Annotated in this window: 52 protein-coding genes (2 of these 52 cut by a window edge); 26 read left to right on the top strand and 26 right to left on the bottom strand. The window is 55.8% G+C overall.

Features of this window, described 5'->3' with window-relative positions:
• Positions 1–324, bottom strand: the beginning of a protein-coding gene (gene lptG, locus RTM13_RS13625; RefSeq protein ID WP_312212524.1) for an LPS export ABC transporter permease LptG. 759 nt of this gene lie to the left of the window's left edge; the window shows 324 of its 1,083 coding nt (coding positions 1–324); its start codon is at positions 322–324; the stop codon falls past the left edge of the window.
• Complete coding sequence (gene lptF / locus RTM13_RS13620; RefSeq protein WP_312212523.1) at positions 324–1,424, bottom strand: LPS export ABC transporter permease LptF; 1,101 nt, start codon at positions 1,422–1,424, stop codon at positions 324–326. Before lptF ends, lptG begins: the two co-directional genes overlap by 1 nt.
• Before the next feature lie 256 nt (positions 1,425–1,680).
• On the opposite strand from lptF, the gene pepA reads away from it, so the two are divergent.
• From pepA to RTM13_RS13600, 4 genes are all read left to right on the top strand, one after another.
• Positions 1,681–3,192, top strand: a complete 1,512-nt coding sequence (pepA, locus tag RTM13_RS13615; RefSeq protein ID WP_312212522.1) for a leucyl aminopeptidase — start codon at positions 1,681–1,683, stop codon at positions 3,190–3,192.
• Positions 3,193–3,276: 84 nt separating this feature from the next.
• Positions 3,277–3,720, top strand: coding sequence for a DNA polymerase III subunit chi (gene holC / locus RTM13_RS13610; protein ID WP_312212521.1), 444 nt, complete (start codon positions 3,277–3,279; stop codon positions 3,718–3,720).
• Complete coding sequence (locus RTM13_RS13605; protein ID WP_312212520.1) at positions 3,720–6,575, top strand: valine--tRNA ligase; 2,856 nt, start codon at positions 3,720–3,722, stop codon at positions 6,573–6,575. Before holC ends, RTM13_RS13605 begins: the two co-directional genes overlap by 1 nt.
• 56 nt (positions 6,576–6,631) lie before the next feature.
• Complete coding sequence (locus RTM13_RS13600; protein WP_312212519.1) at positions 6,632–7,138, top strand: GNAT family N-acetyltransferase; 507 nt, start codon at positions 6,632–6,634, stop codon at positions 7,136–7,138.
• A gap of 1 nt (position 7,139) precedes the next feature.
• On the opposite strand, the gene miaE is transcribed toward RTM13_RS13600, so the two are convergent.
• Both miaE and rraB read right to left on the bottom strand, forming a co-directional pair.
• Positions 7,140–7,898 carry a tRNA isopentenyl-2-thiomethyl-A-37 hydroxylase MiaE gene (gene miaE / locus RTM13_RS13595; protein WP_409456045.1) on the bottom strand — a complete coding sequence of 253 codons (759 nt, stop codon included), beginning with the start codon at positions 7,896–7,898 and terminating at the stop codon, positions 7,140–7,142.
• 72 nt (positions 7,899–7,970) lie between these two features.
• The gene (gene rraB / locus RTM13_RS13590; protein WP_312212518.1) at positions 7,971–8,396 is read right to left on the bottom strand and encodes a ribonuclease E inhibitor RraB; all 426 of its coding nucleotides are present in this window, start codon (positions 8,394–8,396) and stop codon (positions 7,971–7,973) included.
• A 99-nt stretch (positions 8,397–8,495) separates the two neighbouring features.
• On the opposite strand from rraB, the gene argL reads away from it, so the two are divergent.
• Positions 8,496–8,591, top strand: coding sequence for a putative translational regulatory protein ArgL (gene argL, locus RTM13_RS20220; RefSeq protein WP_409456044.1), 96 nt, complete (start codon positions 8,496–8,498; stop codon positions 8,589–8,591).
• The gene (gene argF, locus RTM13_RS13585; protein WP_312212517.1) at positions 8,561–9,565 is read left to right on the top strand and encodes an ornithine carbamoyltransferase; all 1,005 of its coding nucleotides are present in this window, start codon (positions 8,561–8,563) and stop codon (positions 9,563–9,565) included. The genes argL and argF (RTM13_RS13585) overlap by 31 nt, the downstream gene beginning before the upstream one ends.
• 45 nt (positions 9,566–9,610) lie before the next feature.
• On the opposite strand, the gene RTM13_RS13580 is transcribed toward argF (RTM13_RS13585), so the two are convergent.
• From RTM13_RS13580 to RTM13_RS13570, 3 genes are all read right to left on the bottom strand, one after another.
• Positions 9,611–10,063 carry a YhcH/YjgK/YiaL family protein gene (locus RTM13_RS13580; RefSeq protein ID WP_312212516.1) on the bottom strand — a complete coding sequence of 151 codons (453 nt, stop codon included), beginning with the start codon at positions 10,061–10,063 and terminating at the stop codon, positions 9,611–9,613.
• A gap of 134 nt (positions 10,064–10,197) precedes the next feature.
• The gene (locus RTM13_RS13575; RefSeq protein WP_409456047.1) at positions 10,198–10,674 is read right to left on the bottom strand and encodes a hypothetical protein; all 477 of its coding nucleotides are present in this window, start codon (positions 10,672–10,674) and stop codon (positions 10,198–10,200) included.
• Positions 10,675–10,818: 144 nt separating this feature from the next.
• Positions 10,819–11,520, bottom strand: coding sequence for a hypothetical protein (locus RTM13_RS13570; RefSeq protein WP_312212515.1), 702 nt, complete (start codon positions 11,518–11,520; stop codon positions 10,819–10,821).
• Between the two features lie 1,197 nt (positions 11,521–12,717).
• Between RTM13_RS13570 and arcA the strand changes: the two genes are divergently transcribed.
• The 10 genes from arcA to RTM13_RS13520 all read left to right on the top strand — a co-directional run bounded on the left by arcA (position 12,718) and on the right by RTM13_RS13520 (position 20,516).
• The gene (gene arcA / locus RTM13_RS13565) at positions 12,718–13,938 is read left to right on the top strand and encodes an arginine deiminase (RefSeq protein WP_312212514.1); all 1,221 of its coding nucleotides are present in this window, start codon (positions 12,718–12,720) and stop codon (positions 13,936–13,938) included.
• A gap of 15 nt (positions 13,939–13,953) precedes the next feature.
• Positions 13,954–14,883, top strand: coding sequence for a carbamate kinase (gene arcC, locus RTM13_RS13560; protein ID WP_312212513.1), 930 nt, complete (start codon positions 13,954–13,956; stop codon positions 14,881–14,883).
• 18 nt (positions 14,884–14,901) lie between these two features.
• Positions 14,902–15,906, top strand: coding sequence for an ornithine carbamoyltransferase (gene argF / locus RTM13_RS13555; protein ID WP_312212512.1), 1,005 nt, complete (start codon positions 14,902–14,904; stop codon positions 15,904–15,906).
• Positions 15,907–15,956: 50 nt separating this feature from the next.
• Positions 15,957–17,360, top strand: coding sequence for a YfcC family protein (locus RTM13_RS13550; protein ID WP_312212511.1), 1,404 nt, complete (start codon positions 15,957–15,959; stop codon positions 17,358–17,360).
• 21 nt (positions 17,361–17,381) lie between these two features.
• Positions 17,382–17,873: an arginine repressor gene (locus RTM13_RS13545; RefSeq protein WP_312212510.1), complete on the top strand. Its 492-nt coding sequence runs from the start codon at positions 17,382–17,384 to the stop codon at positions 17,871–17,873.
• Between the two features lie 86 nt (positions 17,874–17,959).
• A complete protein-coding gene (locus RTM13_RS13540) occupies positions 17,960–18,106 on the top strand; it encodes a pyrBI operon leader peptide (protein WP_174435470.1) in 147 nt (48 codons plus the stop codon).
• Entirely contained in the window at positions 18,099–19,031 is a 933-nt protein-coding gene (gene pyrB, locus RTM13_RS13535; RefSeq protein WP_312212509.1) for an aspartate carbamoyltransferase, read from the top strand. Before RTM13_RS13540 ends, pyrB begins: the two co-directional genes overlap by 8 nt.
• Before the next feature lie 17 nt (positions 19,032–19,048).
• Positions 19,049–19,510 (top strand): aspartate carbamoyltransferase regulatory subunit, encoded by a 462-nt coding sequence (gene pyrI, locus RTM13_RS13530; RefSeq protein ID WP_312212508.1) that lies wholly within the window; start codon positions 19,049–19,051, stop codon positions 19,508–19,510.
• A 94-nt stretch (positions 19,511–19,604) separates the two neighbouring features.
• Positions 19,605–19,991 carry a 2-iminobutanoate/2-iminopropanoate deaminase gene (gene ridA / locus RTM13_RS13525; RefSeq protein ID WP_312212507.1) on the top strand — a complete coding sequence of 129 codons (387 nt, stop codon included), beginning with the start codon at positions 19,605–19,607 and terminating at the stop codon, positions 19,989–19,991.
• A gap of 72 nt (positions 19,992–20,063) precedes the next feature.
• The gene (locus tag RTM13_RS13520) at positions 20,064–20,516 is read left to right on the top strand and encodes a transposase (protein WP_312212506.1); all 453 of its coding nucleotides are present in this window, start codon (positions 20,064–20,066) and stop codon (positions 20,514–20,516) included.
• An 11-nt stretch (positions 20,517–20,527) separates the two neighbouring features.
• Here the strand turns inward: RTM13_RS13520 and mgtA are convergent, their stop codons facing one another.
• Entirely contained in the window at positions 20,528–23,236 is a 2,709-nt protein-coding gene (gene mgtA / locus RTM13_RS13515) for a magnesium-translocating P-type ATPase (RefSeq protein ID WP_312212505.1), read from the bottom strand.
• Between the two features lie 143 nt (positions 23,237–23,379).
• On the bottom strand, positions 23,380–23,433 hold the full coding sequence (gene mgtL, locus RTM13_RS20215; protein WP_409418540.1) for a mgtA regulatory leader peptide MgtL: 54 nt from the start codon (positions 23,431–23,433) through the stop codon (positions 23,380–23,382).
• Positions 23,434–23,788: 355 nt separating this feature from the next.
• Between mgtL and nrdD the strand changes: the two genes are divergently transcribed.
• From nrdD to RTM13_RS13500, 3 genes are all read left to right on the top strand, one after another.
• Positions 23,789–25,927 (top strand): anaerobic ribonucleoside-triphosphate reductase, encoded by a 2,139-nt coding sequence (gene nrdD, locus RTM13_RS13510; RefSeq protein WP_312212504.1) that lies wholly within the window; start codon positions 23,789–23,791, stop codon positions 25,925–25,927.
• On the top strand, positions 25,927–26,391 hold the full coding sequence (nrdG, locus tag RTM13_RS13505; protein WP_312212503.1) for an anaerobic ribonucleoside-triphosphate reductase-activating protein: 465 nt from the start codon (positions 25,927–25,929) through the stop codon (positions 26,389–26,391). Before nrdD ends, nrdG begins: the two co-directional genes overlap by 1 nt.
• 142 nt (positions 26,392–26,533) lie before the next feature.
• Positions 26,534–26,962: a hypothetical protein gene (locus RTM13_RS13500; RefSeq protein WP_312212502.1), complete on the top strand. Its 429-nt coding sequence runs from the start codon at positions 26,534–26,536 to the stop codon at positions 26,960–26,962.
• Between the two features lie 34 nt (positions 26,963–26,996).
• On the opposite strand, the gene cybC is transcribed toward RTM13_RS13500, so the two are convergent.
• Both cybC and pmbA read right to left on the bottom strand, forming a co-directional pair.
• Positions 26,997–27,386, bottom strand: a complete 390-nt coding sequence (gene cybC, locus RTM13_RS13495; protein ID WP_312212501.1) for a cytochrome b562 — start codon at positions 27,384–27,386, stop codon at positions 26,997–26,999.
• 32 nt (positions 27,387–27,418) lie between these two features.
• Entirely contained in the window at positions 27,419–28,771 is a 1,353-nt protein-coding gene (gene pmbA, locus RTM13_RS13490) for a metalloprotease PmbA (RefSeq protein ID WP_312212500.1), read from the bottom strand.
• Positions 28,772–28,865: 94 nt separating this feature from the next.
• Between pmbA and yjgA the strand changes: the two genes are divergently transcribed.
• Positions 28,866–29,417: a ribosome biogenesis factor YjgA gene (yjgA, locus tag RTM13_RS13485; RefSeq protein WP_103818587.1), complete on the top strand. Its 552-nt coding sequence runs from the start codon at positions 28,866–28,868 to the stop codon at positions 29,415–29,417.
• A gap of 105 nt (positions 29,418–29,522) precedes the next feature.
• On the opposite strand, the gene mpl is transcribed toward yjgA, so the two are convergent.
• Positions 29,523–30,881, bottom strand: coding sequence for a UDP-N-acetylmuramate:L-alanyl-gamma-D-glutamyl-meso-diaminopimelate ligase (gene mpl / locus RTM13_RS13480; RefSeq protein WP_312212499.1), 1,359 nt, complete (start codon positions 30,879–30,881; stop codon positions 29,523–29,525).
• A gap of 172 nt (positions 30,882–31,053) precedes the next feature.
• Between mpl and fbp the strand changes: the two genes are divergently transcribed.
• Positions 31,054–32,052, top strand: a complete 999-nt coding sequence (gene fbp / locus RTM13_RS13475) for a class 1 fructose-bisphosphatase (protein ID WP_312212498.1) — start codon at positions 31,054–31,056, stop codon at positions 32,050–32,052.
• A gap of 44 nt (positions 32,053–32,096) precedes the next feature.
• Here fbp and RTM13_RS13470 read toward each other — a convergent pair whose 3' ends face one another.
• From RTM13_RS13470 to ytfQ, 5 genes are all read right to left on the bottom strand, one after another.
• Positions 32,097–33,662, bottom strand: a complete 1,566-nt coding sequence (locus RTM13_RS13470; protein WP_312212497.1) for a methyl-accepting chemotaxis protein — start codon at positions 33,660–33,662, stop codon at positions 32,097–32,099.
• Positions 33,663–33,771: 109 nt separating this feature from the next.
• Positions 33,772–34,773 carry a galactofuranose ABC transporter, permease protein YjfF gene (yjfF, locus tag RTM13_RS13465; RefSeq protein ID WP_312212496.1) on the bottom strand — a complete coding sequence of 334 codons (1,002 nt, stop codon included), beginning with the start codon at positions 34,771–34,773 and terminating at the stop codon, positions 33,772–33,774.
• Entirely contained in the window at positions 34,760–35,785 is a 1,026-nt protein-coding gene (gene ytfT / locus RTM13_RS13460) for a galactofuranose ABC transporter, ATP-binding protein YtfT (protein ID WP_312212495.1), read from the bottom strand. Before ytfT ends, yjfF begins: the two co-directional genes overlap by 14 nt.
• A 10-nt stretch (positions 35,786–35,795) precedes the next feature.
• Positions 35,796–37,298, bottom strand: a complete 1,503-nt coding sequence (gene ytfR, locus RTM13_RS13455) for a galactofuranose ABC transporter, ATP-binding protein YtfR (RefSeq protein ID WP_312212494.1) — start codon at positions 37,296–37,298, stop codon at positions 35,796–35,798.
• Positions 37,299–37,452: 154 nt separating this feature from the next.
• Positions 37,453–38,409 (bottom strand): galactofuranose ABC transporter, galactofuranose-binding protein YtfQ, encoded by a 957-nt coding sequence (gene ytfQ, locus RTM13_RS13450; RefSeq protein ID WP_312212493.1) that lies wholly within the window; start codon positions 38,407–38,409, stop codon positions 37,453–37,455.
• A gap of 309 nt (positions 38,410–38,718) precedes the next feature.
• Between ytfQ and ppa the strand changes: the two genes are divergently transcribed.
• A complete protein-coding gene (gene ppa / locus RTM13_RS13445) occupies positions 38,719–39,249 on the top strand; it encodes an inorganic diphosphatase (RefSeq protein ID WP_042388429.1) in 531 nt (176 codons plus the stop codon).
• 88 nt (positions 39,250–39,337) lie between these two features.
• On the opposite strand, the gene RTM13_RS13440 is transcribed toward ppa, so the two are convergent.
• The 3 genes from RTM13_RS13440 to tamA are packed head-to-tail and all read right to left on the bottom strand — an operon-like array spanning position 39,338 to position 45,191.
• Entirely contained in the window at positions 39,338–39,682 is a 345-nt protein-coding gene (locus tag RTM13_RS13440) for a gamma-glutamylcyclotransferase (RefSeq protein ID WP_312212492.1), read from the bottom strand.
• Between the two features lie 2 nt (positions 39,683–39,684).
• Positions 39,685–43,461, bottom strand: a complete 3,777-nt coding sequence (tamB, locus tag RTM13_RS13435) for an autotransporter assembly complex protein TamB (RefSeq protein WP_312212491.1) — start codon at positions 43,459–43,461, stop codon at positions 39,685–39,687.
• Positions 43,458–45,191 (bottom strand): autotransporter assembly complex protein TamA, encoded by a 1,734-nt coding sequence (tamA, locus tag RTM13_RS13430; protein WP_312212490.1) that lies wholly within the window; start codon positions 45,189–45,191, stop codon positions 43,458–43,460. The genes tamB and tamA overlap by 4 nt, the downstream gene beginning before the upstream one ends.
• Positions 45,192–45,401: 210 nt before the next feature.
• On the opposite strand from tamA, the gene msrA reads away from it, so the two are divergent.
• Positions 45,402–46,046, top strand: a complete 645-nt coding sequence (msrA, locus tag RTM13_RS13425; RefSeq protein ID WP_312212489.1) for a peptide-methionine (S)-S-oxide reductase MsrA — start codon at positions 45,402–45,404, stop codon at positions 46,044–46,046.
• A 110-nt stretch (positions 46,047–46,156) separates the two neighbouring features.
• Here msrA and RTM13_RS13420 read toward each other — a convergent pair whose 3' ends face one another.
• The 3 genes from RTM13_RS13420 to RTM13_RS13410 form a co-directional block, all read right to left on the bottom strand.
• Positions 46,157–47,272 carry an RHS repeat-associated core domain-containing protein gene (locus RTM13_RS13420; protein ID WP_312212488.1) on the bottom strand — a complete coding sequence of 372 codons (1,116 nt, stop codon included), beginning with the start codon at positions 47,270–47,272 and terminating at the stop codon, positions 46,157–46,159.
• Between the two features lie 41 nt (positions 47,273–47,313).
• Positions 47,314–50,154, bottom strand: a complete 2,841-nt coding sequence (locus tag RTM13_RS13415; RefSeq protein WP_312212487.1) for a hypothetical protein — start codon at positions 50,152–50,154, stop codon at positions 47,314–47,316.
• A 104-nt stretch (positions 50,155–50,258) separates the two neighbouring features.
• A complete protein-coding gene (locus tag RTM13_RS13410) occupies positions 50,259–51,239 on the bottom strand; it encodes a hypothetical protein (RefSeq protein WP_312212486.1) in 981 nt (326 codons plus the stop codon).
• Between the two features lie 313 nt (positions 51,240–51,552).
• Between RTM13_RS13410 and RTM13_RS13405 the strand changes: the two genes are divergently transcribed.
• Positions 51,553–52,890, top strand: coding sequence for a hemolysin family protein (locus tag RTM13_RS13405; protein WP_312212485.1), 1,338 nt, complete (start codon positions 51,553–51,555; stop codon positions 52,888–52,890).
• Positions 52,891–52,967: 77 nt separating this feature from the next.
• Here RTM13_RS13405 and RTM13_RS13400 read toward each other — a convergent pair whose 3' ends face one another.
• Positions 52,968–53,174, bottom strand: coding sequence for a DUF1107 domain-containing protein (locus tag RTM13_RS13400; protein ID WP_042388447.1), 207 nt, complete (start codon positions 53,172–53,174; stop codon positions 52,968–52,970).
• Between the two features lie 327 nt (positions 53,175–53,501).
• On the opposite strand from RTM13_RS13400, the gene RTM13_RS13395 reads away from it, so the two are divergent.
• Positions 53,502–54,059, top strand: a complete 558-nt coding sequence (locus RTM13_RS13395) for a YtfJ family protein (RefSeq protein ID WP_312212624.1) — start codon at positions 53,502–53,504, stop codon at positions 54,057–54,059.
• A 3-nt stretch (positions 54,060–54,062) separates the two neighbouring features.
• On the opposite strand, the gene cysQ is transcribed toward RTM13_RS13395, so the two are convergent.
• Positions 54,063–54,809, bottom strand: a complete 747-nt coding sequence (gene cysQ, locus RTM13_RS13390) for a 3'(2'),5'-bisphosphate nucleotidase CysQ (RefSeq protein ID WP_312212484.1) — start codon at positions 54,807–54,809, stop codon at positions 54,063–54,065.
• 185 nt (positions 54,810–54,994) lie between these two features.
• On the opposite strand from cysQ, the gene RTM13_RS13385 reads away from it, so the two are divergent.
• A complete protein-coding gene (locus RTM13_RS13385; RefSeq protein WP_312212483.1) occupies positions 54,995–56,941 on the top strand; it encodes a bifunctional 2',3'-cyclic-nucleotide 2'-phosphodiesterase/3'-nucleotidase in 1,947 nt (648 codons plus the stop codon).
• Positions 56,942–56,990: 49 nt separating this feature from the next.
• On the opposite strand, the gene RTM13_RS13380 is transcribed toward RTM13_RS13385, so the two are convergent.
• Positions 56,991–57,141 carry the 3' end of a helix-turn-helix domain-containing protein gene (locus RTM13_RS13380; protein WP_312212482.1) on the bottom strand. 242 nt of this gene lie beyond the right edge of the window, so 151 of the gene's 393 nt are visible here — the last part of the coding sequence; the start codon falls outside the window, past its right edge — the gene reads right to left on this strand; its stop codon occupies positions 56,991–56,993.

Below are 57,141 nucleotides of genomic sequence, written 5' to 3'. Positions count from 1 at the left end.
CTTCATGACCGACAGCGCCACCTGGAAACGGGTAAAGCCGGAGGCCTGCATCACCACCAGCTCGCTGCGCTGGGCCAGCATCCCCAGCCCCAGCAGCGCGCCCAGCAGGGCCGCCATCGGGAAGAAGATCTGGATATCTTTTGGAATGCTGAGCACGGTGTACATTCCCGCGCCCATCGCATCGTAGCTCCCCTGTCCGGCGCGTTTGAGCTGATCGACAAACTTGATGATGCCCGAGAGAGAGACCAGCATGAACAGCGTCATCATGATGGTGGTGAAAATGGTCTTACCGATATAGCGATCGAGTACGCCAAAAGCCTGCATTATAACGCTCCTTTACGCACGAAACGGGCGCGTATCCGGCGCATCGGCACCGTATCCCACAGGTTCAGCGCAATCGCCAATGCCAGATAGAACAGGTTAACTGCCCACATCCAGATCATCGGATCGAGCTTGCCCTTGCCGCCGTTAGACTTCAGCGAGGTCTGCACCAGGAAGAAGACCAGATAGAGCAGCATTGCTGGCAGCATAGAGAGCACACGGCCCTGGCGCGGGTTAACCACGCTGAGCGGCACCACCATCAGCGCCATCACGAATACGGCGAAGATGAGGGTTAAGCGCCAGTGCAGCTCCGCGCTCGCCCGCGGCGTGTCGGTGCGCATCAGGGTGCGCATGTCCATCTGCTCGGTATCGTCCGGATCCAGCGCCACCGCCTGATGACCAACGATCGCCTGGTAGTCCTGGAAGTCGGTGATGCGGAAGTCGCGCAGCAGCGCGGTGCCTTCGAAGCGCGTTCCCTTGGTGAGGGTGACAACCTGCGAGCCATCTTTACGCTGTGCCAGCTGGCCGGAGTCGGCGACAACCACCGATGGGCGGGCGTTGCCTTTAGGGCGCAGCTGCGCGAGGAAGACGTCGTGGAAGCTGCTGCCGCTCACGCTCTCGATAAACAGCACCGAGTTGCCGTCGGTAGCCTGCTGGAACTGGCCCTGGGCCAGCGCCGCCATGCCAGGGTTGGCTTTGGCCTCTGCCAGCACCTCGTCCTGATGACGAGAGGACCACGGCCCGGCCCACATCACGTTAACGGCGGCCAGAATGCCGGTGAAGATGACCAGCACCATCGCAGCCTTCACCAGCACGGCCTTGCTCAGGCCGCAGGCGTGCATCACCGTGATTTCGCTGTCGGTATAGAGCTTGCCAAACGTCATCAGCAGCCCAAGGAAGAGGCTAAGCGGCAGGATCAGCTGCGCCATTTCAGGTACGCCCAGCCCCAGTAAGGAGAGCACCAGATTTGTCGGGATATCACCGTCAACGGCTGCGCCTAAGATCCGCACCAATTTCTGACAGAAGAAGATCAGAAGCAGGATGAATAAGATCGCAAGTTGACTTTTTAGCGTCTCCCGAACCAGATATCTTATGATTATCACTATAAATACGCCCGTAAAAACCCGTCTTTTTGCAGGAAAATCGCTTGTTTCATGGCTTAAACGTCATTTATTCTCTTGAGTCGTCGAAAGCATCGCTAAGATATAAGAAACTCAGCGGATGCACGTTTCAGGATATGTTCTGACGTGTCGAACTAAGATTAACACGAAGTCACCGCAACAGCGGACATGAGTTACGAAAGCTTGCAATTCTATCCGTAGCCCCGGCTGTTGTCTTTAAGATTCAGGAGCGTAGTGCATGGAGTTCAGTGTAAAAAGCGGTAGCCCGGAGAAACAGCGGAGTGCCTGCATCGTGGTTGGCGTGTTTGAACCGCGCCGGCTCTCCCCTATCGCCGAGCAGCTCGATAAGATCAGCGACGGCTACATCAGCGCGCTGCTGCGCCGTGGAGAGCTGGAAGGCAAGCCGGGACAGACGTTGTTGCTGCACCATGTTCCTAACGTCCTGTCAGAGCGCATTTTGCTGATTGGTTGTGGGAAAGAGCGTGAGCTGGACGAGCGCCAGTACAAGCAGGTTATTCAGAAAACCATTAATACGCTGAATGATACCGGCTCGATGGAGGCGGTCTGCTTCCTGACCGAACTGCACGTTAAAGGACGCAACACCTACTGGAAAGTGCGCCAGGCGGTAGAGACGGCAAAAGAGACGCTCTACAGCTTCGATCAGCTGAAAACCAACAAATCCGAGCCGCGTCGTCCGCTGCGCAAGATGGTCTTCAACGTCCCCACCCGCCGGGAGTTGACCAGCGGCGAACGTGCCATTCAGCACGGTCTGGCGATCGCCTGTGGCATTAAAGCGGCGAAAGATCTCAGCAACATGCCGCCCAATATCTGTAACGCGGGCTACCTCGCGTCGCAGGCGCGCCAGCTGGCGGACTCCAACAGCGAGAACATCACCACCCGGGTCATCGGCGAGCAGCAGATGCGCGAGCTGGGGATGCACTCCTACCTGGCAGTGGGCCAGGGTTCGCAGAATGAATCCCTGATGTCGGTCATCGAGTACAAGGGCAGCAGCGATGCCGACGCGCGTCCGATTGTGCTGGTGGGTAAAGGGCTGACCTTTGACTCCGGCGGCATCTCCATCAAGCCAGCCGAAGGCATGGATGAGATGAAGTACGACATGTGCGGCGCGGCGGCGGTCTACGGCGTGATGCGCATGGTCGCCGAGCTGAAGCTGCCGCTGAACGTGGTGGGCGTACTGGCGGGCTGTGAGAACATGCCCGGTGGCCGCGCCTTCCGTCCAGGCGACGTCCTGACCACCATGTCCGGCCAGACCGTGGAAGTGCTGAACACCGATGCCGAAGGACGTCTGGTGCTGTGCGACGTCCTGACCTACGTTGAGCGCTTCGATCCGGAGCTGGTGATTGACATCGCGACCCTGACCGGCGCGTGCGTGATTGCCCTCGGCCACCACATCACCGGCCTGATGTCGAACCACAACCCGCTGGCCCACGAGCTGATCGGCGCCTCCGAGCAGGCGGGCGATCGCGCATGGCGTCTGCCGCTGAGCGACGAGTACTACGAGCAGCTGGAGTCGAACTTTGCCGACATGGCCAACATTGGCGGGCGTCCTGGCGGCGCGATCACCGCCGGCTGCTTCCTGTCGCGCTTTACCCGGAAGTACAACTGGGCGCACCTCGATATCGCCGGTACCGCATGGCGCTCCGGCAAAGCCAAAGGCGCAACCGGCCGTCCTGTCGCCCTGCTGTCGCAGTTCCTGCTGAACCGCGCCGGTTTTAATGGCGAAGAGTAAGCGTAATACAGCAGTAAATTGTAGGCCGGGTACGCGTAGCGCCACCCGGCTTCGCATTTAAAGTGACCACAAGAAGCCCCATATATGAAGAATGCAACGTTCTACCTTCTGGACAATGACACGCAGCAGGATGGCTTAAGCGCCGTTGAACAACTGGTGTGTGAGATTGCCGCAGAACGTTGGCGCGCAGGCAAGCGTATCCTCATCGCCTGCGAAGATGAGCGGCAGGCGATTCGCCTTGACGAGGCCCTGTGGGCGCGTCCGGCGGAGAGCTTTGTGCCGCATAATCTGGCAGGCGAAGGCCCACGCGGCGGTGCGCCGGTAGAGATCGCCTGGCCGCAGAAGCGCAACAGCAGTCCGCGCGATCTGCTGATCAGCCTGCGGGCGAACTTTGCAGATTTTGCCACCGCTTTCACAGAAGTGGTAGACTTCGTTCCTCACGAAGAAACTCTGAAACAACTGGCTCGCGAACGCTATAAGGCCTATCGCCTGGCTGGTTTCAACCTGAACACGGCAACCTGGAAATAATGGAAAAGACATATAACCCCCAAGATATCGAACAGCCGCTTTACGAGCACTGGGAGCAGCAGGGCTACTTCAAACCGAATGGCGATGAGAGCCAGGAGAGCTTCTGCATCATGATCCCGCCGCCGAACGTGACCGGCAGTTTGCATATGGGCCACGCCTTCCAGCAGACCATCATGGATACCATGATCCGCTACCAGCGCATGCAGGGTAAAAACACCCTGTGGCAGGCCGGTACCGACCATGCGGGTATCGCTACCCAGATGGTGGTTGAGCGTAAAATTGCCGCTGAAGAGGGGAAAACCCGCCACGACTACGGTCGCGACGCCTTCATCGATAAAATCTGGCAGTGGAAGGCAGAGTCCGGCGGCACCATCACCCGCCAGATGCGCCGTCTCGGCAACTCCGTGGACTGGGAGCGCGAGCGCTTCACCATGGACGAAGGCCTCTCCAACGCCGTGAAAGAGGTGTTCGTTCGCCTTTATAAAGAAGATCTGATCTACCGTGGCAAGCGCCTGGTAAACTGGGATCCGAAGCTGCGTACCGCGATTTCCGACCTGGAAGTCGAGAACCGCGAATCGAAAGGTTCCATGTGGCACATCCGCTACCCGCTGGCCGACGGTGCAAAAACCGCTGACGGTAAAGATTATCTGGTGGTCGCCACCACCCGTCCGGAGACCCTGCTGGGGGATACCGGCGTCGCGGTGAACCCGGAAGATCCGCGCTACAAAGATCTGATCGGCAAATTTGTGGTGCTGCCGCTGGTTAACCGTCGCATTCCGATTGTGGGCGACGAGCACGCCGACATGGAGAAAGGCACCGGCTGCGTGAAGATCACCCCGGCGCACGACTTTAACGACTACGAAGTGGGCCGTCGTCACGCCCTGCCGATGATCAACATCCTGACCTTTGACGGCGATATCCGTGAAAGCGCAGAGGTGTACGACACCAAAGGCAACGAAACCGACGTCTACTCCAGCGAGATCCCGGCGGAGTTCCAGAATCTCGAGCGCTTTGCCGCGCGTAAAGCGGTGGTGGCTGCCATTGACGCTCTTGGTCTGCTGGAAGAGATTAAACCGCACGACCTGACCGTACCGTACGGCGACCGTGGCGGCGTGGTGATCGAGCCGATGCTGACCGACCAGTGGTACGTCCGTGCCGACGTGCTGGCGAAACCGGCTGTGGAAGCGGTTGAGAACGGCGACATTCAGTTCGTGCCGAAGCAGTACGAGAACATGTACTTCTCCTGGATGCGCGATATTCAGGACTGGTGTATCTCCCGTCAGCTGTGGTGGGGCCACCGTATCCCGGCCTGGTACGACAACGAAGGCAACGTCTTTGTTGGCCGTACGGAAGAGGAAGTGCGTCAGGAGAATAACCTGAGCGCCGACGTCGCCCTGCGCCAGGACGAAGACGTGCTGGACACCTGGTTCTCCTCCGCGCTATGGACCTTCTCTACCCTCGGCTGGCCGGAGAACACCGACGCTCTGCGTCAGTTCCACCCAACCAGCGTGATGGTCTCCGGCTTTGACATCATCTTCTTCTGGATCGCCCGCATGATCATGATGACCATGCACTTCATCAAAGATGAAGACGGCAAGCCGCAGATCCCGTTCAAGACCATCTACATGACCGGTCTGATCCGCGACGACGAAGGCCAGAAGATGTCCAAATCCAAGGGCAACGTTATCGATCCGCTGGATATGGTGGACGGTATCTCTCTGGCGGATCTGCTGGAGAAGCGTACCGGCAACATGATGCAGCCGCAGCTGGCAGAGAAAATTGCTAAGCGCACCGAGAAGCAGTTCCCGAACGGTATTGAGCCGCACGGCACCGACGCCCTGCGCTTTACCCTGGCGGCGCTGGCCTCTACCGGCCGCGACATCAACTGGGATATGAAGCGCCTGGAAGGCTACCGTAACTTCTGTAACAAGCTGTGGAACGCCAGCCGCTTTGTGCTGATGAACACCGAAGAGCAGGATTGCGGCTTCAACGGCGGCGAGATGACCCTCTCCCTGGCGGATCGCTGGATCCGTGCCGAGTTCAACCAGACGGTGAAAGCCTTCCGTGAAGCGCTGGACAGCTACCGCTTCGATATTGCTGCGGGCATCCTGTATGAGTTTACCTGGAACCAGTTCTGTGACTGGTATCTGGAGCTGACCAAGCCGGTGATGAACGGTGGCTCTGAAGCGGAACTGCGCGGCACGCGCAACACCCTGGTCACGGTGCTGGAAGGTCTGCTGCGTCTGGCGCATCCGATCATCCCGTTCATTACTGAAACCATCTGGCAGCGCGTGAAGGTGCTTACCGGTAACACCGCTAACACCATCATGCTGCAACCGTTCCCGGCGTTCGATGCCGCCCAGGTTGATGAAGCCGCGGTAGCGGATACCGAGTGGCTGAAGCAGGCGATTGTCGCGGTGCGTAACATCCGCGCCGAGATGAACCTCTCCCCGGCTAAACCGCTGGAGCTGCTGCTGCGCGGCTGCAGCAGCGATGCGGCACGTCGTGTGAACGACAACCGCAGCTTCCTGCAGACCCTGGCGCGTCTGGAGAGCATCACCCTGCTGCCTGCCGATGATAAAGGTCCGGTCTCCGTGACCAAGATCATCGACGGCGCAGAGCTGCTGATCCCGATGGCTGGCCTGATCGACAAGGCTGCCGAGCTGGAGCGTCTGGCGAAAGAAGTTGCTAAGGTTGAAGCAGAGATCGGTCGTATCGAGAGCAAACTGGGTAACGAAGGCTTCGTGGCGCGCGCGCCGGAAGCCGTGGTTGCCAAAGAGCGTGAGCGTCTGAGCAGCCTGGCCGAAGCGAAAACCAAACTCGTCGAGCAGCAGGGCGTTATCAGCGCGCTGTAATCACGTCCGCCCCTTACCTCTCTGGTAAGGGGCTCTTATCAACAAAGAGCCTCACCATGAATGTTGCAACTGCCACTCAACTGCACATGCGCCGCATCACGCCTGAAGACAACGCGGCTATCGCCGCCGTTATTCGCCAGGTTTCAGCGGAGTATGGCCTGACCGCCGACAAGGGCTATACCGTGGCCGATCCCAACCTTGACGAGCTGTACGCCCTCTATAGCCAGCCGGGCCATGCCTACTGGGTGATTGAGCAGGATGGCCAGGTAGTGGGCGGCGGCGGCATCGCACCGCTCCAGTGCAGCGAACCCGATATCTGTGAATTGCAGAAGATGTACTTCCTGCCCGCCGTACGCGGCAAAGGGATGGCGAAAAAGCTGGCGCTCGCCGCGCTGGATCACGCTCGTGCGCAGGGTTTTACCCGCTGCTATCTGGAGACTACCGCTTTCCTGAAGGAGGCGATTGGCCTCTACGAGCATCTGGGCTTTGAACACATCGACGGACCGCTGGGCTGCACCGGGCACGTCGACTGTGAAGTGCGGATGTTAAAATCGCTGGCGTGAGTCAGACCGGCACGCCGCTGTGAAAACGAAACTCGCTGTCGGGAGTTGAGATAAGCGCCGCCTCCACCTCACCAAAAAAGCGCACCCGGGAAGTGATATCCTGAGGTGAGATCGCCTGGGCCAGCGTCAGGTAGTCCTCATAATGGCGCGCCTCGGATCGCAGCAGCGACAGATAGAACTTCTGCAAATCCTCTTCGAGATACGGTGCCAGGGCGGCAAAGCGCTCGCAGGAGCGAGCCTCGATATACGCCCCGCAGATCAGTTTATCAATCAGCGTTAGCGGCTCGTGAGTCCTCACCTCCTTCAGCATCCCTTTGGCGTAGCGGCTGGCGGTGATTTTGACGTAGGGAATGTTCCGCACCGTCATCGCCTCACGCACCTGCCAGAAGTGGTGCAGCTCCTCTTTAATCAGCAGCACCATGCTGTCGATCAGCAGGCGGCCCCAGGGATCGTCGGTCTGCGGCATCACGCCCTTACCTATCTGCCGGTGCAGGGCGACAAAATCCGGCTCCGGCCCTTCACGAAAGGTGAAGGCTTCGTAGGGCTTAAGCCACTCAAGCAGCGTATCGCCGCCGGTCTTGTCCGCCGCGTATTTGCGCACCAGCAGCATCGCGGTCTGCGCGGCCTTAAGCTCGCACACCATATGGTCGGTCAGCAGCAGAGGCAGGTTTGCCGGATCGCGGGCTTTATCAATCCACGCCTGAGGCGTTGGGCAGTGCAGAAAGTGGCGTATCGGGGAGAGTATCTGGGCGTAGTCCATGGAGTTCCTTGCAGTGCGGCAGCAGGCGCTGCCGCACGAACAATCAAAGCCTGTTCTTAGCGACGTAAAAACTTAGTGGCGAGTACCGTCATCATCTTCGTCGATGTAATCTTCATCGTCTTCGTCATCGCCCTCTTCGCCGTTGGGATCCTCGTAGTAGGTGCCCCAGCCGTCGTACTCAACTTCAAATTTCTCAGCCAGGTTCATCAGCTGCTCTACCTGAGCGTCGATCAGATCGGCATTCAGTGCGCACTCGCTCAGAATGTCGCAGCAGATCACCGTATCGCCCTCTTCTACTTCCAGCTCTTCCGGCTCGGTCACTTCATAACCCAGCTTGAACGCCTCTACCGCCACTTTCTCCAGCGTATCAAAATCGTCAGCAGAGAGATGGTGCTCGATGGTGTAGAGCGCATCAGGATCGCTACCGTCCTCCAGCAGCTCTTCAATAATCAAACGGGTCTCTTCACGCTGCTCTTCCAGATGTTCCTGGTTTGCCATAGCTTGTTCCTCATAATGTGCGGCAGATACTCTTATTTTCACATACCGTTGGCAATGCCTCCACTCCTGGCGGAAAAGATTTGTTAAACAGACTTGCAAATGAATATTTACACATATAAAGTGAATTTTAATTCAATAATTGGCCTGCGCCATGTGAGGGAAACATGTCTGCGTTCTACCAGAAACACTTTTTAAAACTGCTCGACTTTACCCCTGCCGAAATTCACGCCCTGCTCCAGCTCGCCGCCCAGCTCAAAAACGATAAGAAACAAGGTACTGAAGTACCGAAGCTGGCTGGTAAAAACATCGCGCTCATCTTCGAAAAAGACTCTACCCGCACCCGGTGCTCTTTCGAAGTTGCCGCCTACGACCAGGGCGCTCGCGTTACCTATCTCGGGCCGAGCGGGAGCCAGATCGGGCATAAAGAGTCAATTAAGGATACCGCCCGCGTGTTGGGCCGCATGTATGACGGCATTCAGTATCGCGGTCATGGACAGGAGATCGTCGAGGCGCTGGCCGAATTCGCCGGCGTGCCGGTGTGGAATGGCCTCACCAACGAGTTTCACCCAACGCAGCTGCTGGCGGATCTGCTGACCATGCAGGAGCACCTGCCGGGCAAAGCCCTTAACGAGATGACGCTGGTCTATGCGGGCGACGCACGCAACAATATGGGTAACTCCATGCTGGAGGCTGCTGCGCTGGTGGGGCTGGATCTGCGTCTGGTGGCACCTCAGGCCTGCTGGCCGGAAGAGAGCCTGGTAACCGAGTGCAGCGCGCTGGCGCAGCAGAACGGCGGCAGTATCACCCTGACGGAGAACATTGCCGAGGGGGTAAAAGGCGCAGACTTTATCTATACCGACGTGTGGGTATCGATGGGCGAAGCCAAAGAGAAGTGGGCCGAGCGCATCGCGCTGCTGCGCGACTATCAGGTGAACAGCCAGATGCTGGCCCTGACCGGCAACCCGCAGGTGAAGTTCCTGCACTGCCTGCCCGCCTTCCACGACGACCAGACCGCCCTTGGCAAACAGATGGCGGAGACCTATGGCCTACACGGCGGCATGGAGGTGACCGACGAGGTGTTTGAGTCGCCGAACAGCATCGTGTTCGACCAGGCGGAAAATCGCATGCACACCATCAAAGCAGTGATGGTCGCCACCCTCGCCGAGTAATCTAAGCAGGCCGGGCAAGGCGAATGCCGCCGCCCGGCGTATACTCTATTTCACCAGCAGCTTCACCACCACCTTACGCACCTGAGCCGGATTGCCCACCGCGCACAGCGGCTTATGCACCTCGCCCGGATAGAAGACCACGAAATCCCCTTCGCTGAGCACCACGGTCTTCTCCTGTTCGCCTTCCGGCAGAAACGCGATGTCCTTATCTGCCAGCCAGTCGGTATCCGGCGTCCCGGCAGGCAGGGTGCTGTAGGTCATCCCCTCCTGGCCTTTCAGTACGATCTGAATATCCAGATAGCGGGCGTGATACTCCGCGCGGCGTTTGGCAAACGGCTCGGTCATATCTTCCGAGAGCAGGAAGAAGAGGCGCGAGCCGTCGATATCGTGCTTGCCCGTTGGCGTCGCGTCGTTAACGTGCTGTTTGACGTGCTCAATGGCCTGGGCTAGCTCCTGCGGCAGCCAGGACTGCAGGTTGTGAATGTTGCCTGTGATCATGCGTAACCTCTCGATATAAAACATCGTTTCATTTTTAACGTTTATACGAGAATTTCGGTTACCCTACCACTGCTTTTTGCCGAAGCCTTGCGGTAGCGCATAAAAGCGTATTCATTAACTCAGGCGATCGTCCGTTACTTTAAGCGCCCTACATACTGCCCCTCTTTCATCGCGTTAATTTTTCCCGTCTTATACACAATGACCGTGTAAAGTCCTGCCGAATAGACTGAGGCGTCGGCACTGTTTTCATCGTTAGCGGCAAGGCTACCGTTGATGTAGGCAAAGCCATCTCGGCTGCGCTTAAATTCGATACCGTGGGCTTTGACGTTAATCGGCTTCAGGTTACCGGGTTTGTACTCTGCCGGAGCCTGATGGGCTGCCTGCGCATGCTGCACGGCATTAGCGGCGTTCTCCATCGCCTGCTTCTCTGCAACCGCATTGATGCTCTGCTTACGATTCTGTTCCGACAGATAGCACGTATCGCGGGAGATGCCCTGCGCTTCGCATTCAGCCATGCGGGAGGCAGAGGACTGGCAGCCGGTAAGCGTCAGTGCCATACCGACGGCCAGACCCGTGGCACACAGCACTAACGTCACGCGATCAAAACGCATCGGCGTAATAGCTTTTTTCATATCTTTCGATCCTTTTTTAAATCGTTTAATTAGCAAACCCGGCCAACACTGAAAGAAAGAAGACCACTAACATGGCCAGGCATAGCCCAACCACCATGCACTTGAGGATGAATTCAGCGCTCTTCACTTGCGCGTCAGCCGTAACAAAAACTCTACTCCGCGGGCGGCGCGGCTTTGCAGCATTGGCTGGCCGACAATATATTCCGCAACGGTATGCGTTCCGATCAGGCCATTATGTAAGTCCTTTAGCAGCGGCTTAGCGCTGTGAATGTCCGTGTTCCCGATAAAGATATAGTCATCGACGGCTTCCATAATGGCTTGTTCATCAACGCCAATAACATTTCCCCCTAGCTCATGGCGGCGCGGGTCATACAGATGCGTTACCCAGCACGCTAAAACAACCTTTGGCTGATATTTAGCCACGGCCAGGGTGGCATCGAGCTTCTCCACGTGTGGGCCATAGTTAATGGTCGGATGGCCAGCCAGCTGGTAGAGCCGGGCAAATTTCGGATCCGCCTGCTGATGGTTATCTGTCGCCGGGATCGCCAGCGCCCGGGCATAGCCACCGTTACCTGCGCCAATCTCGATGGCCCGGCGACCGCCTATCATCCTCTTAACCGCGCTGACAAGTTCGGTAGTGGGAAACGCATACAGCCCGTGGGTATGACCGAAGAGCATCTTCTCCTCGCGCCGTTTACTCTCCCAAAATGACGCAGGCTGTGGGATCAGTACGCCGTCTGCGTCAAAGAGATCCTTTGGATCAATCTGCGGCGTATTTTCCGGGACGGCAGGCGTGTGTTGAAACAGCTTCGCTAAGTCACTCATATTTTAGCGACTAACAATCAGAGTGCCGCGGTCGCCCTGAACCGTCGGGGTAATAACAGAAGCAAACGCGTTTGTAGCAATAGATGCGATCGCTGTTGCAATCACGAGCGAAAGAATAGATTTTTTCATCATGTTTGTTAAAATCGATTTGTTGTAAACGATTAGTAAAAAACAAGTCGTTATGCAGGCCGCTAACCCGCATAACTACATGCGTTTTTTCAGGTGGTTACCCGGCCGCTAACCGGTTAGCCACCACCCCAAATAGTGCAGTAATTATTAACAGTGATTAATGATTTTCTATCAATCGGAATCGATTCTAAATTGATGCTCCGAGGATTTCTATTACTTTTTGCGCGAAGCGAAATAACGTTTCAATTTGTTACACGAAAATACCAATTTGCTCAGTAATATCATATTGCCTTTTAACTTACATTTACCTTAAAAATTCATAAGTTATGTTATCCCGCCTTGAAGATTAAGCCGTATACCATTACGCCTGGCTTTACCAAATGTAATTTATAGATTTATTACATTTACGTATGAAGCACCATCGTGAAACCATTCTTATTTCCATTCTAATTAGTGTTACTTCTCTTCGCTGCGTTTCTGCTTCGATCGCCAACTGTGCATAGTTATTATAAAATAAGTTAATGCAATGTTACTTAAAAACACAACAATATGCATCCTGAATGCATAAAAGGAGAGCGAAGGTATTAAAAAATGGCTTTAGCATTTTGAATTAGATGTAGGAATTAAAAAAACCAGCGCAGCGTCACAAGTTACTTTTTGCTATTAAATCTGTATGCAAGGAATAATTATCTTTAAACAAAAGAGTGCACGCAAATAAAATCACTTTATTTATGCATAAGCATGCCAACACAGAAATTTAATCAATAATATCAATGGCATAAAAACCCCTTTCGGTGGTGCACACCAACATATCATTAACAATTTCAAATATTTATAAAGACTAATGCGTAGTAATGCATAATGTAATTTAAAACAAATCTGCATTCTCTGCGCCACCTCAAATAACCTGAGCAGGGTTATTCCATGCCCCTTTCCACGTGAACAGCATCACATTATTAATGCAAAAGAGATCTACTATATCCACGAAATCCAGCGAACCCTGATCGTTATGAAATAAATCATTTCATAACCTCGCCCTCTTATTGCCGGAAAACGTAAGGAGTAGTTATGGAAAAACACTACGTCGGATCGGAAGTTGGTCAGTTACGCAGCGTCATGCTGCATCGCCCAAATCTTAGTTTGAAAAGACTGACGCCCTCAAATTGCCAGGAACTGTTATTTGATGATGTATTATCCGTTGAGCGCGCCGGTGAAGAGCACGATATTTTCGCTAATACGCTACGTGAGCAGGGCGTCGAAGTTCTGTTACTTACCGATCTATTAACCGAGACGCTGGATAGACCAGACGCTAAGGCCTGGCTGCTGCAAACCCAGGTGTCTGATTACCGCCTGGGGCCCGCCTTTGCCAGCGATGTGCGCGGCTGGCTGGCGGATATGCCTCACCGTGAGCTGGCGCGGCGTTTAAGCGGGGGACTCACCTACGGTGAAATACCGGCCTCAATTAACAATATGGTTGTGGATATTCATACCGCAAATGACTTTATTATGAAGCCGCTGCCAAACCACCTCTTTACCCGCGACACCTCCTGCTGGATATATAACGGCGTCTCGATTAATCCCATGGCGAAACCGGCCCGCCAGCGTGAAACCAATAATTTACGAGCGATATACCGCTGGCATCCTCACTTTATTAACGGCGAATTTATTAAGTATTTCGGCGATGAAGATATCAATTACGACCACGCCACCCTTGAAGGGGGTGATGTTTTAGTGATTGGTCGAGGTACGGTATTAATCGGCATGTCTGAACGTACTACGCCGCAGGGAGTCGAGTTCCTTGCCTCCGCCCTCTTTACGCACCGCCAGGCCGAACGTGTTATCGCCGTCGAGCTGCCGAAACACCGCTCCTGCATGCATCTCGACACGGTGATGACCCATATCGATATCGACACCTTCTCCGTCTACCCGGAAGTTGTGCGCCCGGACGTACAGTGCTGGACGCTGACGCCGGACGGCCACGGCGGGATTACCCGTCGCCAGGAGACCACCCTGCTACGGGCGCTGGAGAGAGCGCTTGGCGTCACGCAGATCCAGCTAATCACCACCGGCGGCGATGCCTTTGAAGCCGAGCGCGAGCAGTGGAACGACGCCAATAACGTGCTGACCCTGCGCCCTGGGGTGGTGATCGGCTACGAGCGCAACGTCTGGACCAACGAGAAATATGACAAGGCCGGGATTACCGTTCTGCCGATCCCGGGCGATGAGCTGGGACGCGGGCGCGGCGGTGCACGCTGCATGAGCTGTCCGTTGGAACGCGACGCGATTTAAGGCAAGGAGCAGAGAATGAAAACAGAGATAAAGCCTACCCTCGTGGTCGCCCTTGGCGGTAACGCCCTGCTAAAACGCGGCGAGCCGCTGGAAGCAGCCATCCAACGCAAGAATATCGATCTGGCAGCCGAAGTGATTGCCCGGCTTACCCACCGCTGGCGGGTAGTGCTGGTGCACGGCAACGGGCCACAGGTGGGGTTGCTGGCACTGCAAAACAGCGCCTATACCGGCGTCACGCCCTATCCGCTCGATGTGCTGGGGGCCGAGAGCCAGGGGATGATCGGCTACATGCTACAACAGTCGCTGAAAAATCGGCTTCCCGAGTGCGAAGTGAGCGTCCTGCTCACCCAGGTCGCGGTGGATCCCGCCGATCCCGCTCTCGCTAATCCCACCAAATACATTGGTCCAGTTTATGACCAGCCGCAGGCCGACGCGCTGGCCGCTGAAAAAGGGTGGTGCTTTAAGGCTGACGGCAGCTATTTCCGCCGTGTGGTCCCCTCCCCACAGCCGATGCGTATTGTCGATCGCGATGCTATTGAAGCGCTCCTCCAGCGCGGCCATCTGGTGATCTGCAACGGCGGCGGCGGCGTGCCGGTGGTTGAAAAAGCTGACGGCTACCACGGTATTGAAGCGGTCATTGATAAAGACCTCTCCGCCGCACTGCTGGCCCGTCAGCTAGAGGCCGACGCGCTGCTGATCCTCACCGATGCCGACGCGGTCTATCTCAACTGGGGTACGCCGGAGCAGCGCCCGCTCACCCACGCCACGCCGCAGCAGCTCAGCGGGTTTATCTTCGACGCCGGTTCGATGGGACCGAAAGTCGCCGCCTGCTGCCGCTTTGTTAAGACCTGTGACGGTATCGCCGGGATCGGCTCTCTGGCAGATGGCCTGGCCATTCTCGCCGGCGAGCGCGGAACCCTGATCCGCAACGATCCTCTTCAGTAAACATATTAAGGACAATTTATGAACATCTCTTTGAAAAAACGTAATTTTCTGAAGCTGCTGGATTTTACGCCAGACGAGATCCACTTCCTGATCGATTTAGCAGTGGAGCTGAAAGCTGCCAAAAAAGCGGGCCGCGAAAAGCAGACCCTGCGCGGTAAAAACATTGCGCTGATCTTCGAGAAAAGCTCTACCCGCACCCGCTGCGCCTTCGAGGTTGGGGCATTTGATCAGGGTGCGCAGATAACCTATATCGGACCGAGCGGCTCGCAGATTGGCCACAAAGAGTCCATGAAAGACACCGCACGCGTGCTTGGTCGCATGTACGATGGCATTGAGTATCGTGGTTACGGGCAGACGATAGTCGAGGAGCTGGGCGAGTACGCAGGCGTCCCGGTATGGAACGGCCTGACCAATGAGTTTCACCCTACGCAGATCCTTGCCGATCTGATGACCATGCTGGAGCACGCCCCAGGTAAACGCCTCTCTGAGCTGCGTTTTGCCTACCTGGGCGATGCGCGGAACAACATGGGCAACAGCCTGATGGTTGGCGCAGCCAAAATGGGCATGGACATCCGGCTGGTGGCCCCGAAAGCATTCTGGCCAGAAGAGGCGCTGGTGGCACAGTGCCGGGAAATTGCATCGAAAACCGGGGCAAAAATCATCCTGACCGAAAGCGTTGCTGAGGGTGTCGCCGGCGTTGATTTCCTCTACACCGACGTGTGGGTTTCCATGGGCGAGCCAAAAGAGGCGTGGGGCGAGCGTGTCAGCCTGATGAAGCCTTATCAGGTGAATCAGCAGGTCATTGAGGCCACCGGCAATCCGCAGGTGAAATTTATGCACTGCCTGCCCGCCTTCCATAACGAGCACACCACCGTAGGAGGCGAAATTGAGCTGGCCTACGGGCTGAAGGGGCTGGAGGTCACCGAGGAGGTGTTCGAGTCCGCCCACTCCATTGTGTTCGATGAAGCAGAGAACCGGATGCACACCATCAAAGCGGTGATGGTGGCGACCCTCGGCGAGTAACCACCCCGGGCGTCGCGGCATCTGCGACGCCCATACAGGGAGATAACCCTATGCGCAGATTCAAATTCCCCTCTGCCTACACCATTCTGTTTGTATTGATTGCGCTGGTTGCCGCGCTGAGCTGGATCGTCCCGGCCGGGCACTACCAGATGGTGATGAACGAGACGCTGGGTAAAGAGGTTCCTGTCGCAGGCACCTATGCGCCCGTTGCCGCCCATCCGCAGGGGATCGTTGCCGTTATTATGGCTCCCATCAGCGGCCTGTACGATCCCGATACCGGTCAGGCGGGCGCCATTGACGTCGCGCTGTTCGTGCTGATCATCGGCGGCTTTCTGGGGATCGTCAATAAAACCGGGGCCATCGACGCCGGGATCGAACGCGTTACGCAGAAGCTACGCGGTCGGGAAGAGTGGATGATCCCGATCCTGATGGGGCTGTTTGCCGCCGGCGGTACGATCTACGGCATGGCGGAGGAGTCGCTGCCGTTCTACACCCTGCTGGTGCCGGTCATGATGTCGGCGCGCTTCGATCCGCTGGTGGCCGCCTCAACCGTACTGCTGGGGGCGGGGATCGGCACCCTCGGCTCCACGATTAACCCCTTCGCTACGGTGATTGCCGCCAATGCCGCAGGCATTCCCTTTACTCACGGCATCTGGCTGCGCGTGGCGCTGCTGGTGGCGGGCTGGCTTATCTGCGTCGCGTGGGTGATGCGCTATGCGCGCCAGGTGCGTCAGGATCCCAGCCGATCCGTTGTGGCGGACAAGCAGGAGGAGAACATCACCCACTTCCTGGGCGGCAAGCGCCAGCAGGATCTGGCCTTTACCGGCACGCGCAAGCTGATCCTGGTCATCTTCGCTCTCGCGTTTGCGGTGATGATCTACGGCGTGGCAGTGCTGGGCTGGTGGATGGGGCAGATCTCCGGCGTCTTTCTCGCCGCGGCCATTATCACCGGCCTGCTGGCCCGTATGAGCGAGGAGGAGCTGACCGCCACCTTTATTGACGGCGCGCGGGATCTGCTGGGCGTGGCGTTAATTATCGGCATCGCCCGTGGCATCGTGGTGGTGATGGACAAGGGCATGATCACCCATACCATCCTGCACAGCGCCGAAGGAGTGGTGAGCGGCCTCTCCAGCGTGGTGTTTATCAACGTAATGTACTGGCTAGAGGTGGTGCTCTCTTTTCTGGTGCCCTCCTCTTCCGGGCTGGCGGTGCTGACGATGCCGATCATGGCTCCGCTGGCGGACTTTGCCAGCGTTAATCGCGATCTGGTGGTAACCACCTACCAGGCCGCGTCCGGCATTGTCAATCTGATCACCCCCACCTCGGCGGTGGTGATGGGCGGGCTGGCCATTGCCCGCGTGCCCTACGTCCGCTATCTGAAATGGGTCGCGCCGCTGCTGCTGATCTTGACCGTATTGATCTGCCTGATATTAAGCCTCGGCGCGCTGCTTTAACGACCACAGGGAGTAAAGAGTATGAAGGAATACCGCGACTGCTCTACCAAAGAACAGCAGCAGCTTGCCGTCTGTCAGCGCCTGGTGACCGAGAAGAGCTATCTGTCACAGGAGGCGATCCGCCGGGACCTCCAACGGCACGGCTTTGACTCCATCAGCCAGTCCACGGTGTCGCGCTTGCTGAAGCTGCTGGGCATTATTAAGATCCGCAATGCCAAGGGACAGCGTATCTATGCCCTCAATCCCCAGCTGAGACCGACGCCGGATGCCGCACGCTGCCTCTCTGATATGGTGGTAAACGTCGAGCATAATCGCGAGTTTATTCTTATTCATACCGCTGCGGGATACGGGCGAGCGGTAGCCCGTATCCTCGACTACCATGCTCTGCCAGAGATCCTTGGCGTGGTGGCAGGCAGCAGCATCGTCTGGGTCGCTCCGCGCGACGTGCAGCGTACTCTCCAGGTGCGCAACCGCGTTAACCATCTATTAAAAATGCATATATATGCGAAATAACCGTTTGCTTCTGATAAATAGCGCATCGATCCCTTGATTCGCATTATGAGCTGAGTATAATCGCCGACAATTTGCCGGGAGGAAGCATGGTCAAGTCCGTTCGACACACTGTCTCACCGCGCCTGAAAGAGGGCGCTGGCCTGCCGTTTTTCTTCCCAATGCTCACCTATTTCTATAGCCCCTCTTTTGAGGGGCTTTTTTTTGCGCAGACGTCAGGAGATAACCATGGCTAATCCGCTCTATCAGAAACATATCATTTCCATAAACGATCTCAGCCGCGAAGAACTGGAACAGGTACTGGAGACCGCTGCCAGCCTGAAGGCTAACCCGCAGCCGGAGCTGCTGAAGCACAAGGTGATAGCCAGCTGCTTCTTTGAGGCCTCTACCCGCACCCGCCTGTCGTTTGAGACCGCAATGCACCGCCTGGGCGCAAGTGTGGTCGGCTTCTCCGACAGCAGCAACACCTCGCTGGGTAAAAAAGGCGAGACCCTGGCGGACACCATCTCCGTGATCGGCACCTATGTTGACGCCATCGTAATGCGTCACCCGCAGGAGGGCGCAGCGCGGCTGGCCACCGAGTTCTCCGGCGGTATTCCGGTATTGAACGCAGGCGACGGCGCAAACCAGCACCCGACTCAGACCCTGCTCGATCTCTTTACCATCCAGGAGACCCAGAGCCGACTGGAGAATCTCAACATCGCGATGGTGGGCGACCTCAAGTATGGCCGCACCGTCCACTCGCTGGCTCAGGCGCTGGCGAAGTTTAACGGCAACCGCTTCCTGTTTATCGCTCCCGATGCGCTGGCAATGCCGCAGTACATCCTCGATATGCTGGATGAGCGCGGGATTGCCTGGAGTCAGCACGCCAGCATTGAAGAGGTGATCCCGGAGGTGGATATCCTTTACATGACCCGCGTGCAGAAAGAGCGTCTGGATCCGTCCGAATACGCCAACGTGAAGGCGCAGTTTGTCCTGCGCGCCAGCGACCTGCACAGCGCCCGCGACAATATGAAGGTGCTGCACCCGCTGCCGCGCGTCGATGAGATTGCCACCGACGTAGATAAGACGCCGCACGCCTGGTACTTCCAGCAGGCTGGCAACGGTATCTATGCGCGTCAGGCGCTGCTGGCGCTGGTGCTCAACCGCGATTTGGCCTAAGAGAGGGGGAAAACGAGATGACACACGATAATAAACTGCAGGTCGAAGCGATCAAGCGCGGCACGGTGATTGATCATATTCCGGCCCAGGTGGGCTTTAAGCTCCTGACCCTGTTTAAGCTGACCGAAACCGATCAGCGGATCACCATCGGCCTGAACCTGCCCTCGGGTGAGATGGGCCGCAAAGATCTGATCAAGATCGAAAACACCTTCCTCACCGACGAACAGGTTAACCAGCTGGCGCTCTACGCACCGCACGCGACGGTAAACCGCATCGACGACTATGAGGTGGTGGGCAAATCGCGGCCTAATCTGCCGGCGCGCATCGAGGCGGTGCTGGTCTGCCCCAACAGCAACTGCATCAGCCATGCCGAGCCGGTGTTCTCCAGCTTTGCGGTGAAGCAGCGCGCCAATGACATCGCCCTGAAGTGCAAATATTGTGAAAAAGAGTTCTCCCATACGGTGGTGCTGGCGAACTAAGCATTAATAAACATCATCTAATTCAGATTGGTCATCCCCTCCGCGCTGCCTATAATGGCGCGGAACCTCACTACCATTCGCTTCAGGAGAAATGATGACAAAAATTATCGCGACGGAAAATGCACCAGCAGCCATTGGTCCTTATGTTCAGGCAGTCGATCTCGGCAGCATGATCCTCACCTCCGGCCAGATCCCGGTCGATCCAAAAACCGGCAGCGTGCCGGACGATATCGCCGCTCAGGCGCGCCAGTCGCTGGAGAACGTTAAGGCTATCGTTGAAGCCGCTGGCCTGAAGGTAGGCGACATTGTTAAGACCACGGTGTTCGTGAAGGATCTGAACGACTTCGCCACCGTTAACGCGACCTATGAAGCGTTCTTTAATGAGCACCAGGCGGCCTTCCCGGCACGCTCCTGCGTAGAAGTTGCCCGTCTGCCGAAAGATGTGAAGATCGAGATCGAAGCGATCGCCGTGCGTCGTTAATCGTCCGTGCAGCGCCGGGCGACGCAACGACGCCCGGCTCTACGCCTCCTGCCCAGCCAGAGAAGAACGTTAATGGCAAAAGCACGTTTTACCGATGAGCAAATTGCCGACTTTCTTTACCAGTCCAAAAATGGCGTGCCCGACAAACTACTGTGCGAGCAATATGGGTTCAGCATAAGCACGCTTCGCCGCTGGCAAGCGTTACACGCTGAAGATATCAGGTGTGAGTTAAAACAGGCAGAGTCTAACGCCGGAAAGGTATTTTTGGCCGCTATCGCCGTTGCCCTGATACTGACCCTTGCCTTCTCTAAATCTATCGGCGCGCTGGTTATTCCCCTCTTCCTGCTCTACTGCCTTCACTATATCCGCCGCTTTCGCGCTATATCGGCAAAGCACATTAAAGCGGAAAACACCTCTCTCGCCCGCTATGGGTTAGGGGCGAATAATGCGTTTTACCAGTTTTGCTGGATCACGATCGTCCTGATTATCTGCGCCCTCGGATACAGTATTGTGCAGCTGATCTGAAAGACGAACGCCTACTGCCAGCCATAACGACGGCTATAAAATCCTTTTACCAGCTGCGTTAACGTCATATACCCCGCCAGAATAGCGATCAGCCACGGGAAGTAACTCAGCGGCAGAGCCTGAAGCTGCAAGTAGCTCGTCAGCGGAGAGAACGGCAGCGCAATACCGATGACCATTACCAGCAGCGTCATGAGCATTAGCGGCCAGGCGGCACGGCTCTGGATAAACGGCATGCGCTGGGTACGGATCATATGCACAATCAGGGTTTGCGATAGCAGCCCGACCACAAACCAGCCGGATTGAAACAGCGACTGCGACGCTACCGTGTTCGCATGGAATACAAACCACATCAGGCAGAAAGTCAGGATATCAAAGATGGAGCTGATCGGACCAAAGAAGAGCATAAAGCGTCCAAGATCGGCGGGGTTCCAGCGCTGTGGCTTGCGGATTTGCTCCTCGTCCACATTATCAAACGGGATCGCGACCTGGGAGAGATCGTACATCAGGTTCTGCACCAGCAGATGCAGGGGTAGCATGGGCAAAAAGGGCAGAAATGCGCTGGCGACCAGGACGCTAAAGACGTTGCCGAAGTTAGAGCTGGCGGTCATTTTTATGTACTTCAGCATGTTGGCAAAGGTACGGCGGCCTTCAATCACCCCCGCTTCCAGCACCATCAGGCTCTTCTCCAGCAGGATGATGTCTGCGGCTTCACGAGCAATATCTACCGCGCCGTCCACGGAGATGCCAATATCTGCGGCCCGCAGCGCCGGAGCATCGTTTATGCCGTCGCCCATAAAGCCCACCACGTGCCCCTCGCGACGCAGAAGCGAGACGATGCGCTCCTTGTGCAGCGGCGTCAGGCGAGCAAACAGCGTGGTGCGCTGCGCCAGCTGGGCCAGCGCGTCATCGGAGAGTGTTTCAATATCGCTGCCCGTGACCGCGTTGCCCGCCTCCAGCCCTACCTCGTGGCACACCTTAGCCGCCACCAGCTCGCTGTCGCCGGTGAGAATTTTCACGCTAATGCCGCTGGCCTTCAGCGCCTTGAGCGCCGGGGCGGTGGTCTCCTTCGGCGGATCGAGGAAGGCAATATAGCCTTCGAGGATCAGATCGGATTCGTCGATGCGCTGGTAGTCTCCCTCCCGCGCCGGCAGGATTTTACTGGCAACGGCGACCACCCGCAGTCCCTGGCGGTTGAGGTTATCGGTCACGCGCCTGATGCGTCGCAGCATGTTCTCATCCAGCGGAACAATCTCTTCGTGGTAGCGCACCTGAGTAGAGACGCTGAGGATCTCCTGTAACGCGCCCTTGCAGATCAGCTGATGCACGTCGGCCTGCTCGCTGACCACCACCGACATGCGACGGCGCTCGAAATCAAACGGGATCTCGTCCACCTTTTGCCAGCGGTTGGATAGTGTGCGGGCAGATGCTTCGTCGATACCTTCCAGTACCGCAACATCAAGCAGGTTTTTTAACCCGGTCTGATAGTGGCTGTTTAGCCAGGCATCCTGCAGGACGCGCGTGCTCAAGTTGCCGGAGATATCGGTGTGGTGCTCCAGCACAATTTTATCCTGGGTTAGCGTGCCGGTTTTGTCGGTACAAAGGATGTCCATTGCGCCAAAGTTCTGGATGGCATCAAGATGCTTCACAATTACTTTCTGCTTCGATAGCTTCACCGCGCCGCGCGCCAGGGTGGAGGTGACAATCATCGGCAGCATCTCCGGGGTTAATCCCACCGCAACCGAGAGTGCAAACAGCGCCGCCTCCCACCAGTCGCCTTTGGTGTAGCCGTTGATCAGCAGAACAATCGGCGTCATCACCAGCATAAAGCGGATCAGCAGCAGGCTGACGCGGCTGATACCTGTCTGAAAGGCGTTTGGCTCGCTCTGCTGCTCGCTGACGCGTCCGGCGAGCTGCCCAAACCAGGTGTTGCCCCCGGTGGCAATGACGATTGCCTGCGCGCTCCCGCTAACCACCGTGGTTCCCATAAAACAGAGCGTATCGCACTCCAGCGGGTTAGCTTGCTGCGGGTTACGGCTGGAGGCCACTTTCTCAACCGGCAGCGATTCACCAGTAAGCGACGACTGGGCGACAAAGAGATCCCGCGCCTGAAAAATACGCAGGTCTGCCGGGATCATGTCCCCCGCTGAGAGTTTAATGATATCGCCCACCACCAGCCGGTCGATCGGCAGCTCAAGCCACGCGTTTTCGCCCTTCTCATTGATGACCCGCAGAACCGTGGCGGTGTTGCTGACCATCGCCTTAAGCGCATCTGCCGCCCTGGTGGATCGCGCCTCCTGGACAAAATTCAGGAGAGTAGCGATCCCGACCATCAGCGCGATAACGCCCGCGGCAAAGAGATCCTCTGTCGCGTAAGAGACAATGCCAAGCGCGGTAAGCAGCAGGTTAAAGGGGTTGCGATAGCATAACCACAGGAGCACCCACCACGGCGCAGGCATCTCTGAGGGAAGCTGGTTATCACCATGCCTGGCACGGCTCTTTTCTACTTCCGTTGCGTTTAGCCCCTCGGGATGTGAGTTAAACGTGCGCCATAATTTATGTTTCTCCATGAAGGCCACGCGCAGGCACAGCTCCGTCAGGGTCGGCGGAATGGCTACGTCAGCCAGATTTTTCGCACTCAGTAAGGGATCGCGCTGCACAAGACGGCGCGGCAGGTGGCGGTTCAGCCGCGCAAGCAGTCGGCGAGTAATATTGATAAGCATAATAAGTCCCCCGCACTCGCCGGAGCGAGCGCAGCTCTGCCATCAGGCGTGGCGAAGCCGTACCTGACAGGCACTGAAAAATTTATGCAGAAACGTTCAGGACGTCACTGCCCTACACACCCGGTAAGGCAATGAACAGCGACTTACCGGGAAAAAGTGTTTCTCCATCGCGGGAGAGGGGTGGGATCGGGATCCATGTCGCCTCCGGTAAGGTAAAGAGTAAAGTTGACGTGCAGTATACGAGTATCGCCACACTTTTTGTGGCTATTCGGGCAGTACGATACGCTCTGATAAGTAAACGTTCGCTAAACCAGAGCAGGTTCGCCTGCGCATCCAGCAAAGCCATTTTCTCCCATAATATTTACATTTCCTTGTAGCGCACGCCCACTGTACGCTCCCCGTTTTACCTTGTCCTGCGTCAATAAAATCGCAAACTTGTTTGATGCAAATCACTATATGTAGCACTTAAAATGCCGTCCCGGCGCTACATATTGTAGTAATCGCCTAATATTCCAACAGCGCCGTAAATACTATTTTAACTATGGAGAGATCATGACCCCGCATGTGATGAAGCGAGATGGCTGTAAGGTACAGTTCAAATCAGAGCGTATTCGGGAAGCGATTCTGCGCGCCGCCGCTGCGGCGGGCGTTGATGATGCCGACTATTGCGCTACCGTCGCAGAGGTGGTCAGAGAGCAGATGCAGGCGCGATCGCAGGTAGACATCAGCGAGATCCAGACCGCGGTGGAAAACCAGCTGATGTCCGGTCCCTACAAGCAGCTGGCCCGGGCCTATATTGAGTATCGTCACGATCGCGACATCTCCCGGGAGAAACGCGGCCGCCTGAATCAGGAGATCCGCGGCCTGGTGGAGCAGACTAACTCCGCCCTGCTCAATGAGAACGCCAACAAAGACAGCAAGGTGATCCCGACCCAGCGCGACCTGCTGGCCGGTATCGTCGCCAAACATTACGCCCGTCAGCACCTGCTGCCGCGTGACGTGGTGCTGGCCCACGAGCGCGGGGATATCCACTACCACGATCTCGACTACTCCCCCTTCTTCCCGATGTTCAACTGCATGCTTATCGACCTGAAGGGGATGCTGACCCAGGGCTTCAAGATGGGCAACGCCGAGATCGAGCCGCCAAAGTCTATCTCTACCGCCACGGCGGTGACCGCACAGATCATCGCCCAGGTGGCCAGCCACATCTACGGCGGCACCACCATCAACCGTATCGATGAGGTGCTGGCCCCGTTCGTGACCGAGAGCTTCAACAAGCACCGTGAGATTGCCGAGGCGTGGCAGATCCAGGACGCCGAGCGCTACGCCCGCTCGCGCACCGAGAAAGAGTGCTACGACGCCTTCCAGTCGCTGGAGTATGAGGTGAATACCTTGCACACCGCCAACGGCCAGACCCCCTTTGTCACCTTCGGCTTTGGGCTGGGCACCAGCTGGGAGTCACGTCTGATCCAGCAGTCGATTCTGCGCAACCGCATTGCCGGCCTCGGTAAAAACCGCAAAACGGCGGTGTTCCCGAAGCTGGTGTTCGCCATCCGCGATGGACTAAACCACAAGCCTGGCGACGCCAACTACGATATCAAGCAGCTGGCGCTGGAGTGTGCAAGCAAGCGCATGTACCCGGATATCCTCAACTACGACCAGGTAGTGAAGGTGACTGGCTCCTTTAAAACGCCGATGGGCTGCCGCAGCTTCCTCGGCGTCTATGAAGATGAGAACGGAGAGCAGATCCACGACGGGCGCAACAACCTCGGCGTCATCAGCCTGAACCTGCCGCGCATCGCCCTGGAGGCGAAAGGCAACGAGGCGGCGTTCTGGACGCTGCTCGATGAACGTCTGGCGCTGGCACGCAAGGCATTGATGACCCGTATCGCTCGCCTCGAAGGGGTGAAGGCCCGCGTGGCCCCTATTCTCTATATGGAAGGTGCCTGCGGCGTGCGGCTGAAGGCCGACGATGAGATCGCCTCTATCTTTAAAAACGGTCGCGCCTCGATTTCGCTGGGCTATATCGGCATTCACGAAACCATTAACGCCCTGTTTGGCGACACGCATATGTACGACAGCGAAACGCTGCGTGCCAAAGGCATCGCCATCGTCGAGCGGATGCGCCAGGCGGTAGAGCAGTGGAAAGAGGAGACCGGGTACGGCTTTAGCCTCTACAGCACGCCGAGTGAAAACCTCTGCGACCGCTTCTGCCGTCTCGATACCGCTGAGTTCGGCGTGGTGCCGGGCGTCACCGACAAGGGCTACTACACCAACAGCTTCCACCTCGACGTTGAGAAGAAAGTTAACCCCTACGACAAGATTGATTTCGAAGCGCCCTACCCACCGTTAGCCAGCGGCGGCTTTATCTGTTACGGCGAGTACCCAAACATCCAGCACAACCTGAAGGCGCTGGAGGATGTCTGGGATTACAGCTATCAGCATGTGCCCTACTACGGCACCAATACGCCGATCGATGAGTGCTACGAGTGCGGCTTTACCGGCGAGTTCGAGTGCACCAGCAAAGGCTTTACCTGCCCGAAATGCGGCAACCACGACGCCGCCCGCGTCTCGGTCACCCGCCGCGTCTGCGGCTATTTAGGCAGCCCGGATGCCCGGCCGTTTAACGCCGGCAAGCAGGAAGAGGTGAAGCGCCGCGTCAAGCATTTGGGTAACGGGCAGATTGGGTAATGCGTTACCACCAGTATTACCCTGTCGATATTGTTAATGGCCCCGGTACGCGCTGCACGCTATTCGTCTCCGGGTGCGTGCACGAATGCGCTGGGTGCTATAACAAGAGCACCTGGCGGCTCAACTCCGGGCTGCCATTTACCGCTGAGATGGAAGATCGCATCGTTAACGATCTCAACGATACGCGAATTAAACGCCAGGGCATTTCGCTCTCCGGCGGCGATCCGCTCCATCCACAAAACGTGCCGGATATTCTCCGCCTGGTGCAGCGCATACGTGCCGAATGCCCCGGAAAGGATATTTGGGTCTGGACCGGCTATAAGTTAGACGAGCTAAGCCGCGACCAACTGGCGGTCGTCGATCTGATTAACGTGCTTATCGACGGTAAGTTTGTTCAGGATCTGAAAGATCCGATGCTAATCTGGCGCGGCAGCAGCAATCAGGTAGTCCACTACCTGCGTTAATCTGGCGCAGGCTTTTATTAAATCATTTCCCGCTATTGCCGATAACTTTTCTGTCTCGTTTACCCAACGCAGATGTAGTCACCTCCCCTGGGGACCCCGTTCCCCTGCGTTTCGCACAGCATAGTATTTTTCGGAGATGATGATGAATAGCATAGAAAAAATAAGCGCCGTCAGTGCGCAGGGTGATTCGCATTTATCTAACGGCGATAACCCATCCACTCTGCTAAATAACAACAAATTAGCAGAGATTAATAGCGATAATAATACGACTCCTTCTGACGACAGCAGCACGAAGATTACGCTGACGTCTAAAACGCAGGATGAGATCGATAAACAGCAGCAGATAAAAAAAGAGGAGATAAAGAAGACCGACTATACGATGGAATTAACCGGTATTCCGCTGTATGGCGGCCGTCTCATCTCAGTCACTAAATACCCAAACGGCAGCGAAGAGATTATTGACACCCTGTCCGGGCAGCGAATAACGCGGCAGGATCTGCAGCAGGCTATTTCCCCGGTAGAGGTAAAAATAGTCGAGACGAATAATAATCCTGATAGCGGGGTGGAATAAACAGGCAAGGCGGGAGGTGACTCCCGCCGTTATATTAGCGGAACTTCTTGTGATAAGTATTGCGGGTAGTTTTAAACTCTTCCGCTGCCGCCTGCGCCTCTTTAACTTTACCGGCGTTGGCAAGCTGTAGCGCGCCATCAATCTGACCAACCAGAATATCAAACCCGTGACGGAAGTCCTTCATCTCCGGGCTATCCGGCGCTTTATCTTCCATTTTCGGTGGGGTCGCTTTCTGCGCGTCCAGCGCGGCGGTGCGCATCTTAGTCAACGCATCCTTCATCTCTGCCGCGTCATTGGTTTTCTGTACTACTTTCAAATTGTCGTTGAGGGTCTCCATATCCTCGTCCAGATCTGCCGCAAACGCGGCAGAGGAGGCCAGAACTAAAGAGGAGACTGCTAACATCGCTAACAACTTTTTCCGCATTGCTCATGTCCTTTTATTATTTTTAAAATGGCTTACTGTCCGGCGATCTTCATCTCTGGCAGCAGCACAGAACCACACTGTATATTACTGCGTGTTTCAATATCGTTACCGATGGTCACCATATTGCGCCACATCTCTTTCAGGTTACCAGCGATGGTAATTTCGCTCACCGGATACTGAATTTCACCGTTCTCTACCCAGAAGCCCGCCGCGCCGCGGGAGTAGTCGCCGGTAATGCCGCTCACGCCCTGGCCCATCAGCTCGGTGACCACCAGCCCGGTGCCCATCTCTTTCAGCATCTGCTCGAAGCTAAGGCCCTGACCTTTAATACGCCAGTTATGGATGCCGCCAGCGTGACCGGTGCTTTTCAGCCCCAGCTTGCGCGCCGAGTAGCTGGTCAGCAGCCACTGGGTCAGGATGCCATCCTTGATGATGTCCCGGCGCTCGGTACGCACGCCTTCGCTGTCGAACGGCGTTGAGGCCAGCCCTTTCAGCAGGTGCGGGTGCTCCTCAATGGTCAGCCACTCCGGCAGGATCTGCTTACCGAGTGAGTCCAGCAGGAAGGTCGATTTACGGTAGACCGCGCCACCGGCAATGGCCCCAACGAGGTGCCCAAACAGCCCGGTGGCCACTTCGTTGGCAAAGATCACCGGGGCTTTCATCGTCGAGAGCTTGCGTGGGGCAAGGCGTGCCAGGGTGCGTCTGGCGCACTCCTCTCCAACCCACTCCGGCGTCTTGAGATCGCCCAGCGCACGGCCAATGGTGTAGGCGTAGTCGCGCTCCATGTCACCGTTCTCTTCGGCGATAACGCAGCTGGAGAGCGAGTGGCGGCTGGAGCTATAGCTTTGCAGCATGCCGTGGCTGTTACCGAAGACTTTAATCCCGTAGTGGCTGTTGAAGCTGCCACCCTCGGTGTTGGTGATGCGTTTGTCCGCCTTCAGCGACGCCTGCTCGGCGCGGGCCGCCAGCTCAATGGCCTCGTCCGGGGAGATCTCCGCCGGATGGAAGAGATCCAGATCCGGCGCTTCAAACGCCAGCAGCTCGCGATCGGCAACGCCTGCAAAGGGATCCGGCGAGGTGTAGCGAGCGATGTCCAGCGCCGCCTGCACGGTACGGGCGATCGCGTCCGGACTCAGGTCGGTAGACGAGGCGCTGCCCTTGCGGTTTTGGTGATAAACGGTGATGCCCAGCGCACCGTCGCTATTAAATTCAACGTTCTCCACCTCACCGTAGCGGGTGCTGACGCTAATACCGGTGGTCTTCGATACCGCTACTTCCGCACCGTCTGATTTACCTGCGGCTAAGCCCAGTGCGGTGGAGACGGCCTCTTCCAGTGCTTTGCGTTGCTCTGCAACTTGTGTGATTACTTTCATCGCCAATGCCATAATGTAAGGGGAGTTTTAAAGAAGTCTAACAGAGAACCCATTCTCAGTGTGCTCCCAGGGTGTTAGTATTAGCCTCTTTTTTAAGGAGCCTGAGATGACCAAGCAGCCCGATGACTGGCTCGATGACGTACCCGGTGATGATATCAACGATGAAGATGATGAGATCATCTGGGTCAGTAAAAGTGAAATTAAGCGCGATGCGGAAGAGTTAAAACGCCTCGGCGCAGAGATGGTAGACCTGGGCAAGAACGCCCTCGACAAGATCCCGCTGGATGACGATCTGCGCGCCGCCATTGAGCTGGCGCAGCGTATCAAGAAAGAGGGCCGCCGCCGCCAGATGCAGCTGATTGGCAAACTGCTGCGCCAGCGCGATGTCGATCCGATCCGCCAGGCGCTGGACAAGCTGAAAAACCGCCATAACCAGCAGGTGGCGTTCTTCCACAAGCTGGAGCACCTGCGCGATCGCCTGATCGCCGAGGGTGACGACGCGGTGCCGGAGGTGTTAAACCTGTGGCCGAACGCCGATCGCCAGCAGCTGCGTTCGCTGATCCGCAATGCGCAGAAAGAGCGCGACGGCAACAAGCCGCCGAAGTCCGCGCGTCTGATCTTCCAGTATCTGCGCGAGCTGTCGGAAGCCGAAGAGTAGTTTGTAAACGCCGGGTGGCGCTTCGCTTACCCGGCCTACGGTTTATCCCGCAAACGAGATGCCCTTCGTAGGCCCGGTAAGCGTGAGCGCCACCGGGCAATTTCGCTATTTCTTCTCTAAGCGGTCCAGTAGCTTCTGGTGGATGCCACCAAAGCCACCGTTGCTCATCACCAGAATGTGATCCCCCGGCTGGGCGGTCTTCACAATCATATCCGCCAGCGCATCAACATCGCCATGCCAGTGGGCAGGCTGTATGCACGCCTCTGCTACCTCCGACACCTGCCACGGAATATGCTGCGGCTGTAACAGGAAGACCTCATCGGCGCGGCCCAGCGACGGCGCCAGATCGTCCTTGCAGAGGCCCATCTTCATGGTGTTGGAGCGCGGCTCCAGCACGGCAATAATGCGCGCCGTGCCACCAACCTTGCCGCGCAGCGCGGCGAGCGTGGCCAGGATAGCGGTCGGGTGGTGAGCGAAGTCGTCGTAGACGCTGACGCCGTTGGCGGTGCCGCGCAGCTCAAGGCGGCGGCGGGCGTTCACGAAGGAGCCGAGGGCGTTGGCCGCGTCTGCAGGCGTGACGCCAACGTGGCGGGCGGCGGCAATCGCCATCAGGCCGTTATGCATGTTGTGCTCGCCGACCAGATCCCACTTCACCTGGCCCACACGTTCACCGTCCAGCAGCACTTCCCACTCTGAGGCGTCGGTGGTGAGTTTTTTCGCCTGCCAGTGGCCCTGCTCGCCTACCAGCTCCTGCTCGCTCCAGCAGCCCATCGCCATCACCTGCTTCAGGTTGATGTCGCTCTCCGGCAGAATGATCTTGCCCTGTCCCGGCACGATACGCACCAGGTGGTGGAACTGCTTCTGAATCGCTTTCAGGTCGTCGAAGATGTCGGCATGATCGAACTCAAGGTTATTAAGGATCAGGGTGCGCGGCGCGTAGTGTACGAATTTGGAGCGCTTATCAAAGAACGCACAGTCGTACTCATCGGCCTCAATCACAAAGAACGGGCTGTCGCCCAGGCGCGCAGAGACGTCGAAGTTACCCGGCACGCCGCCGATCACAAAGCCAGGCTTGTAGCCGCAGGCTTCGAGGATCCAGGTCGCCATGCCCGCGGTGGTGGTTTTACCGTGGGTACCGGCTACCGCCAGCACCCAGCGGTCGCGCAGGACAAAGTCGTGCAGCCACTGCGGACCGGACATATAAGGGATGCTCTTCTCCAGCACCGCCTCAACGCACGGATTTCCCCGCGTCATGGTGTTACCAATAATCACCAGATCCGGGGCCGGATCGAGCTGGCTGGCGTCGTAACCCTGAATTAAGGAGATGCCCTGCTTCTCCAGCAGGGTGCTCATCGGCGGATACACATTGGCGTCCGATCCCGTTACTTCATGACCTAAAGCACGCGCCAGCAGCGCCAGCCCGCCCATGAAGGTTCCACAAATTCCTAAAATATGAATGCGCATACGTCTGTCCTTCTTTTAACTGGCGCTCATATTACCCCCATGTCCGGCACAGAGAAATGCATTTAAGCGGAATCTCACTATTGCTGGCGCGATTCACCTGTGCGCATTAATTTAGATCTTTGTTAGTATTGCTACAGTCGCTTTACTCCACATTAATTGCAGGGAAAGTGTTATGAAAACGTTAGGTGAATTTATCGTCGAGAAGCAGCATGATTTCTCTCATGCTACCGGGGAACTGACCTCGCTCCTGTCGGCGATAAAGCTGGGCGCCAAAATCATCCACCGCGATATCAATAAAGCGGGGCTGGTCGATATTCTGGGGGCCAGCGGGGCCGAAAACGTGCAGGGCGAGGTACAGCAAAAGCTCGATCTGTTCGCGAATGAGAAACTGAAGGCGGCGCTGCGCGCGCGGAATATCGTGGCCGGTATCGCGTCAGAGGAAGAGGACGAGATCGTTGTTTTTGACGGCTACGAGCACGCGAAGTACGTGGTTCTCATGGATCCGCTGGATGGCTCCTCCAACATTGACGTTAACGTCTCCGTTGGCACCATCTTCTCTATCTACCACCGCGTCACGCCGGTAGGCACCCCGGTCACCGTGGAAGACTTCCTGCAGCCGGGCAACAAACAGGTTGCCGCAGGCTACGTGCTCTACGGCTCCTCGACCATTATGGTCTACACCACCGGCTGCGGCGTGCACGCCTTCACCTACGATCCTTCCCTCGGCGTCTTCGCCCTCTGCCAGGAGCGCATGCAGTTCCCTGAGCTGGGTAACACCTACTCCATTAACGAAGGCAACTATATCAAGTTCCCGCAGGGCGTGAAGAAGTACCTCAAGTTCTGCCAGGAAGAAGATAAGATCACGCACCGCCCCTACACCTCGCGCTACATCGGCTCGCTGGTGGCAGACTTCCACCGCAACCTGGTGAAGGGCGGGATCTACCTCTACCCGAGCACTGCAACCCACCCGGAAGGCAAGCTGCGTCTGCTGTACGAGTGCAACCCGATGGCCTTCCTGGCCGAGCAGGCGGGCGGTAAGGCGAGCGACGGTAAAGAGCGTATTCTGGATATTATTCCGGAGTCGCTGCACCAGCGCCGTCCGTTCTTCGTCGGTACCAACGCAATGGTCGAGGACGTAGAGCGCTTTATGCGCGAGTTCCCGGACGCTTAAAACGCAGGAGTGTTACCCTCTCCGCCTGGAGAGGGTAAGTTGCGTTAGCCTGCGGCCTGCAGACGAAACGAGGCCATGGCGGCTAACAGTTCGCGGGACTGTTGCTCCAGCGAGTGGGTCGCAGCAGAGGATTGCTGCACCAGCGCCGCATTCTGCTGGGCGGTCTCATCCATCTGGTTCACCGCAATATTCACCTGCTCAATGCCCCGGCTCTGCTCGTGGGACGCGTTGGCAATCTCCCGCATCAGCTTCGTCATACGCGTCACTTCGCTGGCGATCTCATCCATCGTCTCTCCGGCCTGCATCGCCAGATTGCTGCCCTCGCCAACGTGAGTCTGCGAGTCGGTAATCAGGGTACGGATCTCTTTCGCCGCATCGGCGCTGCGGCTCGCCAGGTTACGCACCTCGCCCGCCACCACGGCAAAGCCACGCCCCTGCTCTCCCGCCCGCGCCGCTTCTACCGAAGCGTTAAGGGCCAGGATATTGGTCTGGAAGGCGATGCCGTCGATCACGCTAAGAATGTCGGCGATACGCGCCGAGCTGCCGGAGATATCCTGCATCTTCTCGATAACGTAGCAGACCATTTCGCTGCCGCGATCGGCGGTATCGGAGACCGTCTTCGCCAGCTGGTGCGCCTGCTCGGCGTTGGCGGCGTTCTGCTTCACCGTGGCGGTGATCTGCTCCATGCTGGCGGCAGTCTGCTCAAGGGAGGAGGCGGTGGACTCGGTGCGCTGGGCCAGATCGACGTTACCGGCGGTCAACTCCCGGCTGCCGGTATCGATCTGCGCACTGGCGTCGCGGACGCGGGTCACCGAACTCACCAGAGCGTGGCGCATGTTCTCAATCGCGGCGTTGAGGCGGGAGAACTCTTTGCTGGCGACATCGACCTGGGTGGAGGTCAGATTACCCTCTGCCACCTGCTCCAGCTGCTGGATAGAGGCATTCAGCGGCCTGAGCAGCATATGACGCAGCGCCAGCCATGCCAGAACAATGATGCCTGCGGTCACCAGCGCGGCGATGACGATCAACGCCATCACCCGTTTTTTACTCGCCTGCACCGCGTCTACTTCCGCTTTGCCGCGCGCCTCGCCCCACTTCATAAAGGCCTGCATATCGTTATCAAACTGGCGCGATACCGGCACCAGCTGATTCTCCAGCAGGGAGTAGTAGTCGTCCGCGCTCTGCTGATTGAGCGCGGTCAGCATAGGAACAATGCCCTGGGCAGTATAGACCTGATAGCTTTTGGCCACCGCTGCCAGCAGCGCCTGGCCGCTCTCGTCCTCTACGCCTGCGTCGATGGTCGCCTGCAACCCTTTCTGGGCCTGCGCGACCTCGCTATTGATGTTTTTGACAGACTTACCCGCGTCGTCCAGCAGCCCGACCTCCATCATACGCACCGCCTGTCCGGCCTCGTTACGCGCGCGCAGGATCAGGGTGTAGCCCTCGTTGAGGCGCGCCATCTGCTCACCCTGAAGGTGATTAATACGCTGTAGCGAGGAGGAGCTTTGGCTCAGGGCATAAATACCGATGCCGCTGACCAGAAGGAGGAGTAACGTCATTACGGCCAGCAAGGAGAGCAGGCCTGTGCGAATCGAAAGCGTTCTAAGCATGATGGTGATCCCGGTAGCAGAGAGACTTCGTAGCGTGAATAGCGCTGATTCGAACAGTTATCGACCGCTACCGGGAAAGCTTTAGTTATTTTTTAGTCATATCAAAAAGTTATGGCTTCGTTGCCGGAATGCTTACCCGCGTCACCGGAGAGTTCTGGCGGTTCTCCCACAGCACCGTCAGGCCGCGTTGCAGGGCAATAAAGATAAACAGCAGAATGCCGATGGCGATTTTGGTCCACCACGAGCTGAGCGTGCCGTCGAAGTTAATGTAGGTCTGGATCAGCCCCTGGATCGCCACGCCAAACAGCGTGCCTAATACGGTGCCAACGCCGCCGCTGAGCAGGGTACCGCCAATTACCACCGAGGCGATGGCGTCCAGCTCCACCCCTACCCCCGCCAGGGCATAGCCCGCCTGGGTGTAGATGGAGAAGACAATGCCCGCCAGCGTTGCCAGCCCGGTAGAGAGCATATAGATACGAATCGTTGTGCTGCGGGTAGAGATGCCCATCAGGTTGGCCGAGGTGGCGCTGCCGCCAATAGCATAGACCTGGTTGCCGAAGCGCGTGCGGTGGGCGAGGAAGATGCCTATCACCACCACGCCCAGCATCAGCAGCCCCATCGCGCTCAGGCGACCGCCGCCGGGAATTTTCCACGCCAGGCTGGAGAGGGTGTCGTAGATCGGATGGTTAATCGGGATCGACTCTTCAGAAACCAGATAGCTGACGCCGCGCAGGAAGAACATCCCGGCGAGGGTGATGATAAACGCCGGGATCTTCAGGGCGTCGATCAGCAGGCCCATAAAGGCACCGAAGGCGCAGCCCATCACCAGCACCAGCGGGAAGGCCAGCAGAGGTGAGATCCCCCAGAAGCCGATTGCCTTTGCCAGAAAGACGCCGGTAAAGGCGATCACCGACCCCACCGACAGGTCGATGCCGCCGGAGAGGATCACAAAGGTCATGCCGACGGCGATGATACCCAGAAAGGCGTTATCGGTCAGAATGTTGCAGATAACCCGCGTCGAGGCAAAGCCGGGAAACTGGGTCAGGCAGTAGAGATAGCCGAGCACGAACACGCCGAGCGTGATCATCAGCGGCAGGTTACGTTTTATCATGACCACGGCTCCTCTTAATCAGGTCGATAAAGCGCGGCGACTGTACAATCAGCACGCACATCACGACAATGGCCTTCACGACCTGGTTTAGCTCCGGCGGGAAGCCTGACAGCAGGATCCCGGTATTCATCCCCTGGATAATTAGCGCCCCTACCACCGACAGCAGCAGGTTGAAGCGTCCGCCCATCAATGACGCACCACCGATCACCACCGCGAGGATGGCGTCCAGCTCCAGCCACAGTCCGGCGTTATTGGCATCCGCCCCGCGAATATCCGCCGTGACGATGATGCCAGCAATGGCGGCACAGATACCGCTCAGCACGTAGGTCAGCATTACCACCACCCGGGTATTCACCCCGGCGTTTTTCGCCGCGCGGATGTTGATCCCCACCGCTTCGATAAACATGCCCAGCGCCGTCTTGCGGGTGAAGAGCCAGAACACAATCAGCGTTACCAGAGCGATAATCACCGGTGTCGGGAAGAGCAGCAGCGATCCGCTGCCAAGCCAGGAGAGGCTGGGCGCGTTAAAGGTGACGATCTGCCCGGAGGTGATCAGCTGCGCCACGCCGCGCCCGGCGACCATGAGTATCAGGGTGGCGACAAAGGGCTGGATCTTGAGAATGGCTACCAGCACGCCGTTCCACAGTCCGGCCAGCACGCCGCTGCCGATTGCCGCCAGCAGCACAATCGGCAGGCTATGTCCGGCAACGGTCATTGAGGCCGCCGTCGCCCCGGCGATGGCCATAATGGCCCCCACGGAGAGGTCGATCCCACCGGTGGCGATCACCAGCGTCATGCCGATCGCCAGCAGCGCGACCGGTGCGGCGCGATTAAGAATGTCGATGGGGCTGCCGAACAGCCGCCCATCCTGCAGAACGATCTGGAAAAAATGCGGCGCAACCAGGCTATCAACCACCAGCACCAGGATCAGCGCCACCAGCTGCGGCATACCCGTCGGCCAGCTTATGCGCCGCTTCGGCTGGCCGGTTTGCGGAAGGGAACGGGGCATCACACTCTACTCCTTATGCCGCAATGGCATTCATGATCGCCGGAACCGAAAGTTCTGCGAGCGGGATCTCTGCCACCTGCTTGCGGTCGCGCATGATGATCACCCGATCGGCATAGCCGACCAGCTCCTCCAGCTCGGAGGAGATCACCAGCAGCGCTAAGCCGTCGGCGCACAGGGTTTCGATAAGCCGGATGATTTCGGCATGCGCCCCCACGTCGATGCCGCGTGTCGGCTCGTCGAGGATCAGGAACTGGGGTTTGGTCAGCAGCCAGCGGGAGAGCAACACCTTCTGCTGGTTGCCGCCGGAGAGAAACTCAATCGGCTGCTCGGCGCTGGGGGTGCGAATACCCAGCTGGCGAATAAAGCGCTCGGCGATCTCATTCTGCTCCCGGCGGGGAATAGGCCGCAGCCAGCCGCGCTGGGCCTGCAGAGCGAGAATGATATTTTCCCGCACTGAGGCCGCGGCAATAATACCGTCGGTTTTGCGATCCTCCGGACAGAAACCGATCCCCAGGCACGATGCCTGATGCGGCGAGCGCAGCGTCTGCGGTTTGCCTTTGATCGTGGCGCTACCGCTGTCGGCGGGCTTGATGCCGAAGATTACCTCGGCGGTTTCGGTCCGCCCGGAGCCTAACAGCCCGGCGAGGCCAACGATCTCACCGGGACGCACTTCGAAGCTAAAGGGCGCGATGGTTCCCTTCTTACCAAAGTCAGTAAAGGCGGCCACCGGCTTGTCGCTGAGCAGCGTCCGACCCGCCCGTTGCAGGGCGTTGGTCTCCAGCTCGCGCCCCAGCATCATTTTCACCAGCTCGATCTGCGGCAGCTCGCGGGTTTCGCGACAGCCGACAAAGCCGCCGTTGCGCAGGACGGTGATGCGATCGCTCACCTCGTACACCTGATCGAGAAAGTGGGTAACGAAGATCAGGCTTACCCCTTGAGCGCGCAGCTGGCGCATCAGGGTGAAGAGCATCGCCACCTCCTGCGTATCGAGGCTGGCGGTAGGCTCGTCGAGGATCAATACCTTCGCCGAGAGGTCGATAGCCCGACAGATGGCGACAATCTGCTGCATCGCCACCGAAAAGCGGTTCAGCGGCTCGCGCACGTCGAGGGAGAAGCCGTAGGAGGCCATCAACGCGGTGGCGCGCCGCTCCATCTCTTTGCGCTGAAGAAAGCCAAAGCGCCGTGGCTCACGGCCGATGAACAGGTTATCCGCCACCGACATGTTCGGCAGCAGGTTAACTTCCTGATAGACCGTCCCGATGCCCAGCTGCTGGGCATGGGCGGTATTTTTAGGCGAGATCTCCTGCCCTTCGAGGCGAATAACGCCGCGATCGGCATGATAGACGCCGGTCAGCGCCTTGATGAGCGTCGATTTACCGGCCCCGTTTTCTCCGAGGAGGGCCATAATTTCGCCCCGGCGCAGGCTGAAGTTGACGTTATCAAGCGCCTTTACGCCGGGGAAAAATTTGCTAAGCCCCTCGGTACTGAGAATTTCCTGGTGTTGGTCGGTGGTCATGATGGCCTCCCCGAAACGAACCTGATACGTGATGCCGCAGCACCCTGTAGGCCGGATAAGACGCCTGCGTCGACATCCGGCGCGGCATTGCCTGATGGCGCTACGCTTATCAGGCCTACAAAACCATGTTTAACATGGCCCATGACGCTCAGGCTCAGTAGCCCATATTTTTCTTCTTCTCGAGCTCTTCTTTCGCCGTATCCGGCAGGTAGAGCGTCGATTTGGTCATGGTCATTTTCTCAGGCTGGGTGCCGTCTTTTTTGAATTTCTCCAGCGCATCAAAGGCCGGGCCAGCCATATTTGGCGTCAGCTCGACGCTGGCGTTGGCTTCACCGTCAATCATCGCTTTGAAAATATCCGGCACGCCGTCAATGGAACCGGTCAGAATATCTTTGCCTGGCTTCAGGCCCGCCTCTTTAATGGCCTGAATAGCACCGATGACCATATCGTCGTTATGGGCATAAACCATGCAGATATTCTTGCCGTTATTTTCAGCTTTGATAAAGCTCTCCATCACCTCTTTACCTTTACTGCGGGTAAAGTCGCCGGACTGGGAGCGAATGATTTTAATATTAGGCGCTTTGGCGATGGCGTCAGCGAACCCTTTTTTACGGTCAATCGCCACGCTCGCCCCTACCGTGCCCTGCAATTCAACGACGTTACACTGCTTATCGCCAACGGTTTTAATCAGCCACTCGCCGATCAGCTGGCCTTCCAGCACGTTATTAGCGGTAACGGTGGTCATGTAGAGCGACTTATCTTTCACATCAATGGAACGGTCAAGGAGGATCACCGGGATCTCGGCGTCTTTAGCCTCTTTTAGCACCGGCTCCCAGCCGGTCGCCACCACCGGAGCAATGAAGATGGCATCCACACCCTGAGCGATGAACGAGCGCACCGCCTTGATCTGGTTCTCCTGTTTTTGCTGACCGTCGGCGACTTTCAGCGTAATGCCGCGTTTCTCGGCTTCGCTTTTCGCGACGTTGGTTTCAGCGGCACGCCAGCCGGACTCGGAGCCGACCTGCGAAAAACCGACGGTTAACGGGGCTGCCATTGCCATAGACGACATGGCTGCTGAGACTGCTGTGACCAGAAGTAAGCGCTTCCACATAATAACGTCCTCGTAGGGGTGATTATTGTTTGGCTAAAAGATGTTCGCGAAGAGACTATAGCGAATGGAATATGTAACGAATTGCGTTACATCACACTTCAAAAAAGTAAATAAAACGTTAATCACAAGTTTGTAATCGCTTTCATTTAGCTATGAAAAATGCGGCTGAGGTTATGTACTTTTCGGTCATCTGAATGGTCTGATAAACGCGCGATCGGCGAAGTGAAAACGAAAACAGGCGAAGACTTTCGGCGTGAGTTGGCTATAATACCCGGCACTTGTTTGCCACACATTTTAAAGGAAACAAACATGAGCTTACTGAACGTACCGGCGGGTAAAGATCTGCCAGAAGACATCTACGTTGTTATCGAGATCCCGGCGAACGCCGATCCGATCAAATACGAAATCGACAAGGACACGGGCGCGCTGTTCGTTGACCGTTTCATGTCTACCGCGATGTTCTATCCGTGCAACTACGGCTACATCAACCACACCCTCTCTCTGGACGGTGACCCGGTTGACGTGCTGGTCCCGACCCCGTACCCGCTGCAGCCGGGTTCAGTGGTTCGCTGCCGTCCGGTTGGCGTGCTGAAGATGACCGACGAAGCGGGCGAAGATGCCAAGCTGGTTGCGGTTCCGCACACCAAGCTGAGCAAAGAGTACGATCACATCAAAGATGTGAACGACCTGCCAGAGCTGCTGAAAGCGCAGATCACCCACTTCTTCGAGCACTACAAAGATCTCGAGAAAGGCAAATGGGTTAAGGTAGACGGCTGGGATAACGCCGAAGCCGCGAAAGCAGAAATCGTGGCCTCTTTCGAACGCGCTGCGAAGAAGTAATCTCTACCCGCAAGTAGAACAGAAACACCGCCCTAAAGGCGGTGTTTTTTATGGATAAAAACAGCGCCACCCGAAGGTGGCGCTGCTGTTAATCCCGATCCCTGTCTAACCAGTTCCCGGTCTCTATCCGCGTGTGTTCATCCACCGAAAGCTGGTACACATACATCCATGCACTGCCGTACGGTGTCTGAATCAATTGACGCTTGTACTCCCCGCCAGCGGTGCGGAGCTCATCCAGCTCGGCCAGGGTCTCAGCGTCAATACGGTAAACCTCACCCAGCACATGGCCCGGACCGGGCACCGCACCTGGGTAGTGCCCCAGACTGTAGAGTTGATAATCCTCAACGCTGTGATCGCCCAACCATTGAGCGTTAGTCATCCAGTGACTGTTACCTTGCTTGCGTCGTAAACTGCCGTAAACAAATATTCGCATTGCTAAAACTCAAACTGATAGAGCAGATCTAGTGCCTGGTCTACGCCAGACACCGCTTCCAGATATAGCTTAGGCATCAGGCGATAGCGTAACGTGAGCGTCGCCAGAGAGTCAAAAATACCCACGCCATACTTCACCTGCAATCCCGGCAGAACATAGCCGCTGACCACCACCTGGGAGGAGTCACCTACGCCCTGCGTGTCCAGTGCCAGATTGCTAACGCCAAAGGTCTCGCCGATTCGACCCACAACCTGTCCGCTCTGGGCAACGCCCAGGCCCACCAGCGCCGACGTCATCGCTGCGCTGTCACTCTGCGTGCTATCTAACCCCTGACCGCGAAGCAGATAAGAGAGCGCCTCCTGCTGCGACATCGCCGGGTCAGAGAAGATCTCCGCCTTCGGTTCGTCGGCGGTTCCGGTCACACGCACACCGGCAATCACGTCGTTTTCGGTGGATTCCGGGTTACGGATCGCTTCGATATTAAGCAAAGGTTGATCCGGCGGACCCGAGAACAATAACTCACCTTTGCGCACAATCAAATCCTGACCGTACGCGTGGAAGCGTCCTTCGGGAATATTAATCTGCCCGTTTAACCCAAGTCCTTGTTTATCTTGAGCAACTTTAAGATCGCCCGTTAAGCGTGCTTTTAAGCCAAACGCGTCCAGACGTACGTTATTGCCCACGTGAACGGTCAAATTACTGTTAATCGGGATGCCCGCGCTCTGCGGCTCCTCCGGCTGCAGCTGGCTGTTGAGCATCACTTCGTCGCTGGAGACCCCCACTGCGCTCTCTGGTACTTCGTGAACCACAATACGCGCCCAGGGCACGTCAATGCTGCCGTCGAGGGTGAAGAGCTGCGGCGTGGCTTCGAATACCACATCCGGGGAGGCATCCAGGCGTACCATCGGTGGAACGGTAATGCGTACCCGGCTCCCCTTCGCCGCGATCCGCGCGCGCCAGTTATCGATCTGGCTCCAGTCGGCGTTGCCGCTCAGGTTGATCTCGCCCTGTCGGGTCCGCACCACACCCTGTAGCGTGGAGCTTTGGCCGTTGAAGTTCATCGCCAGCTGGCTGGGCTGCATCTCAAACGGCATAAAGTTGGCATCGATATCTACGCCGTTCAGCCCCATCTGACCAAACAGCTGCGGGCTTTGCACGTTACCCGCCAGCCGCAGATTCGCATTGAGGGTCCCCGCTGCCTTCTCACCACGAGAGAAGATGGCGTTGATCATCGCGACGGAGAAGTTGCGGATGTTGACCGTGCCGCCGAGGTTACGCTGCCCCTGCGGATCGGTGACCTGCACCTGGCCGTCAAACTGGCCGTTATTGGTGAGGCGCATCATCCAGCCGAGATCGGCCCGGTTATCGCGCAGCTTCGCGTTGAGGTTGAGCGTATCAAACGCCACCCGCAGCGGCGCATCATTGACGGTCTGCGTTACCTGCACGTTACGCCCGGCCAGGGTCACTTCACCCTGCGGCAGGCCTGGTTTAGTGGTATCCCAGCTGACGTCCGCCCGGCCGCTAAACGATCCGCTGGCCTGGGTGGTATCCGGCATAAAGGGCTTCAGCATCGCCAGGTCGAAGCGGTTCAGGTTCACCACCGCCCGCCCCTCAGCGCCTGCGTCCACGGTCTGAGGTACGCATAGCTCGGCGTTCGGGTTCGTCCAGCAGTGTGGCCCGATGCTTACCTTCTGCTCCTCGCCGCGGTAGTCCAGGGCGATGGCGCGGTTCAGCGACCACGGCCCGACCGGGGTAGCAAAGCGCGTATCGCTCAGGGTACCTTTCCAGCGCTGGTTGGCGCGGTCAAAGCTGCCCGCCAGCCGCAGCTGGCCGGAGACCGGCTCGCCCTGCGCTCGCAGGTTCAGCTCATGCTGCTTCTCGCTGCCTTTGGCATCCAGCGTCACCAGGCTCAGGTTAACGCCCGGCTGCACAATACGCTCCACGCGAGCGGTGAGGTTACCGGCGATCTGGTCGGTAGATTTTACGTCACCCTCAACGCGCACGCGGGCGATGGATAGCTCCTGCCAGCGCAGATTATTGGCGGTGATATCCGCCTGCACCTGCGGCGCGTCCACCGTGCCGCGCACCTTCACTAACCCCTTCGCCGTGCCGCCCAGGCCCGGGAGAGCGTTATCCAGCCCCGGCGCGTCGATGTTGGCATCAAGGTTCAGCGCTTTCACGCCCAGCTCGCCTTTCACGTCGGCGCTGTTGCGCCCCAGTTCAAGATGCAGACCCGGCACGGTCCACTGCATATAGCTATTGCCCTTGAGCGAACCGTTGACATTTACCCTGTTGTTCTTGACGTTGCCGGTGATTTTCATCTCCGGCACTTCCATCTGCCAGCTGCCGCCGTAGAGGCTACCGCGGGTTTTGATCAGACCGTTGAGCTTCGACGGCCAGTCGGGCACCTCTTTAGCGGTATTGATGCCGTTGAGCGTCAGCTCCCCACGCCAGCTGATCGCCTGCTGCCAGTCGAGCAGCGCCTTCAGCTCGGTTTTGCCCTCCAGCGCGGCGACGGTCAGCTTGTCGAGATTGATCTGCTGCTCGTTACCTTTCGCATCCAGCGTAATGGTCGCAGGCGGAACCTGCTGTCCTTTCACCGCCGTGCGGAACGAAAGGGTGTAGTCGGTCATCTTACCGCTCAGCTTCAGCCGCAGATCGTCCGCCTGGTACTGCCGCTCGCCGGTAAAGGGCCAGTAGAGCTGCTCGCTGATGATGTCCAGGTTCAGGGGCAGCCCCGCCTCCGCCAGCTGCGTCTTCGCCCGCAGCACCATGTCCACCGGACCGGAGAGGTTAACGCCCACGTCGAGGGTCTCGCGCAGCGCGCCGCCGATCTTCAGCTTCACCTTCTCGCCCTTAAGCGGATCGACGTTAAGGGTGCTGTTAAGGGTGATATCCACCGGCCAGTTGTTGCTCAGCTGCGCCGTGCCGCTGGCGTTGACCGTACCCTGGTTAGAGTCGATATCAAGAGTGTCGAGGGTGGTATTGCCATCGATGCTGCTTACCTTCAGCAGCAGGCTGCGTACCAGGATATCGTTATCGCCGGTGAGGCGCAGCTGCTCGCCGCGAAACTCTTCGATATTGAGGTTAAGCGGCAGGTGGACGTCGGTCATTTCCGGCAGCACCGGCTTAGAGAAGAGATCCTTCAGCGTTTCACCGAGCGGCTTCTCCTCAGGCCTCGGCTGCTCGATCTTCGGCTCGACGATCTGCTCCTGGGCCACGTCGGCCACCTTCGGCAGGGCGATCAGCAGCCCCTGCAGCGAGGTCGGCTTAACGGTCAGGTTTTTCTCCTGCCAGTCCAGACCGGTAGTGAAGTCCATCACCGAGACGGTGGTGTTATCGATCTTGATATTGACGTTGTTCAGCGCCACGCGGCTGAGGGTAATCGGATACGGGGTGGAGAGATCGAGCGGCCCGCTATCCTCCTCTTCTACCTGAGCGGCAGGCGGCATTTTGCTGCTATCTACCGTCACGTTAATATCTTTTAGCGCCAGATCGTTAACGCACAGGCTGCTGTCCCGCAGGCAGGCAAGCTTTACCTCGAGGTGAATCTCCCCTGCGTTAACCGCCACGCCGGGCTGGTCGTAGCGAATATTGCGTAGGGTCAGATCGCGCCAGCCGCCAGTAACCTGACCAATCTCCAGCCCCGGTACCCAGCGGTTGGCGGCCTTGAACAGAATATGCAGCCCGCTGGTGGTGCCCACCAGGAACGCCACCGCCCCCAGCAGCAGCACAATAAACACCACCACTCCGAGGCTTATCTTCTTCCATAAACTCATAATTCAGGCCCCAGACCGATGTAGAACTGTAGATCGTGTTTGTCGTCGTCCGCGATGGGCAGAGCAAAGTCGAGCTTCACCGGCCCGACCGGCGACTCCCAACGCACGCCCACGCCCGCGCCGGTTTTAAAGTCGCTGCGACGGATGTCGCTCACCGCCTCGCCGCTGTCGACGAAGGCCGCGCCCCACCACTTGCCGGTGACGTTATACTGATACTCAAGCGAGCCGGTTGCCAGCTTCGAGGCCCCCTTCAGCTTGCCTTCTTCATCCTCTGGTGAAATCGATTTGTATTTATAGCCACGGATGCTGCGATCGCCCCCGGCGAAGAAGCGCAGATCCGGCGGCACCCGGTCGAAGTCGCCGGTTTCAATCCAGCCGAGGTTGCCGCGCACCACAAAGCGATGGCGATCGTAGAGGGTGCGGATCCAGACGTTCTGCGCCTGGAATACGGAGAAGTCGACGTCGGAACCCCAGGCGGTATTTGAATAGTCGATGGAGTAGCGCTGGGAGTCACCCCAGGTCGGCATCAGGCCGCCCCGGGAGCGGGTCCGGCTGATCATCACCCCCGGATAGAGCAGCATCGTGGTGTTGGTCACGCTCCCTTGGGTAAAGTGATCCAGGCTCCAGCGCAGGTTAATGGCGCGCTGCCAGCCGCTGGAGAGATCCCAGTAGCGGGAGAGCGCCAGAGTAGTGGAGTCCGCCTCGGTATCGTTGAGATCGGTACGCTTAAAGCCGCCCTGCACCAGGTAGTACTGCTCCAGCGGGTTTTTCAGCAGCGGCATCTTGTAGCTAAAGTCGAGCTGCTGCTCCGGTGCCGAGATGCTGGTGGTGGTGGTAAAGCTGTGGCCGTAGGAGTTGATCCACGGCTTACGCCAGGTGGCCTTCACGCGTGGCCCAACGTCGGTGGAGTAGCCTACCCCGGTCTCAATCGTATTCTGCGTCCGCGGCGAGACTACGCCGTGCAGCGGTAGCACCTTGGTCTTGCGGGATTTTTCAAACTCTGGGGCAACAATCACCGAGTTAAACCAGCCGGTGGCGGAGAGACGACGGTTCAGCTCCGCCAGATCTTTAGTCTGGTACTCGTCACCCTCTTTGAAGGGTACCAGGTTTTGCAGATATTCGTCGCGGATCTGCGAGCCTTCAAAGGTCACCTTGCCGAAGCGGTAGCGCTGCCCGCTGTCGTAGTCGATATCCCAGAAGGCCTGATGGCGGTCGAGTGCGATGCCGAGCTGACTTTTGTTGAAGGCGCTGTCGAAGTAGCCTTTGCGCAGCGCAACGCTGGTAAGGCCCTTTTTAAAGCTGTCATAGTCGTTGTGATTCAGTACCGTGCCGATCGCCGGACGGGTTTTTAGCAGATCGAGGTAGTCACTGTCGGTGCGCGCCCCGCCGCGCAGGATCACATCCGTTCCCCCTACGCGCACAGGCGTGCCGGGCGAGACGCGGGCAATCAATACCTGGCGACCTTTCGCCGGCGGTGGACGCAGTTCAAAATCGATAGTTGGCTCATAGTAGCCCAGCGCTTTTAATCCATCGCGGATAGCATCATCAACGCGGGCGCGGAAACGCTGATCCGCAGTCACTTCGTCGCTCTCAATGGTCGAGAGCTGGGCGCGGACGTTTTTTTGCAGCGCACCCGTTAACCCCTCCACCTGCAAACGAACGTTTGCCGCTAAGGCCGTCCCGCTTGCCAGCAGCAGAGTGGCAAAACCTATCAGTCGGATGTGTGGCACGTTCTCTCCTGAATATCAGGCTTCCTGAGGTAAGGAAACCGAAATGCCGCTCCCCGGCTTAACAAATACCCACCATAGTGGGTTGAAAAATGGCTGGCTAGCCCAATATTTCTTAATGTTTAAATCTAGCCGTATTTGCAGCATTTATTGTGTTCAATTCAACGCTGCGTTACAACCTCGATCACATATCTGTTCCTGGGAGGCCACACCGTGAGTCTATTTGATAAAAAACACCTTGTTACTCAAGCGGATGCATTGCCAGGACGCAATACACCCATGCCGGTTGCCAGCCTGCATGCCGTTAACGAACACTCAATGACCCATGTTCCGGAAGGGATGGAGACCGCGCTGTTTGCGATGGGCTGCTTCTGGGGCGTGGAGCGCCTGTTCTGGGTGCTGCCTGGCGTCTATAGCACTGCGGCAGGCTATGCGGGCGGCTATACGCCAAACCCCACCTATCGCGAAGTGTGCTCTGGCCAGACTGGCCATGCCGAAGCCGTGCGCGTGGTCTATGACCCGAGCGTGATTAGCTACGAGCAGCTTTTACAGGTCTTTTGGGAGAACCACGATCCGGCCCAGGGCATGCGCCAGGGCAACGACCACGGCACGCAGTACCGCTCGGCCATCTATCCGCTGACGCCGGAGCAGGACGCTGCCGCGAAGGCGAGCCTGGCCCGCTTCCAGGAGGCGATGCGCGCCGCCGGGGACGATCGCACCGTGACTACCGAGATCAAAACCGCTGGCCCGTTCTACTATGCCGAGGACGATCACCAGCAGTATCTGCATAAGAACCCGTACGGGTACTGCGGGATCGGTGGAATTGGCGTGTGTCTGCCGCCGCAGAAGATGGGTTGATATCGATATAATTTAAGTTGCTGGCCCATGGGCCAGCAACACGTTTAACAATGATGATATAAATAAGTTAATCGATTATGCTACTTTGTGTTAGCGCGTTTCAATGAGATTTAAGCAGAGGACGAGTCAAGTCTGGTATATCTGGGTAAAGTTACCTCTATATCTTCAGATGAGTACACTCTTCGGTTAGTGATAATGATTGTCCCTTCTTTTTTTGCCGCTTTTTTAAGTATTCCAATTGTTTTAGGCACGGAAGCAATGATACCTATTTCCCCAACTATCATTGATGAAATTTTCAATTTTTCCGACATGTCCGGGTTTTTTTTCTTCATCGCACTACTGGCAGATTTTAAAGCTACAGAGGCCGTATGCGATGCACTATCAATAACCTGGAGGACTAAGCGAGAAGCCTCTTCTACATCCATCCTATCCACAGATGGCAGTCGCGGCCTTCTAACGCTTTTTTCAGGGGCGGATTCTATAATATTTTCAACGCCTTCGTAATCATGAGACACCGTGCTCATAGCCTCAGATGCCTCTCTGGCCAGACTTCCATTTTCCGCACCGAGTTCATCTATTCCAGTTATTGACTCAGAAAGTATTTGGCTCAGTTCTTTACTCAACTCTCTATATTCTTTAAATCTTTTTATTGATCCGTAAACATCATCCACACTAGAGATAAATCCTGCTCCTACATTAATCCATCCAAATGCAGAGCTGGCATGGGCTAATTTAACTGCAGCTTCAGGGTTTCTGTTTGCAACAGAATAAGCCGATAATCCGGTTGCGATTTTTCCTATCTGTGATAAACCAGTTATGACACGAGATGTTTTCGCGATAACCTTTGCCAAAACTTTCACAACTTTAAAAACAGTCCGGAGTGCTCTTATCGCTAATGTTATTATTCCATGCCCACTTGGGTCGGTGAAATTGAGCGGATCGTTTTCACAGTAGGCGTAAGGGTTAATCCCCCCTACGCCAAATGGGCTTTGATTGTCAGGGCAGTTAAACCGCATTAGAATAGGATTATAGGCGCGATAGCCGTTACCTAAATGCGAAACACCAGTAAAGGGATCTGGTCGCTCGCCGTTAAAACCTGGCAGTTGACCATTCTGTACACTGTTTACGTTACCAAAAGAAGAATAAAAGTTAACTTGCTGTGTGTTGCCATCACAAGCCAACAGCGTGCTGTTTTTCTGGTTGGTGCCAATCAGTTGTAAAGACATAGTTTACACTCCAATGATTGAATATATCATTAATAATATTCCTACAGCTCCTCGTGGCTTACCGCAGCATTACCTGCCAGGCCAGAAATAATTCGATCCTGCTGTTGCTCGCTTTGGCGAACCTGATTAACTAATTGAGATTCACAATAGTAGAGGTACTGCTCATTACTGTTTATTGACTGGTAGACGAGCTGGTGCAAAGCGTTATAGCCATAGCTTGCCTGCGCACCTTCAGGGGTATTAATGCTAAATAAACGTCCCGATGCATCATAGGTTAAAGTACGCCCAGCTTCGTCATATTGAAGCTGCCCATCATCATAGTAGCTCAAATTGATAATGGGTGGATAAGCCGGGTTTCCACTGTGCTCAATTGTGGTAAGTTGGGTAGGGTCATCACTGTTTAAATAGGTAAATTTTGCAGTATCGGTCATGCCATTTTCATTGACTGTGGTACAAGTCAGTATATTATTCAGACTATCATATTCAAATTCCTGAGAAGTGAATGCCTGTCCGTAACCATCTTTTGGAAGAGAACTGCCGCTACACTCATGCCTATTAAGTCTGTTACGTGGGTCATAGTGATAAGTATTATCACTAAGCGTCTCTATTCCCTGCTCGACTTTATAGTGGGTAATCTGGTTATTTTCCTGGTATCCAGTTGTAATCGTAATAACATCTCCAGTACCGGGTGTAAGTATGCGAGTCTGTTCCCGACCATAGTCATCGTAGAGAATTTTCGTCTCAAGAGTCGCGCTTCCGTCTATGGATTCCGTCGTTTGGGTCTCCAGTCGCCCAAAATCATCATAGGTAAAAGTGATTGTGACAACAGGATCGCTAATCGTTTCAGTTTTAGCTGCGTCTTTTCCTGACGTGAAGTAATCTGTCCACTGCGAATTACCAGTAATATCGATATAGCTTACAGGCTTATTTAATACGCTCCAGGTGAAGGAGGGCGTTTTACTCCCAATATTGTTAGTAACGGTTTCCGTAGAAACCTGCCCTGATGAATACCATGTATAAGAATTCTCCCCTTGACCGGATTCGGTAGCGGTTTCAAGCAGTCCACTATTTTTAAAATAGGTATAACCCTGCTCACTCTTTTGTCCATTATAATCAACAACTATGGAAGTTAATGCATTTTCCAGCATAGGGTCGTAACCATAAGTGAAAATTCGATTTAGGCTATCAGTAAACGTGTGCGGATCGTTGGTATTGTCTGTATAGCTATAAGATTCATAACGTCCGCCAACGGTCGAATTCTTGATGCGCCCCAATCCATCGAACTCTCGAATCCCTATCTGATAATCTTTACCATCTAAGTCAGTTACAGTCACGCTAGTTACTAATGCGTGACTAAACTGAGGCGCATAAGCCTGAGTTACAACCGTTCCATCAGGATAAGTTGTTTTATAAATGCGATCGAACTCATCATATTCATAAACGGTAAGATGACCCATCTGGTCTTTGAACTGACGCAGTCGCTTGAGACCATCATAATATGAGTGCGTGCTGGAATACTGATTGCCTTCTGCATCAAATACGGTAACCGACTCAGATACGTCTTGGTTATTCATCACAATTTGATAGTTTGATGCTGTTTTCCCGGCAGAAGATTTAATATTTTTACTATATGTATTTTTAACAACCAAAAACTGCGATACATGCGTTAAGTAAACGCTGGTATCAGGACTATTACTATCGCAGAAAAAATTATGAGCACAGGGGTGTCCCCATTCGTCAAACTGTGTTCCAATATTGATAGTCATTGATTGTATGGTATTGTTACTATCAAGATAGCTATCCACTAGAGACTCATACTCAATACGCCCAAGCGTATCATAGCGTCGTAATAACACCGTGCTAAAATCTTCATCAATCTGTTCTGTGGCTTTTTTTTCAATAGAGATGACTCTCCCCATAGAATCATAATTAAGTCTGGAAACATTATTTTCAAAGTTTGTAAAAGTTGTGCTAAGTGTAGTAACTCCTCCTGATCCGTTAAAATCCATAACATAATCAGCGTGCATAATCCTTTCGTACCCATCGGCATTTCCTTCATGTACGTACATTTTAGAAAAGTGACCAGCAGGATTATAATAATAAGTGTATGGCGTACCTTTAAAATCCGTCAGCGAAATAATTTTATTCGAGTAAGAGGAATGTTTCGTTACGCCATTTAGCGTAAAACCATCATAACTTGTCAGGGTCAACGCGCTCTGAATAGCCTCATTCTCTAAGCTATACACATATTCTTCATTTATTAAATAAGGATTAATGATGCCGTTAGAATCTTTACCATAAACTGTCGTAGCCTTATTAGCGACACGACCATAATTTAAGGAATTCTTATCATCTGAATAGTATTGCGTGTCCAGCGTAGTCAATGGCTGTTTGTCGTCGCCAGTTAATTTCACCATTGACTCTTTAATGCTAACAATGCTGGTTGTCATAGGTCTATCGTCCAGCGCATCGAGCGAGCCGTAACGATAATAAGTTAACCGAACAGGAACATCGTCATAATCCGAGGGCGCAGCCGTCACTTTTTTGCTCTTCATTAAATTAGCAAAGCCGTGCGGGTCAGGAGGACAACCCGTATAACCATCGGCGCTATCCGCTTCACCGTCCGCACTGTAAAACTCGTAGTCAGTCTGCGTGCCGTCGGGATCGATCTGCTGCGTCAGATTACCAAAATCATCGTACTGGTACTGTGTGAGTTCATTACGTGAGCCGCTGCTGTCACGCCACGTTAACGTTTGAGTTAGCGGATATTGATACTGGGCAGGCAGTTCGTCAAAAGTAGTATTGGGATTATCCTCTTGCCACGCGTCAGCGTAATAGTAAGTTTCGGCAGCGTAGTATGTATCGCCCTGAACGACTTCCATTTTACTTAACAGATGGTAGTTGTTATAGGTATAAGTTGTGACAATCTCCTGCCCGTCACTGTCGGTTTGCGTCAGGATAGTCGAGTAGAAATAGTCCTGCCCAATCAAAGTAAGAGAGTAGTCAGTCGAAGGATCCCAGCTACCACCCTGTGGGGCGTCGTATCCCAGGTAGTTAGGAAAGCCCTGAGGCGAACTGGTGTATATGTTGTAACCATATCCGGCTGGCCAAAGCCAGGCGAGATAACCAGTTCCGTTACCGCAGGTAACGCACCCTGTCCTGATGCGGTGGGAAAGAGCATTAGCCCGTCCTGAAGCCCGTTATTATAGGTGACAGTTTTTAATAAGCCGGTAATTGAACGAGTTTCAACTAGCGTCAAAAGCCCATTACCCATACCGATATCAGCATAATTATATTGCCAATCACCTTCAGGCAGCCCTGAGTGGGAAATATTAGTGAGGTAGCCATTCTCTTTAGTTAGCGTAAGCGTATATTCTTCAGTGGAGCCTGGATAGAAGGTTAATGTGCCGTAATCATGATCGAGCGTTAAAAGAGTGACGTTGCTGTCATCACGAATAGAGCCGAGTACCCACCCCCGTGAGGTAGATACCCAGTCAAAGTTTAAAGAGTATCCTAACGAGGTATACATTCTAATTGGAACAAATTGTCCCTCATCATACTCGCTTAAATCAGTAATGCTGCCATCATGCTCCGTTACCCGATAACCGGTGCTCCCATCCGCGACAGTTGTCTGGATAAAATCAAAGGTGCGCATTTTATTTTGTTCAACAAAAGGCGGGTTTGTCGATGTATTCACCTTGTAACTTTCACCTGAAGCTAATGAAAGCTGTGCACTAGAGGCATCATAAATAGTCAGCGCTAACTGTATTCCTATACCCAAATCAAAATAGTCAACGTTGGTAGTAGCAGAGTAGCTTATAGAGAAATTAAACTCCGGACCCATCGCATTATTGCCAATAAGCTGCCCCAGCGAGTGCTGAAAGCTAAACAGTCGCGTACGCGGATCCACGTCCTCAGAGAAGGCGCTAACAAAATTAGGCGTTTGGGAATAGTAATTTGAACTCATGACGATACCTCAACAATAAATTGATTATTAAGAAGGGAAATCAGTCTGGCTTTTATAAAGCTAGTTGCTCTGTTTCTTTTAAAAAAGCCCTTTTTATAGGGCGCTATGCCTGATATTTGGACTCATTAGATTAATGGCGCACGCTCTTTACTGTTTAAACATTGTACTGGCGACGCTGGCAGCCCTCCCCCGGCTTACGCTATACTAGGCCCTGGATCGCAGGTCCACTCGCTGTGGATCGGCGTTTACCTGATGTATTACATGGATTTTCAACCTTCCCTTCTTGAGGATCTGGCCGATGGCTGGATAAGATATGTTAAACAGTATTCTACTGATACTTTGTCTGATTGCCGTAAGTGCGTTCTTCTCGCTGTCGGAGATTTCGCTTGCGGCCTCCCGTAAAATCAAACTTAAGCTGCTTGCCGACGACGGCAATATCAACGCCCAGCGCATCCTGAAAATGCAGGAAAACCCTGGTACCTTCTTTACCGTTGTGCAGATCGGCCTTAATGCCGTCGCGATTCTTGGCGGTATCGTGGGCGACGCGGCGTTCTCCCCGGCCTTTTACAGCGTGCTGCTCAACGTGGTGTCGCCGGAGCTGGCGGATCGGCTGAGCTTTATTATCTCCTTTACCCTCGTGACCGGGCTGTTCATTCTCTTTGCTGACCTGACCCCGAAACGCATCGGTATGATTGCGCCCGAAGCCGTGGCTTTGCGTATCATCAACCCGATGCGCTTCTGCCTGTTTATCTTCCGTCCGCTGGTATGGTTCTTTAACGGGCTGGCCAACGTTATCTTCCGCATCTTCAAGCTACCGATGGAGCGTAAGGACGACCTCACTTCCGATGATATTTACGCGGTATTTGAGGCCGGGGCGCTGGCAGGCGTGCTGCGTAAGCAGGAGCACGAGCTGATTGAGAACGTGTTTGAGCTGGAGTCGCGCACCGTGCCGTCCTCCATGACCTCGCGCGAAAACGTCATCTGGTTCGATCTGCACGAAGATGAGCAGAGCCTGAAGAGCAAGGTGGCGGAGCATCCGCACTCTAAGTTCCTGGTCTGTAATCAGGATATCGATCACATCGTGGGCTACGTCGATTCCAAAGATCTGCTTAACCGCGTGCTGGCCAACCAGAGTCTGGCGCTGAACAGCGGCGTGCAGATCCGTAATACGCTGATCGTGCCGGATACCCTGACCCTCTCCGAGGCGCTGGAGAGCTTTAAGGCGGCGGGGGAAGACTTCGCGGTGATTATGAACGAGTATGCGTTGGTGGTGGGGATCATTACCCTCAACGACGTGATGACTACCCTGATGGGCGATTTAGTCGGCCAGGGTCAGGAGGATCAGATCGTTGCCCGCGATGAGAACTCCTGGCTTATCGACGGCGGTACGCCCATCGACGACGTGATGCGCGTGCTGGATATCGATGAGTTCCCGCAGTCCGGCAACTACGAAACCATCGGCGGCTTTATGATGTTTATGCTGCGAAAAATCCCGAAACGCACCGATTCAGTGAAGTTTTCCGGCTATAAGTTTGAGGTGGTAGATATCGATAACTACCGCATCGACCAGCTGCTGGTGACCCGCCTCGACAGCAAGCCGGCCACGCTAACGCCGAAGCTGCCGGATGCCGAGAATAAAGGCGCGGCATAAGTCCCCTTCCCTGGAAACATCAACGGCCCCATCTGGGGCCGTCTTATTATGTTACTGAACTACTGCATAGCACGTTGTTACGCCATATCGGTTTGCAGTCGCATAACCTGACGATTGACTTCAGACATCACAGAATAGTGCTGCTTATCTTTTACTTTCGGGACCAGGATTTTACCCTTGTCGAACTCAAAAGCGCCTACATCCTTGATATACAACCGTCCACGAAACAGGATCTTCACGTACTTCGCTACCTGGAGCGGATTGTAACGTTGGAAAATTTTCATTCTTCTATCTCTCCTGCTGAATCTTACGCTCAAGCGACGCCACAATTGGCTCGACTTTGATGAACGCAAATTTTGTTGCCCAGTGACTATAGACCACAAACTCATTGATACCCAGTATGAATAAGTTTATTTACCGTTTGATGACAATTAATCAGAATTTTCTATTCCGGGTTTTGAGCAGTACAGTATAAGCCATGGTTTTTGCGCAAATGTGTGCGTCCGCCCGCAAACTGGCACCCCATTTGCGAGAAAAGAAGATTAAATGCACTTATCATTAAAAGCAGAGACCAAGTGGTCGGATCACCTGCACTTAATAAGGGAAACATGATGACGTTACGCAAGACTCTGGCTGTAACCTGCCTGCTGCTGCCGTTGGTGGCCTCGGCTCACCGCTTCGAAGAGAATCAGCGCGTGCCCCCCGTGGGCGTGGCCGATCGGGGAGAGCTGGTCCTCAATAATGATAAGTTTAGCTATAAAAACTGGAATAGCGCGCAGCTAACCGGAAAAGTTCGCGTGGTGATGCACATCGCTGGTCGTACTTCGGCGAAAGATAAGAATGCCGCGCTGATCGAGGCGATTAAGACGGCTAATTTGCCGCACGACCGCTATCAGACCACCACAATTATCAATACCGATGATGCTATTCCAGGCTCTGCCATGTTTGTACGCAGCAGCATTGAGAGCAACAAACAGCTCTATCCCTGGTCACAGTTTATCGTTGATAGCGAAGGGGTAACCCGTAAGGCCTGGCAGTTACAGGAGGAGAGCTCCGCCGTCGCAGTGCTGGATAAAGAGGGGCGGGTGCACTATGCCAAAGATGGCGCACTAACCCCGCAGGAGTCGCAGCAGGTAGTTGCCCTGCTGCGTAAGCTGCTGGAGAGCTAAAGGCTAAAAAATAGAGACGCGGAAACCGGGGTTGAGGAAAGATTCACGCGGCGTGTAGTCCAACGTTTTTCCCTGCCAGTCATGGACGTGCGCCCCGGCAGCGACCGCCACCGCGTGGCCCGCGGCGGTATCCCAGACGCTGGTTGGCCCAAAGCGAGGATAGAGCTGCGCCTCGCCCTCTGCTACCAGACAGAACTTGAGCGACGAACCGATCGCCGTCGTCTGGTGTTCGCCCATTTGCTCCAGATACTCTTTCAGCTCGTTGTCGTTAGCGGCATGGGAGCGGCTAATGACCACCCGTGGCGGACGGGCTTCACGCACCTGGATCGGATTACGGATGTTGTTCTCCTCTTTCCAGGCCTTACCCTCTGCCGCGCTGTACATCACCTTCAATACCGGGGCATAGACTACGCCCAGCACCGGCTTACCCTCTTCAATCAACGCAATATTGACGGTGAACTCGCCGTTGCGCTTGATGAACTCTTTGGTACCGTCCAGCGGATCCACCAGCCAGTAGCGCTGCCAGTGCTGGCGAATGCTCCAGGCCGGAGGATCTTCTTCCGAGAGCACCGGGATATCCGGAGTGAGTGCTTGCAAACCTTTGACAATCACCTCGTGGGCCGCGATATCCGCCGCAGTTACCGGCGAATCGTCAGTTTTACGGTTTACGTCTATCGGGCTGTTCCCGTCGTAAACCTGCATGATGGCTTCGCCCGCTTCCTGCGCGAGCTGACAAATTGCTTCTAACATTCTCCACCTCTCTGTGTCAGTGGTTTTAACTCGTTGTTTTACTTATACCCTATCACGACCAGAACTGCCATCTGTGACCACGCTTGCGGTTTTATCGCTCACTTTTATGGCAAGATTCACAAATTTGTAAGCAACCAAATGTAAATACATTCTCTTTTGTGGATTAGATCGAAAAGGACTCTCTGATGATTAAGTTTAGTGCAACGCTCCTGGCCATGCTGACGGCGGTCGGTGCCCAGGCCGCTACCGTGGATCTCCGCCTGCTGGAAACCACCGATCTGCATAGCAACATGATGGACTTTGACTACTACAAAGATACGCCGACGGAGAAGTTCGGCCTGGTACGCACCGCAACGCTAATTAATGCCGCTCGCCAGGAGGCCGCCAATAGCGTGCTGGTGGATAACGGCGATGTCATTCAGGGTAGTCCGCTGGGGGATTACATGGCGGCGAAAGGATTAACCCAGAACGAGGTACACCCGGTCTATAAGGCGATGAATACGCTCGACTATGCGGTGGGTAACCTCGGCAACCATGAGTTCAACTATGGCCTGGATTATCTGCACCGCGCGCTGGCCGGGGCGAAATTCCCCTACGTGAATGCCAATATCATCGACGTAAAAACGCAAAAGCCACTGTTCACGCCTTACCTGATCAAAGAGACCACGGTTAAGGATAAAGAGGGCAAAACGCAGACCCTGCGCATTGGCTATATCGGCTTTGTGCCACCGCAGATCATGACCTGGGATAAAGCCAACCTCAGCGGCAAGGTAACGGTGAACGATATTACCGAGACCGCACGTAAGTACGTTCCGGAGATGCGCAGCAAAGGGGCGGACGTCGTGGTAGTAATTGCTCACTCCGGACTCTCATCCGAGCCGTACAAGGCGTTGGCGGAGAACTCAGTTTACTACCTCAGCGAGGTACCCGGCGTTGACGCGATCCTCTTTGGACACGCCCATGCGGTCTTCCCCGGTAAAGATTTTGCCGATATTAAAGGCGCGGATATCACCAACGGTACCCTTAACGGCGTACCGGCGGTAATGCCCGGCATGTGGGGCGATCATCTTGGCGTAGTCGATTTAGTGTTAAACAACGACAGCGGCAAATGGCAGGTGACCCACTCCCGCGCCGAAGCGCGGCCCATCTACGATGCGGCAACGAAGAAGTCACTGGCGGCAGAAGAGAGCAAGCTGGTTTCCGTTCTGAAGGCATCTCATGACGCCACCCGGGAGTTTGTCAGCAAGCCCATCGGGCAGTCTGCCGATAACATGTACAGCTACCTGTCGCTGGTGCAGGATGACCCGACCGTGCAGGTGGTCAACATGGCGCAGAAGGCCTACGTAGAGCGCTATATTCAGGGCGATCCGGATCTGGCCTCACTGCCAGTGCTCTCCGCCGCCGCGCCATTCAAAGCTGGCGGTCGTAAGAACGATCCGGCCAGCTTCGTCGAGGTGGAGAAGGGTCAGCTGACCTTCCGCAACGCCGCCGATCTCTACCTCTATCCGAACACGCTGGTGGTGGTGAAGGCCAGCGGGAAAGAGGTGAAGGAGTGGCTGGAGTGCTCTGCCGGGCAGTTTAACCAGATCGATCCGCGCAGCAGCAAGCCGCAGTCGCTGATTAACTGGGATACCTTCCGCACCTATAACTTTGACGTGATTGACGGCGTCAATTATCAGGTCGATGTCACCCAGCCCGCCCGCTATGACGGCGAATGCCAGAGCGTGAATCCACAGGCGGAACGCATTAAAAACCTGACCTTCAACGGCAAGCCGATCGACCCTAACGCCACTTTCCTGGTGGCTACCAACAACTATCGCGCCTACGGCGGCAAGTTTGCCGGGACGGGTGACAGCCACATCGCCTTTGCCTCGCCGGATGAGAACCGCTCCGTGCTCGCGGCGTGGATAAGCGCTGAATCAGTCCGAACTGGGGCGATCCACCCGGCGGCAGACAACAACTGGCGTCTTGCACCGATCCACAGCGATACGGCGCTGGATATTCGCTTTGAGACCTCCCCCTCTGCGAAGGCGGCGGCATTTATCAAAGAGAAGGCTCAGTATCCGATGAGCCAGGTCGGCAACGACGACATCGGGTTCGCCATTTACAAAGTTAATCTAAACGCGAAATAACCCGTAGGCCCGGCAAGCGTGAGCGCCGCCGGGCGTTTTCCCCCTACCTCTACGCCGCCCGTTCGTCGCGCTTCGCCAGTACTTCCGGCAGGTTCAGCTCTATCCAGTCGGCGAGCGCGGCGACTTTCTCGCTTACCTCCTCCCCCAGCGGCGTCAGGCTGTACTCAACGTGCGGAGGCACGACCGGATAAGCCACGCGG

It is taken from the genome of Pseudescherichia sp. (genome assembly GCF_031979925.1).
GTDB lineage: Bacteria > Pseudomonadota > Gammaproteobacteria > Enterobacterales > Enterobacteriaceae > Pseudescherichia.
Note: the sequence above shows the minus strand (reverse complement) of the source record. Positions and strands in the feature narration are given on the sequence as shown.

Excerpts from the sequence above, each read along its gene's own strand:
- pepA (WP_312212522.1), top strand. The coding sequence starts at position 1,681 with ATGGAGTTCAGTGTAAAAAGCGGTAGCCCGGAGAAACAGCGGAGTGCC.
- holC (WP_312212521.1), top strand. The coding sequence starts at position 3,277 with ATGAAGAATGCAACGTTCTACCTTCTGGACAATGACACGCAGCAGGAT.
- RTM13_RS13605 (WP_312212520.1), top strand. The coding sequence starts at position 3,720 with ATGGAAAAGACATATAACCCCCAAGATATCGAACAGCCGCTTTACGAG.
- RTM13_RS13600 (WP_312212519.1), top strand. The coding sequence starts at position 6,632 with ATGAATGTTGCAACTGCCACTCAACTGCACATGCGCCGCATCACGCCT.
- miaE (WP_409456045.1), bottom strand. The coding sequence starts at position 7,898 with ATGGACTACGCCCAGATACTCTCCCCGATACGCCACTTTCTGCACTGC.
- rraB (WP_312212518.1), bottom strand. The coding sequence starts at position 8,396 with ATGGCAAACCAGGAACATCTGGAAGAGCAGCGTGAAGAGACCCGTTTG.
- argL (WP_409456044.1), top strand. The coding sequence starts at position 8,496 with ATGAATATTTACACATATAAAGTGAATTTTAATTCAATAATTGGCCTG.
- argF (WP_312212517.1), top strand. The coding sequence starts at position 8,561 with ATGTCTGCGTTCTACCAGAAACACTTTTTAAAACTGCTCGACTTTACC.
- RTM13_RS13580 (WP_312212516.1), bottom strand. The coding sequence starts at position 10,063 with ATGATCACAGGCAACATTCACAACCTGCAGTCCTGGCTGCCGCAGGAG.
- RTM13_RS13575 (WP_409456047.1), bottom strand. The coding sequence starts at position 10,674 with ATGCGTTTTGATCGCGTGACGTTAGTGCTGTGTGCCACGGGTCTGGCC.
- RTM13_RS13570 (WP_312212515.1), bottom strand. The coding sequence starts at position 11,520 with ATGAGTGACTTAGCGAAGCTGTTTCAACACACGCCTGCCGTCCCGGAA.
- arcA (WP_312212514.1), top strand. The coding sequence starts at position 12,718 with ATGGAAAAACACTACGTCGGATCGGAAGTTGGTCAGTTACGCAGCGTC.
- arcC (WP_312212513.1), top strand. The coding sequence starts at position 13,954 with ATGAAAACAGAGATAAAGCCTACCCTCGTGGTCGCCCTTGGCGGTAAC.
- argF (WP_312212512.1), top strand. The coding sequence starts at position 14,902 with ATGAACATCTCTTTGAAAAAACGTAATTTTCTGAAGCTGCTGGATTTT.
- RTM13_RS13550 (WP_312212511.1), top strand. The coding sequence starts at position 15,957 with ATGCGCAGATTCAAATTCCCCTCTGCCTACACCATTCTGTTTGTATTG.
- RTM13_RS13545 (WP_312212510.1), top strand. The coding sequence starts at position 17,382 with ATGAAGGAATACCGCGACTGCTCTACCAAAGAACAGCAGCAGCTTGCC.
- RTM13_RS13540 (WP_174435470.1), top strand. The coding sequence starts at position 17,960 with ATGGTCAAGTCCGTTCGACACACTGTCTCACCGCGCCTGAAAGAGGGC.
- pyrB (WP_312212509.1), top strand. The coding sequence starts at position 18,099 with ATGGCTAATCCGCTCTATCAGAAACATATCATTTCCATAAACGATCTC.
- pyrI (WP_312212508.1), top strand. The coding sequence starts at position 19,049 with ATGACACACGATAATAAACTGCAGGTCGAAGCGATCAAGCGCGGCACG.
- ridA (WP_312212507.1), top strand. The coding sequence starts at position 19,605 with ATGACAAAAATTATCGCGACGGAAAATGCACCAGCAGCCATTGGTCCT.
- RTM13_RS13520 (WP_312212506.1), top strand. The coding sequence starts at position 20,064 with ATGGCAAAAGCACGTTTTACCGATGAGCAAATTGCCGACTTTCTTTAC.
- mgtA (WP_312212505.1), bottom strand. The coding sequence starts at position 23,236 with ATGCTTATCAATATTACTCGCCGACTGCTTGCGCGGCTGAACCGCCAC.
- nrdD (WP_312212504.1), top strand. The coding sequence starts at position 23,789 with ATGACCCCGCATGTGATGAAGCGAGATGGCTGTAAGGTACAGTTCAAA.
- nrdG (WP_312212503.1), top strand. The coding sequence starts at position 25,927 with ATGCGTTACCACCAGTATTACCCTGTCGATATTGTTAATGGCCCCGGT.
- RTM13_RS13500 (WP_312212502.1), top strand. The coding sequence starts at position 26,534 with ATGAATAGCATAGAAAAAATAAGCGCCGTCAGTGCGCAGGGTGATTCG.
- cybC (WP_312212501.1), bottom strand. The coding sequence starts at position 27,386 with ATGCGGAAAAAGTTGTTAGCGATGTTAGCAGTCTCCTCTTTAGTTCTG.
- pmbA (WP_312212500.1), bottom strand. The coding sequence starts at position 28,771 with ATGGCATTGGCGATGAAAGTAATCACACAAGTTGCAGAGCAACGCAAA.
- yjgA (WP_103818587.1), top strand. The coding sequence starts at position 28,866 with ATGACCAAGCAGCCCGATGACTGGCTCGATGACGTACCCGGTGATGAT.
- mpl (WP_312212499.1), bottom strand. The coding sequence starts at position 30,881 with ATGCGCATTCATATTTTAGGAATTTGTGGAACCTTCATGGGCGGGCTG.
- fbp (WP_312212498.1), top strand. The coding sequence starts at position 31,054 with ATGAAAACGTTAGGTGAATTTATCGTCGAGAAGCAGCATGATTTCTCT.
- RTM13_RS13470 (WP_312212497.1), bottom strand. The coding sequence starts at position 33,662 with ATGCTTAGAACGCTTTCGATTCGCACAGGCCTGCTCTCCTTGCTGGCC.
- yjfF (WP_312212496.1), bottom strand. The coding sequence starts at position 34,773 with ATGATAAAACGTAACCTGCCGCTGATGATCACGCTCGGCGTGTTCGTG.
- ytfR (WP_312212494.1), bottom strand. The coding sequence starts at position 37,298 with ATGACCACCGACCAACACCAGGAAATTCTCAGTACCGAGGGGCTTAGC.
- ytfQ (WP_312212493.1), bottom strand. The coding sequence starts at position 38,409 with ATGTGGAAGCGCTTACTTCTGGTCACAGCAGTCTCAGCAGCCATGTCG.
- ppa (WP_042388429.1), top strand. The coding sequence starts at position 38,719 with ATGAGCTTACTGAACGTACCGGCGGGTAAAGATCTGCCAGAAGACATC.
- RTM13_RS13440 (WP_312212492.1), bottom strand. The coding sequence starts at position 39,682 with ATGCGAATATTTGTTTACGGCAGTTTACGACGCAAGCAAGGTAACAGT.
- tamB (WP_312212491.1), bottom strand. The coding sequence starts at position 43,461 with ATGAGTTTATGGAAGAAGATAAGCCTCGGAGTGGTGGTGTTTATTGTG.
- RTM13_RS13420 (WP_312212488.1), bottom strand. The coding sequence starts at position 47,272 with ATGTCTTTACAACTGATTGGCACCAACCAGAAAAACAGCACGCTGTTG.
- RTM13_RS13415 (WP_312212487.1), bottom strand. The coding sequence starts at position 50,154 with ATGGAAGTCGTTCAGGGCGATACATACTACGCTGCCGAAACTTACTAT.
- RTM13_RS13410 (WP_312212486.1), bottom strand. The coding sequence starts at position 51,239 with ATGAGTTCAAATTACTATTCCCAAACGCCTAATTTTGTTAGCGCCTTC.
- RTM13_RS13405 (WP_312212485.1), top strand. The coding sequence starts at position 51,553 with ATGTTAAACAGTATTCTACTGATACTTTGTCTGATTGCCGTAAGTGCG.
- RTM13_RS13400 (WP_042388447.1), bottom strand. The coding sequence starts at position 53,174 with ATGAAAATTTTCCAACGTTACAATCCGCTCCAGGTAGCGAAGTACGTG.
- RTM13_RS13395 (WP_312212624.1), top strand. The coding sequence starts at position 53,502 with ATGACGTTACGCAAGACTCTGGCTGTAACCTGCCTGCTGCTGCCGTTG.
- cysQ (WP_312212484.1), bottom strand. The coding sequence starts at position 54,809 with ATGTTAGAAGCAATTTGTCAGCTCGCGCAGGAAGCGGGCGAAGCCATC.
- RTM13_RS13385 (WP_312212483.1), top strand. The coding sequence starts at position 54,995 with ATGATTAAGTTTAGTGCAACGCTCCTGGCCATGCTGACGGCGGTCGGT.